The organism is Kushneria sp. AK178, assembly GCF_053903105.1.
Map to the genome: position 1 here is coordinate 2120567 of NZ_CP096381.1, position 56635 is coordinate 2177201.

The 56635-nt window shown below is 62.1% G+C and carries 56 protein-coding genes and 1 other RNA gene (2 of these 57 cut by a window edge); 19 read left to right on the forward strand and 38 right to left on the reverse strand.

The window, feature by feature from the left end; genetic code table 11:
- A protein-coding gene (gene gyrA, locus M1D97_RS09620) for a DNA gyrase subunit A (RefSeq protein ID WP_456267525.1) crosses the window boundary here: on the reverse strand, nt 1–2445 show its 5' portion. It extends 255 nt beyond the left edge of the window; only the first 2445 of its 2700 coding nucleotides appear in the window; the start codon lies at nt 2443–2445; the stop codon falls past the left edge of the window.
- 348 nt (nt 2446–2793) lie between these two features.
- Here gyrA and M1D97_RS09625 point away from each other — a divergent pair, with 348 nt between their 5' ends.
- Together M1D97_RS09625 and M1D97_RS09630 are read left to right on the forward strand one after the other, a co-directional pair.
- A complete protein-coding gene (locus M1D97_RS09625; RefSeq protein ID WP_456267526.1) occupies nt 2794–3726 on the forward strand; it encodes a recombination-associated protein RdgC in 933 nt (310 codons plus the stop codon).
- A 29-nt stretch (nt 3727–3755) separates the two neighbouring features.
- Nucleotides 3756–4928, forward strand: coding sequence for a 1-acyl-sn-glycerol-3-phosphate acyltransferase (locus M1D97_RS09630; protein WP_456270203.1), 1173 nt, complete (start codon nt 3756–3758; stop codon nt 4926–4928).
- Nucleotides 4929–4990: 62 nt separating this feature from the next.
- Here the strand turns inward: M1D97_RS09630 and M1D97_RS09635 are convergent, their stop codons facing one another.
- The gene (locus tag M1D97_RS09635; RefSeq protein ID WP_456267527.1) at nt 4991–6466 is read right to left on the reverse strand and encodes a TrkH family potassium uptake protein; all 1476 of its coding nucleotides are present in this window, start codon (nt 6464–6466) and stop codon (nt 4991–4993) included.
- Nucleotides 6467–6591: 125 nt separating this feature from the next.
- Nucleotides 6592–7059, reverse strand: a complete 468-nt coding sequence (locus M1D97_RS09640) for a pilin (RefSeq protein ID WP_456267528.1) — start codon at nt 7057–7059, stop codon at nt 6592–6594.
- Nucleotides 7060–7247: 188 nt separating this feature from the next.
- On the opposite strand from M1D97_RS09640, the gene pilB reads away from it, so the two are divergent.
- From pilB to M1D97_RS09665, 5 genes are read left to right on the forward strand one after another with little or no spacing between them, the layout of a single operon-like run.
- Nucleotides 7248–8981, forward strand: coding sequence for a type IV-A pilus assembly ATPase PilB (gene pilB, locus M1D97_RS09645; protein WP_456267529.1), 1734 nt, complete (start codon nt 7248–7250; stop codon nt 8979–8981).
- Nucleotides 8982–8989: 8 nt separating this feature from the next.
- Nucleotides 8990–10231 (forward strand): type II secretion system F family protein, encoded by a 1242-nt coding sequence (locus M1D97_RS09650; RefSeq protein ID WP_456267530.1) that lies wholly within the window; start codon nt 8990–8992, stop codon nt 10229–10231.
- A gap of 7 nt (nt 10232–10238) precedes the next feature.
- Nucleotides 10239–11111 carry a prepilin peptidase gene (locus M1D97_RS09655; protein WP_456267531.1) on the forward strand — a complete coding sequence of 291 codons (873 nt, stop codon included), beginning with the start codon at nt 10239–10241 and terminating at the stop codon, nt 11109–11111.
- A gap of 49 nt (nt 11112–11160) precedes the next feature.
- Nucleotides 11161–11772, forward strand: coding sequence for a dephospho-CoA kinase (gene coaE, locus M1D97_RS09660; protein ID WP_456267532.1), 612 nt, complete (start codon nt 11161–11163; stop codon nt 11770–11772).
- Complete coding sequence (locus tag M1D97_RS09665; protein ID WP_456267533.1) at nt 11765–11983, forward strand: DNA gyrase inhibitor YacG; 219 nt, start codon at nt 11765–11767, stop codon at nt 11981–11983. Before coaE ends, M1D97_RS09665 begins: the two co-directional genes overlap by 8 nt.
- 99 nt (nt 11984–12082) lie before the next feature.
- Here the strand turns inward: M1D97_RS09665 and M1D97_RS09670 are convergent, their stop codons facing one another.
- From M1D97_RS09670 to M1D97_RS09685, 4 genes are all read right to left on the reverse strand, one after another.
- Nucleotides 12083–13027, reverse strand: a complete 945-nt coding sequence (locus M1D97_RS09670) for a Nudix family hydrolase (protein ID WP_456267534.1) — start codon at nt 13025–13027, stop codon at nt 12083–12085.
- Between the two features lie 101 nt (nt 13028–13128).
- Entirely contained in the window at nt 13129–14337 is a 1209-nt protein-coding gene (gene argJ, locus M1D97_RS09675; RefSeq protein WP_456267535.1) for a bifunctional glutamate N-acetyltransferase/amino-acid acetyltransferase ArgJ, read from the reverse strand.
- A gap of 75 nt (nt 14338–14412) precedes the next feature.
- Nucleotides 14413–17160, reverse strand: coding sequence for a preprotein translocase subunit SecA (secA, locus tag M1D97_RS09680; protein WP_456267536.1), 2748 nt, complete (start codon nt 17158–17160; stop codon nt 14413–14415).
- A 30-nt stretch (nt 17161–17190) separates the two neighbouring features.
- A complete protein-coding gene (locus M1D97_RS09685; protein WP_456267537.1) occupies nt 17191–17541 on the reverse strand; it encodes a hypothetical protein in 351 nt (116 codons plus the stop codon).
- A gap of 64 nt (nt 17542–17605) precedes the next feature.
- Here M1D97_RS09685 and M1D97_RS09690 point away from each other — a divergent pair, with 64 nt between their 5' ends.
- Nucleotides 17606–18076, forward strand: a complete 471-nt coding sequence (locus M1D97_RS09690) for a DUF721 domain-containing protein (RefSeq protein WP_456267538.1) — start codon at nt 17606–17608, stop codon at nt 18074–18076.
- A 94-nt stretch (nt 18077–18170) separates the two neighbouring features.
- On the opposite strand, the gene lpxC is transcribed toward M1D97_RS09690, so the two are convergent.
- The 16 genes from lpxC to rsmI form a co-directional block, all read right to left on the reverse strand.
- Nucleotides 18171–19082 (reverse strand): UDP-3-O-acyl-N-acetylglucosamine deacetylase, encoded by a 912-nt coding sequence (lpxC, locus tag M1D97_RS09695; RefSeq protein WP_456267539.1) that lies wholly within the window; start codon nt 19080–19082, stop codon nt 18171–18173.
- 152 nt (nt 19083–19234) lie between these two features.
- Complete coding sequence (gene ftsZ, locus M1D97_RS09700) at nt 19235–20419, reverse strand: cell division protein FtsZ (RefSeq protein WP_456267540.1); 1185 nt, start codon at nt 20417–20419, stop codon at nt 19235–19237.
- Nucleotides 20420–20452: 33 nt separating this feature from the next.
- A complete protein-coding gene (gene ftsA / locus M1D97_RS09705; protein ID WP_456267541.1) occupies nt 20453–21736 on the reverse strand; it encodes a cell division protein FtsA in 1284 nt (427 codons plus the stop codon).
- Nucleotides 21737–21933: 197 nt separating this feature from the next.
- Nucleotides 21934–22659 (reverse strand): cell division protein FtsQ/DivIB, encoded by a 726-nt coding sequence (locus tag M1D97_RS09710; protein ID WP_456267542.1) that lies wholly within the window; start codon nt 22657–22659, stop codon nt 21934–21936.
- Nucleotides 22660–22702: 43 nt separating this feature from the next.
- Nucleotides 22703–24127: a UDP-N-acetylmuramate--L-alanine ligase gene (murC, locus tag M1D97_RS09715; RefSeq protein ID WP_456270204.1), complete on the reverse strand. Its 1425-nt coding sequence runs from the start codon at nt 24125–24127 to the stop codon at nt 22703–22705.
- A 22-nt stretch (nt 24128–24149) separates the two neighbouring features.
- A complete protein-coding gene (gene murG, locus M1D97_RS09720) occupies nt 24150–25238 on the reverse strand; it encodes an undecaprenyldiphospho-muramoylpentapeptide beta-N-acetylglucosaminyltransferase (protein ID WP_456267543.1) in 1089 nt (362 codons plus the stop codon).
- On the reverse strand, nt 25235–26413 hold the full coding sequence (ftsW, locus tag M1D97_RS09725) for a putative lipid II flippase FtsW (protein ID WP_456267544.1): 1179 nt from the start codon (nt 26411–26413) through the stop codon (nt 25235–25237). The genes murG and ftsW overlap by 4 nt, the downstream gene beginning before the upstream one ends.
- Nucleotides 26410–27777, reverse strand: a complete 1368-nt coding sequence (gene murD / locus M1D97_RS09730; RefSeq protein ID WP_456267545.1) for a UDP-N-acetylmuramoyl-L-alanine--D-glutamate ligase — start codon at nt 27775–27777, stop codon at nt 26410–26412. Before murD ends, ftsW begins: the two co-directional genes overlap by 4 nt.
- Before the next feature lie 16 nt (nt 27778–27793).
- Nucleotides 27794–28876 carry a phospho-N-acetylmuramoyl-pentapeptide-transferase gene (mraY, locus tag M1D97_RS09735; protein WP_456267546.1) on the reverse strand — a complete coding sequence of 361 codons (1083 nt, stop codon included), beginning with the start codon at nt 28874–28876 and terminating at the stop codon, nt 27794–27796.
- Nucleotides 28876–30261: a UDP-N-acetylmuramoyl-tripeptide--D-alanyl-D-alanine ligase gene (locus M1D97_RS09740; protein WP_456267547.1), complete on the reverse strand. Its 1386-nt coding sequence runs from the start codon at nt 30259–30261 to the stop codon at nt 28876–28878. The genes mraY and M1D97_RS09740 overlap by 1 nt, the downstream gene beginning before the upstream one ends.
- The gene (locus M1D97_RS09745; RefSeq protein ID WP_456267548.1) at nt 30254–31726 is read right to left on the reverse strand and encodes a UDP-N-acetylmuramoyl-L-alanyl-D-glutamate--2,6-diaminopimelate ligase; all 1473 of its coding nucleotides are present in this window, start codon (nt 31724–31726) and stop codon (nt 30254–30256) included. Before M1D97_RS09745 ends, M1D97_RS09740 begins: the two co-directional genes overlap by 8 nt.
- Nucleotides 31719–33464, reverse strand: coding sequence for a peptidoglycan D,D-transpeptidase FtsI family protein (locus M1D97_RS09750; protein ID WP_456267549.1), 1746 nt, complete (start codon nt 33462–33464; stop codon nt 31719–31721). The genes M1D97_RS09745 and M1D97_RS09750 overlap by 8 nt, the downstream gene beginning before the upstream one ends.
- Nucleotides 33461–33793, reverse strand: coding sequence for a cell division protein FtsL (ftsL, locus tag M1D97_RS09755; RefSeq protein WP_456267550.1), 333 nt, complete (start codon nt 33791–33793; stop codon nt 33461–33463). The genes M1D97_RS09750 and ftsL overlap by 4 nt, the downstream gene beginning before the upstream one ends.
- Nucleotides 33794–33798: 5 nt before the next feature.
- Nucleotides 33799–34758: a 16S rRNA (cytosine(1402)-N(4))-methyltransferase RsmH gene (rsmH, locus tag M1D97_RS09760; RefSeq protein ID WP_456267551.1), complete on the reverse strand. Its 960-nt coding sequence runs from the start codon at nt 34756–34758 to the stop codon at nt 33799–33801.
- A gap of 31 nt (nt 34759–34789) precedes the next feature.
- Nucleotides 34790–35155: RNase P RNA component class A (rnpB, locus tag M1D97_RS09765), an RNA gene on the reverse strand.
- Nucleotides 35156–35249: 94 nt separating this feature from the next.
- Nucleotides 35250–36116 carry a 16S rRNA (cytidine(1402)-2'-O)-methyltransferase gene (gene rsmI, locus M1D97_RS09770; RefSeq protein WP_456267552.1) on the reverse strand — a complete coding sequence of 289 codons (867 nt, stop codon included), beginning with the start codon at nt 36114–36116 and terminating at the stop codon, nt 35250–35252.
- A 167-nt stretch (nt 36117–36283) separates the two neighbouring features.
- On the opposite strand from rsmI, the gene M1D97_RS09775 reads away from it, so the two are divergent.
- Genes M1D97_RS09775 through M1D97_RS09790 form a run of 4 tightly spaced genes read left to right on the forward strand, consistent with a single transcriptional unit; the run spans nt 36284 to nt 39600 of the window.
- Nucleotides 36284–38014 (forward strand): penicillin-binding protein activator, encoded by a 1731-nt coding sequence (locus M1D97_RS09775; protein ID WP_456267553.1) that lies wholly within the window; start codon nt 36284–36286, stop codon nt 38012–38014.
- Between the two features lie 6 nt (nt 38015–38020).
- Nucleotides 38021–38395 carry a YraN family protein gene (locus M1D97_RS09780; protein WP_456267554.1) on the forward strand — a complete coding sequence of 125 codons (375 nt, stop codon included), beginning with the start codon at nt 38021–38023 and terminating at the stop codon, nt 38393–38395.
- A 52-nt stretch (nt 38396–38447) separates the two neighbouring features.
- Nucleotides 38448–39041 (forward strand): phosphoheptose isomerase, encoded by a 594-nt coding sequence (locus tag M1D97_RS09785; protein WP_456270205.1) that lies wholly within the window; start codon nt 38448–38450, stop codon nt 39039–39041.
- Entirely contained in the window at nt 39034–39600 is a 567-nt protein-coding gene (locus tag M1D97_RS09790; protein WP_456267555.1) for a BON domain-containing protein, read from the forward strand. Before M1D97_RS09785 ends, M1D97_RS09790 begins: the two co-directional genes overlap by 8 nt.
- Before the next feature lie 84 nt (nt 39601–39684).
- On the opposite strand, the gene M1D97_RS09795 is transcribed toward M1D97_RS09790, so the two are convergent.
- From M1D97_RS09795 to zapE, 5 genes are all read right to left on the reverse strand, one after another.
- Nucleotides 39685–40173: a ClpXP protease specificity-enhancing factor gene (locus M1D97_RS09795; RefSeq protein WP_456267556.1), complete on the reverse strand. Its 489-nt coding sequence runs from the start codon at nt 40171–40173 to the stop codon at nt 39685–39687.
- A gap of 97 nt (nt 40174–40270) precedes the next feature.
- Nucleotides 40271–40900 (reverse strand): stringent starvation protein SspA, encoded by a 630-nt coding sequence (sspA, locus tag M1D97_RS09800; RefSeq protein WP_086623115.1) that lies wholly within the window; start codon nt 40898–40900, stop codon nt 40271–40273.
- Between the two features lie 163 nt (nt 40901–41063).
- Nucleotides 41064–41456 (reverse strand): 30S ribosomal protein S9, encoded by a 393-nt coding sequence (gene rpsI / locus M1D97_RS09805; RefSeq protein WP_456267557.1) that lies wholly within the window; start codon nt 41454–41456, stop codon nt 41064–41066.
- A gap of 12 nt (nt 41457–41468) precedes the next feature.
- Entirely contained in the window at nt 41469–41897 is a 429-nt protein-coding gene (gene rplM, locus M1D97_RS09810; protein WP_456267558.1) for a 50S ribosomal protein L13, read from the reverse strand.
- A gap of 150 nt (nt 41898–42047) precedes the next feature.
- Nucleotides 42048–43202 (reverse strand): cell division protein ZapE, encoded by a 1155-nt coding sequence (zapE, locus tag M1D97_RS09815; protein WP_456267559.1) that lies wholly within the window; start codon nt 43200–43202, stop codon nt 42048–42050.
- A gap of 207 nt (nt 43203–43409) precedes the next feature.
- Here zapE and M1D97_RS09820 point away from each other — a divergent pair, with 207 nt between their 5' ends.
- Nucleotides 43410–43859, forward strand: coding sequence for a YhcB family protein (locus tag M1D97_RS09820; RefSeq protein WP_456267560.1), 450 nt, complete (start codon nt 43410–43412; stop codon nt 43857–43859).
- Nucleotides 43860–43891: 32 nt separating this feature from the next.
- On the opposite strand, the gene M1D97_RS09825 is transcribed toward M1D97_RS09820, so the two are convergent.
- On the reverse strand, nt 43892–44647 hold the full coding sequence (locus tag M1D97_RS09825; protein ID WP_456267561.1) for a Nif3-like dinuclear metal center hexameric protein: 756 nt from the start codon (nt 44645–44647) through the stop codon (nt 43892–43894).
- A 199-nt stretch (nt 44648–44846) separates the two neighbouring features.
- On the opposite strand from M1D97_RS09825, the gene M1D97_RS09830 reads away from it, so the two are divergent.
- The gene (locus M1D97_RS09830) at nt 44847–46085 is read left to right on the forward strand and encodes a S1C family serine protease (protein ID WP_456267562.1); all 1239 of its coding nucleotides are present in this window, start codon (nt 44847–44849) and stop codon (nt 46083–46085) included.
- 24 nt (nt 46086–46109) lie between these two features.
- Here M1D97_RS09830 and hisD read toward each other — a convergent pair whose 3' ends face one another.
- From hisD to M1D97_RS09875, 9 genes are all read right to left on the reverse strand, one after another.
- Nucleotides 46110–47414 (reverse strand): histidinol dehydrogenase, encoded by a 1305-nt coding sequence (gene hisD / locus M1D97_RS09835; RefSeq protein WP_456267563.1) that lies wholly within the window; start codon nt 47412–47414, stop codon nt 46110–46112.
- Nucleotides 47415–47540: 126 nt separating this feature from the next.
- Nucleotides 47541–48197 (reverse strand): ATP phosphoribosyltransferase, encoded by a 657-nt coding sequence (gene hisG / locus M1D97_RS09840; protein WP_456267564.1) that lies wholly within the window; start codon nt 48195–48197, stop codon nt 47541–47543.
- Between the two features lie 53 nt (nt 48198–48250).
- Nucleotides 48251–49510, reverse strand: a complete 1260-nt coding sequence (gene murA, locus M1D97_RS09845; protein WP_456267565.1) for a UDP-N-acetylglucosamine 1-carboxyvinyltransferase — start codon at nt 49508–49510, stop codon at nt 48251–48253.
- 20 nt (nt 49511–49530) lie between these two features.
- A complete protein-coding gene (locus M1D97_RS09850) occupies nt 49531–49788 on the reverse strand; it encodes a BolA family protein (protein ID WP_456267566.1) in 258 nt (85 codons plus the stop codon).
- A gap of 128 nt (nt 49789–49916) precedes the next feature.
- Nucleotides 49917–50270: an STAS domain-containing protein gene (locus M1D97_RS09855; protein WP_456267567.1), complete on the reverse strand. Its 354-nt coding sequence runs from the start codon at nt 50268–50270 to the stop codon at nt 49917–49919.
- Entirely contained in the window at nt 50270–50926 is a 657-nt protein-coding gene (locus tag M1D97_RS09860) for an MlaC/ttg2D family ABC transporter substrate-binding protein (RefSeq protein WP_456267568.1), read from the reverse strand. The genes M1D97_RS09855 and M1D97_RS09860 overlap by 1 nt, the downstream gene beginning before the upstream one ends.
- A gap of 71 nt (nt 50927–50997) precedes the next feature.
- Nucleotides 50998–51459: an outer membrane lipid asymmetry maintenance protein MlaD gene (gene mlaD / locus M1D97_RS09865; protein WP_456267569.1), complete on the reverse strand. Its 462-nt coding sequence runs from the start codon at nt 51457–51459 to the stop codon at nt 50998–51000.
- Nucleotides 51459–52235 carry a lipid asymmetry maintenance ABC transporter permease subunit MlaE gene (gene mlaE, locus M1D97_RS09870; protein WP_456267570.1) on the reverse strand — a complete coding sequence of 259 codons (777 nt, stop codon included), beginning with the start codon at nt 52233–52235 and terminating at the stop codon, nt 51459–51461. The genes mlaD and mlaE overlap by 1 nt, the downstream gene beginning before the upstream one ends.
- Nucleotides 52235–53047 (reverse strand): ABC transporter ATP-binding protein, encoded by an 813-nt coding sequence (locus tag M1D97_RS09875; RefSeq protein WP_456267571.1) that lies wholly within the window; start codon nt 53045–53047, stop codon nt 52235–52237. Before M1D97_RS09875 ends, mlaE begins: the two co-directional genes overlap by 1 nt.
- 220 nt (nt 53048–53267) lie before the next feature.
- Between M1D97_RS09875 and M1D97_RS09880 the strand changes: the two genes are divergently transcribed.
- The 5 genes from M1D97_RS09880 to lptB form a co-directional block, all read left to right on the forward strand.
- Nucleotides 53268–54248 carry a KpsF/GutQ family sugar-phosphate isomerase gene (locus M1D97_RS09880; protein ID WP_456270206.1) on the forward strand — a complete coding sequence of 327 codons (981 nt, stop codon included), beginning with the start codon at nt 53268–53270 and terminating at the stop codon, nt 54246–54248.
- Between the two features lie 89 nt (nt 54249–54337).
- On the forward strand, nt 54338–54892 hold the full coding sequence (locus M1D97_RS09885) for a KdsC family phosphatase (protein ID WP_456267572.1): 555 nt from the start codon (nt 54338–54340) through the stop codon (nt 54890–54892).
- Between the two features lie 31 nt (nt 54893–54923).
- Complete coding sequence (gene lptC / locus M1D97_RS09890) at nt 54924–55514, forward strand: LPS export ABC transporter periplasmic protein LptC (protein WP_456267573.1); 591 nt, start codon at nt 54924–54926, stop codon at nt 55512–55514.
- A gap of 41 nt (nt 55515–55555) precedes the next feature.
- Complete coding sequence (lptA, locus tag M1D97_RS09895) at nt 55556–56110, forward strand: lipopolysaccharide transport periplasmic protein LptA (protein WP_456267574.1); 555 nt, start codon at nt 55556–55558, stop codon at nt 56108–56110.
- Nucleotides 56110–56635, forward strand: partial view of an LPS export ABC transporter ATP-binding protein gene (gene lptB, locus M1D97_RS09900; RefSeq protein WP_456267575.1) — the 5' portion only. It continues 200 nt past the right edge of the window; the window shows 526 of its 726 coding nt (coding positions 1–526); its start codon is at nt 56110–56112; the stop codon falls past the right edge of the window. Before lptA ends, lptB begins: the two co-directional genes overlap by 1 nt.

A 56635-nucleotide genomic window follows, 5' to 3' on the forward strand; every position in this document is an offset into this window, starting at 1 on the left:
GCTCTCCCCGACCTGGATGGCCGCCACCAGCGGCCCATTGCGGGAAGTGGTCTGCATGGCAATCACGCCCTGGCCGCCACGTCCGCGCAGCGGGAACTCCTCGAGCCGGGTCCGCTTGCCATAGCCGTTCATCGAGGCCGTGAGGATATAGGACTGCCCTTCACTGACCTGACTGTCCTCGACTTCGCTTTCGTCATCCGCGCTGTCATCGATGGTGGTCGTGCTGGGGATGATCAGACTGATGATCCGGGCATCATTCTGCAGACGCATGCCGCGCACGCCGCGCGCCGTACGGCCCATGGCACGCACGTCATTTTCGTCAAAGCGGATCGCCTTGCCGTTGGAGGACAGCAGGATGGCGTGATCGCTGCCGGACGTGATGGCGGCACCTACCAGACGGTCGCCTTCGTCAAGATCCAGCGCAATGAGACCGGCACTGCGCGGACGCGAGAACTGATCCAGGGTCGTGCGCTTGACCGTTCCGTTGGCCGTGGCGAAGAAGATGTAGCTGTCGTCGCGATACTCCTTGACCGGCAGGATCGCCGTAATCCACTCGCCCTCGTCCAGCGACAACAGATTGACCAGCGGCCGACCACGCGACCCGCGTGAGGCCTGCGGTATTTCATAGACCTTGAGCCAGTAGACCTTGCCGCGGTCGGAGAAGAGCAGCACCGTGTCGTGGGTCGAGGCCACCAGCAGGTGCTCGATGACATCCTCATCCTTCATGGTGGTCGCCGATTTGCCACGCCCGCCGCGCTTTTGCGCCTGATAGTCGGACAGCGGCTGGGTCTTGGCATAGCCGCTTCTGGACATGGTGACCACCATGTCCTCGGCCGCGATCAGATCTTCCATCGTCAGATCACGACGGCTGTTCTGAATCTCGGTGCGGCGCTCATCGCGATACTGATCGCGTACCGCCTCCAGCTCCTCGCGAATCACCTCCATCAGACGATCGGCCGAGGCCAGGATGCGATTCAGCTCGGCGATGGTATCGAGGATGCCCTTGTACTCATCGAGCAGCTTCTCGGTCTCGAGACCGGTCAGGCGGTGCAGACGCAGTTCCAGAATGGCCTGCGCCTGAGCGGCGGAGAGCTGATAGCGGCTGCGCTCCTCCGAAAGCCCGCAGTGCTCTTCGAGATCGTCGGGCTTGCAGGAGGTCGCGCCGGCGCGATCCAGCATGTCGATGACCTGCCCCGGCGCCCAGTCGCGCGCGATCAGCTTCTCCTTCGCCTCGGCCGCATTGGGCGAGGCCTTGATCAGCTCGATCACTTCATCGATGTTGGAAATGGCGACCGTCAGGCCTTCAAGAATGTGGCCGCGCTCCTTCGCCTTTTTCAGCTCATAAAGCGTACGGCGGGTCACCACTTCCCGGCGGTGACGAACGAAGGCTTCCAGCAGCTGCTTGAGATTGAGCGTCTTGGGCTGGCCGCCCTCCAGCGCCACCACATTGATGCCGAACACGGTCTCGAGCTGGGTCTGGGAAAAGAGGTTATTGACCACCACATCGCCGGACTCGCCGCGACGGGTCTCGATGACCACGCGCAGGCCGTCCTTGTCGGACTCGTCGCGCAGCTCGGCGATGCCCTCGATGCGCTTTTCCTTGACCAGCTCGGCGATCTTTTCGATCAGACGCGCCTTGTTGACCTGATAGGGCAGCTCGGTCACGACGATATGATCGCGTCCGGTGCGCTCATCGTGCTCGATGGTGTGACGGGCACGAATGTAGACCCGCCCGCGGCCGGTGCGATAGGCATCCAGAATGCCGGCACGGCCGTTGATGATGCCGGCCGTCGGGAAATCCGGACCGGGAATGTATTCCATCAGCTCATCAACGCTGAGCGTGTGGTCATCGATCAGCGCCAGACAGCCGTCGATGACCTCGCTCATGTTATGCGGTGGTACGTTGGTGGCCATGCCCACGGCGATGCCGGAGGCGCCGTTGACCAGCAGATTGGGCACACGCGTTGGCAGCACCTCGGGGATACGCTCGGTGCCGTCGTAGTTGTCGACCCAGTCGACCGTATCCTTTTCCAGATCCGAGAGCAGCTCATGCGACAGTCGCGCCATGCGAACTTCGGTGTAACGCATGGCCGCGGCGCTGTCGCCGTCGATCGAGCCGAAGTTGCCCTGCCCATCCACCAGCATGTAGCGCATGGAGAAGTCCTGGGCCATGCGCACGATGGTGTCATACACGGCGCTGTCGCCGTGCGGGTGGTACTTACCGATGACATCACCCACGACACGTGCCGATTTCAGATAGGACTTGTTCCAGTCGTTGCGCAGTTCATGCATGGCATACAGCACGCGGCGGTGTACCGGCTTGAGTCCGTCCCTGACATCAGGGAGCGCTCGACCGATGATGACACTCATCGCGTAATCGAGGTACGACTGCTTCAGCTCGTCCTCGATATTGACTGGCAGAATCTCTCTGGCGATCTCACCCATGGGTCGTCAAATCCTGGTCCTGTTCAAGAAGCCCTGCTGCCTGAACCACCCGGCCGCAGGGGCCATGGGCATTCAGGCACAAACACCCGTAATGCAATCACGACGCACACATGATCGCGCACGAATGATCCAATTGGTTGGTGCATATTATACCACAGCCCCACCGCGCTCCGGCAGACAGTGATGCAATCCAGAGGCAATTCGGCTGCCTGCCGATGAGGGCGCTGTCATGCCCGTCAATGACAATTGCCCTTGTCGGATAGTCCAGGAGTATGCCGTCAGGACATGCCAGCGCTGGCACCCGCGCCCGCCATTCGACATAATGTGCGCCTTCAAGGAAAGGACGCTATGTGGTTCAAGCATTTACAACTCTATCGCCTGCTCGATGAACAGGCACAGGACTGGTCACTGGATCAGCTCGCCCGTGCCCTCGACACCTGGCGCTTTGCACCGGTCACCGACACCCAGGCGCGTCGTGTGGGCTGGGCGGCGCCCGCCGGACGTCATCATGATCAGCTGGTGCACGAAGTCCAGGGCCATCGCCTGATGACACTGCTGCGTCAGGAGCGGCTGTTGCCCAACGCCGTGGTCAAGGAAACGCTCGACGAGCGTGTCGAGGCCCTGACCGCCCAGCAGGGCTATCCTCCCGGCCGACGCGACAAGCTGGCACTCAAGGAGCGTATCGTCGAGGAGCTGCTGCCCCGCGCCTTCACCCGCACTACCCGCACGGATCTCTGGTGGGACACCCGGCGCAACCTGATCGGGATCAACGCCTCGAGCGCCAAACGCGCCGAGGAGGTCCTCGATGTGCTGCGGGAATCGCTGGGTTCGCTCAAGGTCATTCCGCTGGCGCCACAGACACCGGCCGGACGCACCATGACCACCTGGCTGACCGACCCGGGCTCCCGGCCGGAAGGCGTGGTACTGGGCGATCAGATCGAACTGCGTGCCAAGGGCGATGACGGTATCCTGCGCGCCCGCAGCATCGACCCGGACGGTGACGAGGTCCGCATGTCGCTGGATGTGGGCCGTCAGGCCAGCAAGCTGGCACTGACCATCGAGGAGCAGATGTCGCTGGTACTGCAGGAGGACATGGCGATCAAGTCCATTCGCTTTGCCGATGCCGTGCTCAAGGAGATCGACGATACCGACAGCGATGACAATCCCGTCATGCAGATGGAGACCGAGTTTGCGCTCATGGCCCATGTGCTGGGAGAGACGGCCGAGCGGCTGATGCAGTGGCTGGGCGGCGAAGCGACAACGGCCCCTGCAGCCCCATGAACCCAACGTCTGACGAGCCGGAACACGAGATGACCGCCTCCCCCGAAGCGCTACCGCCCGTGGACGACTTCGAGGCCATACGTCCCTACAACGATGATGAAGTGGTGGACACGCTGGCACGCCTGGTCCGCAACGACGAATTCATTGACACCATCACGCGCTATCGCCTGCCGAAACTGGCCCGTGTGGCGCCCCGTGTCGCGCGCGCTCTGGCACGCCATGGACTCAGGCGCGCCGTGCGCGGCATCCACTCTGTCAGCGACTTTCAGGATCATATCGCGCATTACATGGCGCGCATGATCCAGAACACGACGGACACGTTCACGGTGGAAGGGCTTGAGCATCTGGATCAGCAAAGTGCCCATCTCTTTGTCGGCAACCACCGCGATATCGCCCTCGACCCGGCCTTCGTCAACTACGCACTTTATCACAGCGGACGCTCCACGGTGCGCATCGCCATCGGTGACAACCTGCTGCAAAAGCCCTATGTGACCGATCTCATGCGGCTCAACAAAAGCTTTATCGTGCCCCGCTCGGCACGGGGCAAGCGGGCCATGGTGGCGGCCTATCAGCAGCTCTCCAACTACATCCGTCATTCGATCATCGATGACAACCACCCGATCTGGCTCGCCCAGCGCGAAGGGCGGGCCAAAAACGGCGTGGATCGCACCGACAGCGCCATTATCAAGATGCTGGGCATGGCCCGACGCATGAAGGACAAGGACGCCTCGGTCAACGACACGATCGCCGAGCTGCGTATCGTGCCCGTCTCCATCAGCTACGAGTTCGATCCCTGTGATCAGCAGAAGGCGCGCGAGCTCAAGGCGCGCAACGATGGCGTGGCGTATGAAAAGATCGCCTACGAGGACATCCTCTCCATCGCTGCCGGCATCACCGGTTACAAGGGCCGCGTCAGGCTGGTCTTCGGCCCCCCGCTTGAAGCCGGTTACGACAGCTACGACAGCGCCGCCCGGGAGATCGATCGCCAGGTGTTGAGCCACTACACGCTCTTTCCCAGCCATTATCTGGCGCTGGAAGCTACCGGCCATGCCCCCGAGCTGGTGGATGACAGCGCCATTACGTCGGCGGACCGTCAGGCCTTCAACGAGCGACTTGAACAGGTCCCAGAAGAGCTTCGCCCCTGGTGGCTGTGTCAGTATGCCAATCCCGTGCTCAATCGCGCCGGGCGTGACCCTCTTTAATCCCTCCCGCTAAAGCTTCGACGCTCCTGCTGCCCGCCGTCACGGCGGCAGCAGGAGCGGGGCTATTTACGCCAGAAGGTCGGCGTGAGCAGTACCAGCACGGTCAGGATTTCCAGACGTCCCATCAGCATGCCGATGCTCAGCATCCATTTGGCCGCATCGGGCAATGGGGCAAAGTTGCCGGCAGGACCGATCACCTCGCCGATGCCGGGGCCAACATTGGCCACCGCCGTGGCAGCACCGGACAGCGCCGTCACCAGATCCAGCCCCATCAGCGACAGACCCAGCGCCAGTACTGCCACGGTAAAGAAAAAGAAAAAGGAGAAGGCGATAACGCCGCGTATCTGATCCTCGGTCAGCACGCGTCCGTTATAGCGCTGCACGAAGACCCCGTTGGCATGCACCAGATAACGTAGCTGATTGACCAGCATGATCAGCCCTATCTGAAAGCGGAACACCTTCATGCCACCGCTGGTCGACCCCGAACAGCCGCCCACAAAGATCAGATAGAAAAAGGCCGCCGCCGACAGGGGCCCCCAGGCCGTATAGTCATCGGTAGCATAGCCGGTGGTCGTGACCACGGAGACCACGTTGAACGCCACCTGCGTGAGCGCATCGAAAAACGCCATGCCGCGCACCGTCCGATAGAGCGTCAGCAGTGAAATGACCACCACCAGCAGTGCCAGCAGCCCTCTTACCTGCTGATCCTTCCAGAGCACGCCCGAGCGTTCGCGCGCCATGCGAATGTAGAGCACAAAGGGCAGCGCCCCGGTGAGCATGGAGAGAATGCTCAGCCAGAGAATCACCGGGTTGTCCGCGTACTGTCCGAAGGAGGCGTCATAGTTGGCAAAGCCGCCGGTGGCCACCGAGGTCATGCCGTGCACCACCGCATCCAGCGGCAGCATGCCCGCCAGCCAGTAGCTGACAATCGAGACGATCGTGAAACCGACATAGACCAGCCCGATCGCCTTGGCGACCGTGCCGGCCCGGGGCAGTACCTTGTCCGACCAGTCGGAGGATTCGGTCTGGAAAAGCCGCATGCCGCCGACCCGCAGAAACGGCAGAACGGCGATGGCCATCACGATAATCCCGACCCCGCCCACCCACTGCAGCAGACCGCGCCAGAGCTTGAGGCCGTCGGAGAGGTGCTCGATGCCGATCAGCACGGTCGCCCCGGTTGTGGTGATGGCCGATACCGACTCGAACACTGCATCGGCCATCGACATACGCGGCGCACCAAACTGCATGGGCAGGCTGGAAAAAGCCGACATCACCACCCAGCTGGAGGTGGTCAGGATAAACATCTGCCGGGGACGCAGCTCGATCTGCACGCCCCAGGTCAGCAGGATCACCGATACGGCCGTACCAAAGGTCACCATGAAGGCCCACAGAAACGGCCACATCTGCCCGTCGCGCTCCAGCATCAACAGCACCAGCGGGATCAGCATGAACAGCGACAGGACCAGCAGCAGCATGGCCAGAATACGTAGAACGGGGCCCATACCGGCCGGGTTACGGAAAAGCGGCAGACGCAGCATGCATCGCATCCAGAGTGATCAACGGGTGCGCGCTACTATAGCGGTTCGAGGAAAGTGACGCAGCCGTGAAGGCTTATAAAAACAAAAGCCGGCGCGGGGCCGGCTTTGGATGTTCAGACTATCAATTATTGTGTGACAGTAGTAGTATCGCCTCCGCTATTCTCACAACCGCGCGGCTTATATTCGGGAGCAACATTCGTAGTACAGTCCCAGACACCATTCTCTGTTCTCGAAAGCTTGATATGTTTGCTTCGTAAGCTCGAATTAGCCCCTGTATCGAAATCCAGCTGAACAGAAGCTACTCCAGTGTTATCTGAGTTATCCTCTGGAACAGTTAGAGTGCCCAGTTTTACCTGGTCATTGGTAAGTCCGATAAAACCTCTGTTATCTGGCGTAATACTGATCGACTCCCCGCGAAGGACAGCCTCCTCGATTGCGGTTTGCGTACCCCGAATTGAAGCCAGCCCCGAAGCTACCTCGGACCTTGCCACATAGTCCTGATAGCGCGGCACGGCAATGGCCGCCAGTACGCCGATGATGGCGACCACGATCATCAGCTCGATCAACGTAAAACCACCCTGCCTGCCCGCCATTGACGTGTCCTTCCTGGTTGAATGCATGTGTTCCTGTTCGTCCAACAGGATAACGGTATATTTTGCGTCCTTTCATCAAGGAACGCAGAGCCCTTAACGACAAAATCACCGGGAACTTTAGAGAAACGAACGCCCGCCGATAATCTGTACCAGGTCACTATTTCTTCTCGTCACAGGGATTAGCGTGCATGTCGGATGCCCTTACTCAGCTCTCTTCCAACCCCCTGCGCAGTCTCGCCCATCAGCTGGTCGAGGATGGCCTGCTGGAGGCGGACCAGGCGCTGGCGCTGGAAGCTCAGGCGCATCAGGAGAAGCGCGCGCTGCTCAGGGTCATCACCGAAGAGGCCGGCGTGTCACAGCGCGATGCCCTGCAGAGTGCCGGCTGGGCCTTCGGCCTGGGCTGTGTCGATCTGGATGCCGTGGCGGTCGCACGCCTGCCGCCGCTGCAGGGGCTGCCGGAAGCCATGCTCCGCCGGCTGGGTGCCCTGCCCCTGATACGTCAGGAGCGCTGCCTGATCGTGGCGGTGGACGATCCCTCCTGTCTGCCCATACTGGATGAGCTGCAGTTCGCCGTCGGCATGAGCGTGGAAGGCGTGCTGGCACCAGCCGACCAGCTCGTCTCAAAACTCGAGCAATATCTGGAGGTTCATGGCGAGGGCGCGCTGGCGCTGCTGGAGGGGCAAAATGCCATCGAGACGCTGGCGCTCGAGGAGGGAGACATTGCCGATCACGACGAGGATGCCTCCTTTCAGTCCAGTGACGATGCGCCGGTGGTGCGTTTCGTCAAACAGATCCTGCTGGACGGCATTCGCCGGGGTGCCTCTGATATCCATTTCGAGCCGTTCGAAGAGACCTTTCGCATCCGCTTTCGCATCGACGGCATTCTCATGGAGGCCTCTCGCCCCCCGGCCCAGCTTCGTCAGCGTATCGCAGCACGCATCAAGGTCATGGCGAAGCTGGACATCTCGGAGCGACGCCTGCCCCAGGATGGCAACGTCCGACTGAAGCTGTCGACCCGGCGTCATGTCGAGTTTCGCGTCAACACGCTGCCAACGCTTTTTGGCGAAAAGATCGTCATGCGTCTTCTGGACCCGGACAACGCGCGCATGGGCATCGATGCGCTGGGTTTCACATCGGCCCAGCGCACTATCTTTGAACAGGCGATCGCCCAGCCCCAGGGCATGATCCTGGTCACCGGGCCCACCGGCAGCGGCAAGACCGTAACGCTCTATACCGCGCTCAATCTGCTCAATACCGAAGCACGTAACATCGCAACCGCCGAGGACCCGGTCGAGATCAAGCTGGAAGGTATCAATCAGGTCAACGTTCGCCCGCAGATCGGTTTCGACTTTGCCGCCGCCCTGCGCGCCTTTTTACGTCAGGACCCCGACGTGGTGATGGTGGGCGAGATTCGCGACCTGGAAACGGCAGAGGTCGCCATCAAGGCCGCCCAGACCGGGCATTTGGTGCTGTCGACGCTGCATACCAACTCGGCCGCCGAGACCCTGACCCGACTGGGCAACATGGGGGTGGCAGGCTTCAACATTGCCACATCGACCAGTCTGATCATCGCCCAGCGGCTGGCGCGTCGGCTGTGCCAGCGCTGCCGCCGGCCGGTCACCCTGCCGCGCGAGGTGCTCAAGCATCAGGGTCTTGAGGACGATGACATTGATCGGGCCACGCTGTATCAGGCCGTGGGATGCGAACACTGCACCCATGGCTACCGGGGGCGCGTGGGCATCTATGAAATGGTGCCCGTCTCCCGGGACATGAGTCATCTAATCATGCAGGATGCCGGCGCCATGGCACTGGCAGAGCAGGCAAAACGTGAAGGCCATCAGGACCTGCGCCGTAGTGGTCTTGAAAAGGTAGTGGCAGGCCTGACCACCCTGGAAGAACTCAACCGCATCATTCGGGAGTAAACCGCACCATGGCGCCTTCTGCCCTGTCAAAGCGCTCGACCGCTGCCGTCAGTGATGCCGTGACCTTTCGCTGGATGGGCAAGAATGCCCGTGGCGAGCGGGTCAGAGGAGAGATGCACGGCGCCAGTGAGCATGACATTCGCCGTCAGCTGTCCTCGCAGGGCATTATCGTGACCCGCCTGAGCCGCAAACGCGCCCTGCCGGGCATGGGGCATCGCATCAGGGGAGAGGACATCACGCTGTTTGCCCGCCAGATGGCCACCCTGATCCGCGCAGGCGTGCCTCTTTTGCAGTCTCTGGAGTCGGTGGCCAATGGCACCAGTCGACCGGCGATGCGCCATTTCATCGAGACGCTCAAGCAGGACGTGTCGAGCGGCATGAGTTTCTCCGGTGCCCTGGCGGCGCACCCGCGCCACATCGATCAGCTCTTCGTTCATCTGATCGAAGCCGGCGAACAGGCCGGCGCTCTCGATCGCATGCTCGATCGCGTGGCCACTCACAAGGAGCGCCTTGATCACCTCAGGGCACGCGTGCGCAAGGCACTCTATTATCCGGCGGCCGTGGTCGCCGTGGGCATCGGGGTGACCGCGCTGCTGCTGATCAAGGTCGTACCCCAGTTTGAAAACATGTTTGCAAGCTTTGGTGCCGAACTGCCGGCCCCCACCCGACTGACCATCGCGCTGTCGGAAGCGGCCCAGCACTTCTGGTGGCAGGTGCTTCTGGCGACTGCGGCCGCTGGACTGCTGACGCGACGCCTGTTGAAACGCTCGCCGGCCCTGGCCTTTCAGGCCAGCCGACTGATGCTCAGACTCCCCGTTCTGGGACCGGTCATCGAGCGCGCCGCCATTGCGCGCTTTTCCAGAACGCTTGCCACCACCTTTGCCGCCGGCGTGCCCCTGATGTCGGCGCTGGAAACCGCCGGCGGCGTTTGCGGCAATCCGGTCTTCGAGCAGGCCATCGAGCGCGTGCGTCAGGACGTCAGCGCCGGTCAACAGCTCCACTTTGCCATGCGCACCACGGGGCTTTTCACGCCCATGACCCTGCAGATGATCGCCATCGGCGAGGAGTCCGGCTCGCTGGAGGCCATGCTGAACCGGGTGGCCGATTTCTACGACACGGAGGTTGAACACCGGGTCGATACGCTCACCACCCTGATGGAGCCCCTGATCATCGTGGTTCTCGGCGCGCTGGTCGGCGGTGTCGTGGTGTCGATGTATCTCCCTGTATTCGACCTTGGCAGCGCCATATAGGACACCCATGATGCCGTCACTGACCGATCCCCTGTCGCTGCTGTTCATCGCCCTGCTGGCCCTGACGCTGGGCAGCTTTCTCAACGTCGTGATCGCCCGGCTGCCCGTCATGCTGTCGCGACAATGGGCGCGGGAAGCGCATCAGATGCTGGGCCAGACACCGCCGACGCAGACGCCCTGCAACCTGCTTCTGCCGCGCTCTCGCTGCCCCGAATGCGCAAGCACCATCGCCTGGCATGACAATCTGCCGTTGCTGGGCTATCTGAAACGCCGCGGACGCTGTGCGCAGTGTCGATGCCGCATCAGCGTGCAGTATCCGCTGGTCGAGGCGGCGAGCCTTGTGCTGATACTCTGGATCGTGTGGCATGACGGCATGACGGTGGATAGCGCGGCGCTGACGCTGGCCTGCCTGACGCTACTGGCACTGGCCGTCATCGATCTGCGCACCCTGCTGCTGCCGGATGTCTTGACCCTGCCGCTGCTGTGGGGCGGGCTTTTGTATCAGCTGATTGCCTATCCCGACCGGCTGGCCGATGCCGTCGCGGGTGCGGCTGCCGGCTACGGCATCGCGTGGGGATTTTACTGGTGCTTCCGGCTGGTCACCGGCCGTGAGGGGCTGGGTCGGGGAGATTTCAAGCTGCTGGCAGCGCTGGGGGCCTGGTGTGGCTGGCAGACCCTGCCGCTGATACTGGTTCTCTCGGCCACCGCCGGCGCCGTACTGGGTATCGCCCTGCAGCTGTTGCTGCCCCGTCTGCGGGGCGCGCCCATGCCCTTTGGCCCCTTTCTGAGTGCAGCCGGCATGCTGGTTTTGCTGGGAGGTGACAGGGTGATCGAGCTGTATTACAACGTTATCGGCCTTGCTACGATCCAACCATCATGAACACATTTGTCGCCTCCGGGCATGACAACAGCTATTCGTGGGAGCTCTCATGCTGATTATCGGCCTGACCGGTGGCATCGCCGCCGGCAAGACCACCATCGCCGAGGCCTTCGCGCGGCGCGGCGCAGCCTGGGTCGATGTGGATCATCTGGCGCGCGAGGTGGTGATGCCCGGCGAGGCCGCCCTGGCCGACATTCGCGACCGCTTTGGCGATGGCGTCATGACAGCGCATGGCGAACTGAATCGGGCAGCACTGCGTCAGATCATCTTTGATGACCCCGACGCCCGCCAGGAGCTCGAGGCCATGACCCACCCGCGCATTCGCGACAGGCTGATGGAACGTCTCGAGACGCTCACCGGCCCTTACGCCCTGCTGGTCTCTCCGCTGCTGCTGGAGACCGATCAGCATCAGCTGGTCAACCGGATTCTGGTGATCGATGTGCCGCCCGAAGAGCAGATCAGAAGAACCTGCGAGCGCGACGGTGTACCGGAATCGCAGGCCCGTGCCATCGTGGAGGCTCAGATGTCACGTAACCGGCGACTTGCCAGCGCCGATGACGTTATCGACAATGTTGGCAGCTTTCACGCCGTCGATGCCTGCATCGACCGGCTTGATCTTTTCTATCGCCAGCTTGCCAGCCAGTACAACGCCCATGAATGACGAGACAAAAACCCCTGTAGTGCCCTGCCCCCAGTGCGGCAAGCGGCTTTACTGGACCAGCGATAATCCCTGGCGCCCGTTTTGCTCCAAACGCTGCAAAACGCTCGATCTGGGGGCCTGGGCAGACGAGTCCAACCGCATTGCCGGTGAGCCGGCCATGGATGACGCCAGCCTGGATGAGCTCATGAACCGCATCGAACGCGGCGACTGACGACCACGGCACGGGCCATGACCGTGACACGATGGCCGAATGACAAGGGCCGCCCCGATGGGGCGGCCCTTGCGACAGCAAGCATTGATGTCAGCCGGATCAGCGCCAGAACTCGCGGATCGAGGCGATCCCCTGCGCCCCCACGGCGCGGGCCCGATCGCCGTCGTCACGCGAGGTCCCACCCAGGGCGTAGACCGGCATGGTGACCTCCTCGACCATCTGCTGCAGATCGTGCCAGCCGATGGTGATGGCGCCCGGGTGGCTGGGCGTGTCACGCACCGGCGAGAGCGTGACGAAATCGCAGCCCAGCCGCTGCGCCTGGGCCAGCTGCTCGTCGTTGTGTGTGGACGCCGCCAGCCACTTGTCATCCGCCACGGGGCGCTGCGTCAGGGCCATCAGCTCCTGGCTGGGCAGATGCAGCCCGTCAGCACCCACGGCGTGGAAGGTCTCCAGCGAACAGTTGAGTATCAGCGAGGCACCATGCTCGCGGCATTTTGTCAGCGCCCGCTCGGCGCGGGCCCGATAGGCACTGTCGTCCAGGTCGTGCGCCCTCAGCTGTACCAGCCTGATGCCGTCCTCCACCAGCGCGCGCTCGAGTCTGCGATCAAAATCGGCTTCGTCGTCGGCCTCTCCCGTGATCAGGTAGTCATGCGGCAGAGTGACGGCGCGGATGATGGGGCCATTGGCGGCCGGGAAGGCGTAGCGGCCCAGATCCTCGGGGCTGACCCAGCGCACGGCCTGGCCTTCACGTCCCCAGGGGTCGCCCTCGAAATCGTGCGTTTCCCAGACGTCGAGCAGAATATGCTTGTCGGGATATTCATGGTGAACGCGAATCAGGGGCTGGGCGCGCTGGATGCTGATGCCGAGCTCTTCGCGCAGCTCACGGCGCAGCGCTTCAAGCCCGGTTTCATAAGGGGCCAGCTTGCCGCCGGGAAATTCCCACAGTCCGCCCTGATCGGCAATCGATGGCCGCCGTGCAATCAGCACCTGGCCCTGATCGTTGAAAATGGCCGCAGCGGCGACATGTACCCTTCTTTTCGGCATGCTGGCATGACCTTTCATGATGCGTGAATATCAATCGGTAAGGGAGTGGCATGGTCCCCGCCACTCCGGGGTTATCAGCGACGACGCACCCGCGATGCGCGTCAGCTGCGATAATCGGCGTTGATGGAGACGTAATCATGGGACAGATCCGAGGTCCAGACCTGTTCCCGCGCCGTGCCACGTCCCAGATGAATTGTAATGGCAATCTCCTGCTCGGCCATCGCGGCAGCACCGGCTTCCTCGCGGTACTCCTCGGCGCGACCGCCCTGACGGGCGATGGTGACCCCATTGATATCGATCGCCACCTGACTGACATCGAAATCATCGATGGGGACCTTGCCCACGGCCATCAGCAGCCTGCCCCAGTTGGCATCGCTGGCATAAAGCGCTGTCTTGACCAGCGGTGAGTGCGCCACGCTGAAGGCCACGGCCAGCGCCTCCTCATCACTGGCTGCTTCTTCGATGGCGACCGTCACGAACTTGGTGGCGCCTTCGCCGTCACGCACGATGGCCTGCGCCAGCGTCAGCAGCACGTCATCAAGCGCCTCGCCAAACCGGGCCAGCGCCTCGTCGGTGTCAACGACAGCCCCCCGCCCCGTGGCCGCCAGCGTGCAGGCATCGTTGGTGGACGTATCGGAGTCGATGGTGATGCGATTGAAGCTGCGATCAACACTTTCCCGCAACAGTGTCTGCAGCGCGTCATGGGCAATGGCGGCATCGGTGACCACAAAGGCCAGCATGGTGGCCATGTTGGGGCAGATCATGCCGGCGCCCTTGGAGATGCCGTTGATGGTGACCGGCTGCCCCTCGATCATGATCGTGCGCGTGGCGCCCTTGGGACGCGTATCGGTGGTCATGATGCCTTCGGCGGCCGCCTGCCACTGCCCACCATCCAGCGAGGCCAGCGCCTCATCCAGCCCGCCCCGAATCCGCTCGACCGGCAGCGCCTCCCCGATTACGCCGGTGGAAAAGGGCAGCACCTGCTCCGGCAGCTGTCCGGTGCGTTCGGCGAGTGCGGCGCAGCAGGCCAGAGCGTCCCGCATGCCCTGTTCGCCGGTGCCGGCATTGGCATTGCCGGTGTTGATCAGCAGATAGCGCGGTGCGCCGTCTGCCAGGTGCCGCCGCGCCACATGCACCGGTGCGGCACAAAAGGCATTGCGGGTAAAGGTCGCGGCCACATGACTGCCCTCGGCCAGCTCGAAAATGACCAGATCGCGACGATCCGGCTGTTTGATGCCGGCCCGGGCGGAGCCCAGCCGCAGCCCTTCGATGCCGGGCATATCGGGAAAATGTGCTTCACCTACCGCCATGACCACTGCCCTCTGCTGTTCATGTTGCCTGCCCGGGGCAGGTACGGCCGCCGGGCGGGACTACGATGCCAATGACTATTGGTTGAGACTGCCATGGCAGTGCTTGTACTTTTTGCCCGAGCCACACGGGCAGGGATCGTTGCGCCCTACCTTCGGCTCATCACGCCGTACGGTCGGGTTCTGCACGGCGTCGGCTGCGGCCACCGCTTCCTCGCTGACCTCGGGCGCCGGCACATCTTCATGCGCGACATCGGTGCGCGTCATCTCGCTGACCTGCTGCTCACGCTGCAGGTTCTCGCGACGCTCGCGCTCGAGCGTTTCGGGATCCGCCTGCTGGCGCACCTGAACATGGCTGAGGATGCGCACCACATCGGATTTGATGTTGTGCAACAGCGTCTGAAACAGCTCGAAGGATTCGCGCTTGTACTCCTGCTTGGGGTTTTTCTGCGCGTAGCCGCGCAGGTGAATGCCGCGGCGCAGATGGTCCATCGACTGCAGGTGCTCCTTCCAGCGGGTATCGAGTACCTGAAGCATCACCTGCTTTTCAAAGCGGCGCATGGTTTCATCACCGACACTTTCTTCCTTCGCCGCCCATGCCTGACGCAACTGTTCGTGCAGGCGCTCGCGCAGCATCTCTTCATGGAAGTCTTCGTCCTCGCGCGCCCAGGTCGTGACCGGTGCGTCGAGATTGAACTCCTGGCGCAGATGCTCTTCGAGACCGGGCAGGTCCCACTGCTCGGCCAGGCTCTGGGGCGGGACATAGCTCGAGATGGCGTAATCGAGCATCTCGACACGCAGCCCCTGAACGTTGTCGGAGACGTTGTCGGAGGCCAGAATATCGTCGCGCTGTTCATAGACGACGCGACGCTGGTCATTGGCCACGTCATCATATTCCAGCAACTGCTTGCGCATGTCGAAGTTGCGCCCTTCAACCTTGCGCTGCGCGCGCTCTACCGCGTTGCTGACCATCTTGTGCTCGATGGCCTCACCCTTTTCAAGGCCCAGCACGCCCATCATCTTCTGCACCCGCTCGGACCCGAACAGACGCATCAGATTGTCTTCCAGTGACAGGAAAAAGCGGGTGGAGCCCGGGTCGCCCTGACGACCGGAACGACCGCGCAGCTGGTTGTCGATACGACGCGATTCGTGACGCTCGCTGCCGATCACATGCAGGCCGCCCGCTTCGATCACCGCATCATGGCGCTTTTGCCATTCGGCCCTGATCGCTTCGACGGCGGCGTCATTCGGCTCGTCCAGCGCGGCCACCTCGGACTCCCAGTTGCCCCCCAGCATGATGTCGGTACCGCGCCCGGCCATGTTGGTGGCGATGGTCACCGCGCCCGGCCGACCGGCCTGAGCGATGACCTCTGCTTCACGGTCGTGCTGCTTGGCGTTGAGCACGTTGTGGGCAAGCTGCTGCTTGCGCATCATTTCGGAAAGCACCTCGGAGCTTTCGATCGAGGCTGTACCGACCAGTATCGGCCGGCCTTCGGCCTGCTTCTCCTTGATGTCTTCAATGATGGCCTCGAACTTCTCCTCGGTGGTCATGAAGATCAGATCGTTGAGGTCCTTGCGCGCCCGCGGCTTGTTGGTCGGGATGACCAGCACGTCCAGGTCATAGATCTGACGAAACTCGAAGGCTTCGGTATCGGCGGTACCGGTCATGCCCGAAAGCTTGTCGTAAAGGCGGAAATAGTTCTGGAAGGTGGTGGAAGCCAGCGTCTGGCTCTCCTTCTGGATCTCCACGTTCTCCTTGGCTTCCACCGCCTGGTGAAGCCCTTCCGACCAGCGCCGTCCCTGCATGGTACGTCCGGTGTGCTCATCGACGATGATGACCTCACCCTTGGTGACCACATAATCCACGTCACGCTGGAACAGATGCTTGGCTCTCAGAGCCGCCGAAACATGGTGCAAAAGCCCCAGATTATGCGCGGCATACAGCGAGTCTTCCTCGGGCAGCAGACTGGCCTGACGCAAAATCGCTTCGATCTCGTTGTGACCGCGCTCGGTCAGCTCGATCTGCTTTTGCTTCTCATCGATGATGAAATCGCCGGTTTCCGGATCCTCGGGATCCTCGCTGGGGACCAGCGGGGCGACCAGCTGATGAATGGTGCGATAGATATCGACGTTTTCATCCACGGGCCCCGAAATGATCAGCGGCGTGCGCGCCTCATCGATCAGAATCGAATCCACTTCGTCGATAATGGCGTAGTGGAGCTTGCGCTGAACCTTGTCGGCCTGCGAAAAGGCCATGTTGTCGCGCAGATAGTCAAAGCCGTATTCGTTGTTGGTGCCGTAGGTGATGTCGCAGGCGTAGGCGCTGCGCTTGTCACGCGGCTGCTGGCCGGCGTAGATAACGCCTACCGACAGCCCCAGAAATTCATACAGCGGTCGCATCCAGTCCGCATCACGGCGCGCCAGATAGTCGTTGACCGTGACCACGTGCACGCCCAGCCCCGGCAGCGCGTTGAGATAAACGGCAAGCGTTGCCACCAGCGTCTTGCCCTCGCCGGTCTTCATCTCGGCAATACGGCCTTCATTGAGGGCCATGCCGCCGATCATCTGGACATCGAACTGACGCATGCCCATGACGCGCCGAGTCGCTTCCCGCACTGTGGCAAAGGCTTCGGGCAGCAGCTTGTCGAGCGTCTCGCCATTGGCCAGACGCTCGCGAAAAACGGCCGTCTGCTGCTGCAGCGTTTGATCGTCAAGCGCGCCAATGGACTCTTCCAGTGCATTGATTCGTGTCACTGTCTTGCGCATGCGTCTGATTTCACGGTCGTTCTTGCTGCCGACCATCTTGCGTAACAGCGTATTCAGCATCTCTTTATCCTGTGTCGTCGTGTCATGTCCTTAACCAGTGCGATGACACGTCGAAGGCGGGCCGCGGCGCGACAGCACATCGTGCCCTGCCGCCATGCCAAGCCAGGGGCGAGCAGGCAGCACCGTGCGCACGATCACCGTCAGGGCCGCCGGCAAACTCCAGAAGCGTACGACCAGTCGTCTCAGGCGATAGCGACGACGCGACTCGGCGCGGATATGTTCCGGCAAATGAAAGCAGATCCGGATCAGTCGGGCCGTCGCACCGTCAAAGCGCGTCTCTGCCATGCCCATCGGCAAAAGACAGCCGATCAGAATGCCGGCCAGCCACCATCGGGTCCTGAACCCCCGTGGCAGACGGAATGTGCGAGCGGGATGGGTCATGCTGTCAATCTGAGGATCAGCCGTGATAAATTGGCGCCATTATTGATGATCGCGCGGCAGGGCCATGAGTATAAAGGGTAAAGGAGTACGCGCCCAGCCCGTGGGGCAATTGTTACGCAATCGCGGTGCCCTGGGACCGCTGGTACATACGGCGGGCGTTCTTCTCGAGGCGCAGGAGCATCTTCTCAAGGCCCTGCCCGATGAACTCGGCAATCACGTACGCGTCGGCGGTTATCATGAGGGTCACCTGACGCTGATGACCGATCGCGCGGTCTGGCTGACGTGGCTGCGCTTTGAACGTCAGCGGCTGCTGACCCTGCTGCGACAGCTTCCCGCCTTTCATGATCTTGCGGGCCTGACCTTCAAGGTGCGCCCCATCCGGCCCGTTTATACTCCGACGGCCCGGAGGCGTGAACTACCGGAGACGGCGGCCTCGCAGCTTCGCGACTGTGCCCGCGACACGACCCATCCCCGCCTTAAAAAATCCCTTGAGCGACTGGCCTCACACTCGCCTGCGCAACAGGACAGCGAATAATCCATCATCACTGACGGCGCTGACAAAAAAGGCACCGATCGAGGACCGGTGCCTTTGTATGCTGTTGAATGGCCCTGTGGCGTCACCCGCAGGGTTACATGGCCATGGCCGGCTCGGAATAGGAAATCGGCGAAGTTTCACGATCCTCGAAGGTCACGATTTCAAAGGCATCCTGATGCTGAAGCAGGGCGCGCACCAGCTGGTTGTTGAGCCCGTGGCCGGACTTGTAGCCGCGGAATTCACCGATCAGGCTATAGCCCAACTGGTAGAGATCGCCGATGGCATCAAGTACCTTGTGGCGTACGAACTCGTCTTCGTAGCGAAGACCGTCTTCGTTGAGAATACGATACTCATCGACCACGATAGCGTTGTCGAGACTTCCCCCCAGCGCCAGATTCTGCGAACGCAAAAACTCGATATCACGCATGAAACCAAAGGTTCGTGCGCGACTGACCTCCTTGACAAAGGAGGTCGTCGAGAAATCGACGCTGGTAGTCTGCTTCTGACTGGCAAAGACAGGATGATCGAAATCAATGGCAAAGCTGACCTTGAAGCCGTCATGCGGCAGGAAGGTGGCGTACTTGTCGCCATCCTTGACCGTCAGCTCCTGCTTGATGCGGATAAACTTCTTGGCCGCTTCCTGTTCGGCAATGCCTGCCGACTGGATCAGGAAAACAAACGGGCCGGCGCTGCCATCCATGATGGGCACTTCAGGCTCGCTGAGATCGACGAAGGCGTTGTCGATGCCCAGGCCCGCAAAGGCCGACATCAGATGCTCAACGGTCGCAACACGGACATTGTCCATCGCGACAGCGGTACACATGGTCGTGAAGTGGACATTTTCCGGGTGCGCCGGGATGCGGACCACCGGATCGAGATCGGTACGGACAAACACGATCCCGGTGTTGACCGGCGCCGGGCGCAGCGTCAGGTAAACCTTTTTACCCGAGTGCAGGCCCACGCCTGTCGCACGAATGGTGTTCTGTAATGTTCTTTGGCGGATCATAGTCTGGGCTACCAGGCAGGAAACATTCAAACAGTTGTTTATATGATAACAGTTCCCTTTGGGTTCGACAACGAACAGTGTTCGATTAGTCGATTGTTATATCTTTATTGCTCCCACAAAATCGGGCGGCCCGAAAGGGCCGCCCGATCCAGTCAATCTGCCTTACGACGCAAAAAGGCCGGAATATCCAGATAATCATCCATTTCCTGCGACTGCTGACGTCGCTCACGGGAAGCCTTCTGCTGCTCCTTTTCCTTCTCCTTTTCACGCGAGGCGGCCTGCTGCTGGCGTGACACGGCCGGCTGACGTGCCATGCGACGATAGTCGGCCTGCTCGCTTCGGGAGGTCTGCGTCTGGCGTGGCGCCGCCTTTTCGACACGACCGTCAAGCCCTGCCGCCACAACGGTCACGCGCAGATCGTCGGTCATTTCCATATCGATGGCGGTACCGACCACGATGGTGGCGTCCTGAGACGCAAATTCCTGCACCGTGGCGCCCACATCGTTGAACTCACCGATGGAAAGATCCGGGCCGGCCGTGATGTTGACCAGAATACCGCGCGCACCGTTGAGATCGATATCTTCCAGCAGTGGGCTGCGAATGGCCTTCTCGGCCGCTTCCCGAGCGCGATTTTCGCCCATGGCCGTGCCGGTCCCCATCATGGCCATGCCCATTTCGGACATCACCGTACGAACGTCGGCAAAGTCGACGTTGATAATACCCGGGCTGGTAATCAGCTCTGCGATGCCCTGAACGGCACCCAGAAGGACATCATTGGCCGCGCTGAAGGCTGTCAGCAGGCTGGCATTCTTGCCCAGTACCGTCAGCAGTTTTTCATTGGGGATGGTGATCAGCGAGTCGACATGCTCGGAGAGCTCCTTCATGCCTTCTTCGGCAGCCCGCTGACGCTTGGGTCCCTCGAAGGGGAAGGGGCGGGTAACCACCGCCACGGTCAGAATGCCCAGCTCCTTGGCCACCTGCGCGACCACAGGCGCACCGCCGGTACCGGTACCACCCCCCATACCGGCGGTAATGAACACCATGTCAGCACCCTGCAGGAGCTCGGCAATGCGTTCGCGATCCTCCATGGCGGCCTGACGGCCGACTTCGGGGTTTGCCCCGGCACCCAATCCCTTGGTAATTTCACTACCCAGCTGCAAAACGGTCTTGGCAGCAACTCGCTTGAGCGCCTGCGCATCGGTATTCGCGCAGATGAATTCAACGCCTTCGATATTGCTTTCGACCATGTGATTGACAGCGTTGCCGCCGCCACCACCCACGCCGATTACCTTGATTACCGCGCTGCTGGATGGCGCATTGTCTACAAGCTCAAACATAACCCCGTCTCCTGGACCGCCAAGGCAGTCCTGTCAGAAATTTCCTTTTAACCAGCCCTTGATCCGCGTAATGGTTGAGGAGAGCCGCTCGTTGTCCTGGCGCTCGGACTGGTAACGTCTTGGCTGCTCTTCCCGGCGGGGTTGGGCCGTGGAACGCGAGTAGCGAGAATATTTCATGCCGTAGAGTAACAAACCAACGCCGGTCGAATAAATTGGATTGCGCACGACATCCGCCAGCCCCCGCACATTCTGCGGACAGGCAATGCGCACCGGCATGTGAAATATCTCTTCTGCCAGCTCACCCACCCCTTCCATTCTTGACGTACCGCCTGTCAACACGATACCGGCAGCCACCAGATCTTCATACCCGCTGCGCCGAAGCTCATCGCGCACCAGGGTAAAAAGTTCTTCATAACGTGGCTCGACCACCTCGGCCAGATGCTGTCTGGAAAGATCGCGCGCCGGACGATCGCCGACACTGGGCACCTTGATCATTTCATCGCTGGATGCCAGCTGCGTCAGTGCGCAGGCATACTTGACCTTGATGTCTTCTGCATACTGGGTCGGCGTTCGCAGCGCCATGGCAATATCATTGGTGACCTGATCGCCGGCAATGGGGATGACCGCGGTATGTCGAATGGCCCCTTCGGTGAAGACGGCAATATCGGTGGTTCCCCCGCCAATATCCACCATGCACACCCCCAGCTCGCGCTCATCCTCGGTCAGTACGGCATGGCTTGATGCCAGCTGTTCCAGAATAATGTCATCCACTTCCAGACCGCAGCGGCGAACACATTTTTCGATATTCTGGACGGCATTGAGCGCCGCGGTCACCAGATGTACCCGCGCCTCGAGGCGGACACCCGACATGCCAAGCGGCTCACGAATGCCTTCCTGGGTATCGATGGCATACTCCTGCGGCAATACATGCAGGATTCGCTGGCCTTCGGAGATGGCACGTGCCCGGGCGGAATCGATGACACGATCGATATCGGATGGCGCCACTTCCCGCTCCTTGATGGCGACAACGCCATCGGAATTCATGGAACTGATATGGCTGCCCGCGATACCGACATAGACGGAATGAATGTCGCATCCCGCCATGAGTTCGGCTTCTTCCACGGCGCGCTGGATCGATTGCACCGTGGATTCGATATTGATGACCACCCCCTTTTTCATGCCGTGCGAGGGGTGCGAACCGATGCCGGCAATTTCAATGCCGCCGTCATCAGTAGGCTGTCCAACGATGGCGACAACCTTGGATGTTCCGATATCCAGCCCGACTACCATATTGGAAGCGTTGGTTTCTCCTGCCATAGGTCGGGCCTACTCCCTGATCAACCTGTTAATACGCACAATTATCTCAATCGCATCCAATTAAAAAAGTAACTGGGGTAATTACGCGTTAATAATACTGAAAAGCCTTACCGAGAATACGGTGATTTTAAAGCGAAAGAAATACCCATTACCCGTCATTGCCCGTGTTTTTACGCAACTTAACGAGAAGGTTCCATTTATCCTTCTGAATTATCATCTTCGGCATCATTTTCACCGTGCCATGCCACGGACACACCGTTGGGATAACGCAGATCAACGTAGCGGATATCGTCACGACCTGCTGAAAGTCCACGCTGCCATGCCGTAATAAAACGCTCAAGCCGCATGTCCAGATCCGTACGCCCGAGCATGATCCAGAAGGCATTATCGAGCTGAACCCGCCAGGCGCCGCGCGGTTCGAGTCGCAATTGTGTAATGGTCATGCCCAGATTCGAAAACTGCTGTCTCAGCGCATCGTAGTAGGCCAGTACCTCGGGACCACTCCCCTGCGGGCCAGCCAGCCAGGGCCTGTCACCCACATCGCTGATGGGGCCGGCCGAAAAGGCCTCGCCCTGAGCATTGAGCAGGAATCCGTCATTCCACCACGCCACCGGGCGCTGCTCGTAAAGTTCGAACGTCAGCGTATCCGGCCACCGCCTCGACAGACGGACATCCTTGAGCCAGGGCACGTCGAGGGCCTCATTGCGCAACTCACCGATATCGACGGACAGCCAGCTCTGGCCGGCAATCAGCGGCGCCAGCTGGTCCTGCAGATAGGCGGCATTGACGTACTCCAGATCGCCCCTGATGGACACACGCTCGATGGGCTTGTCCAGCCAGACCCAGAGCGTGCGCCCGCCAGCCACCAGCAGCGCCACGATCAGTATCAGCCCCAGCAGGCGATTGGAGGTTGCCGTTGTCATCGCACGCCCTGCACCGAAGAGCCGATATGGAATACCCGAACCATTACAGGGTGGCTCCCTTGAGCCTGAGTTCACAGCGGGCCAGCGCCGTGCTGATACCGCCGATGTCGCCGGCGCCCTGAGTGATCAGGATATCGTTGTCGTCCAGCACGTTACTCAGTATGTCTACAAGCGCTTCACGACTTTCGACAAACAGCGGCGATGTCTGACCACGCTGACGGATCGACCCCGCCAGGGCCCGCGAATCGGCCCCCGTAATGGGCGCCTCTCCGGCGCTGTAAACATCCAGTAGCAGGAGCTGGTCGACCCCCGACAGCACCCGCACAAAATCCTCGTAGAGATCGTGGGTTCTGGAATAGCGATGCGGCTGATAGATCATGACCAGCCGCCGATCCGGCCAGCCCTCGCGAACCGCCTGAATCACCATCTCCACTTCGCGGGGATGATGGCCGTAGTCGTCTACCAGCATCACCGGCAGGGCGTTATCATCGCTGCCGTCAGGCAGGCGATAGTGTCCCTGCACCTGAAAGCGACGCCCCACACCGGCAAATCCTGCCAGTGCCTGAACGATCGAGGCATCACCGACCCCGGCATCCGTGGCCACCGCAATGGCCGCCATGGTATTGAGCGCGTTGTGGCGCCCGGGCATGCCCAGCCGGATGGCAAGCGGCGCATGCGGCGCCGGCCGACGCGCGGTAAACGAGATGGTATCGCCCTGCTGCGAAAACTCGGTAATGCGGTAATCGGCCTCTTCATCAAAGCCATAGGTGACGAACTGGCGCTGAACCCTGGGCAGCAGTTCACGCACAACAGGGTCATCCAGACAGACAATGGCCAGCCCGTAAAACGGCAGGTTGTGCATGAATTCGATGAAGGTGTCCTGAAGGCGCGCGAAGTCTCCCTCATAGGTGGCCATGTGATCGGCATCGATATTGGTCACGATGGCCGTCATGGGCTGAAGATGCAGAAAGGAGGCATCGGACTCGTCCGCTTCGGCGACCAGATAGTCGCCCTCTCCCAGCCGCGCGTTGCTGCCGGCACTGGTCAGCCGCCCGCCGATCACAAAGGTCGGATCCAGTCCGCCCTCGGCCAGCAGCGTCGCCGTCAGACTGGTAGTGGTGGTCTTGCCGTGGGTACCTGCCACGGCAATGCCGTGACGAAAGCGCATCAGCTCGGCGAGCATTTCCGCGCGGCGTACCACGGGGACGCGATGCTCACGCGCACGCATGACTTCCGGATTGGTCGGATCCACCGCAGTGGAGACCACCACCACATCGGCATCACGCACGTTCTCGCCGTGATGGCCGATGGCCACGCGGATGCCGCACTGTCGCAGGTGCGTCACGACCGGGGACTCGCGCAGGTCGCTACCGCTGACGCAGAACCCCTGATTGGCCAGCACCTCGGCAATACCGCACATGCCGGAACCACCGATGCCCACAAAATGAATACAGCGTATGCGGCGCATGCCGCTGCGTGCCTGTACCTGATTACTCAAAACCTGTCTCCATACAGCCCCGGGCCATGATGTCGGTTGCCTCCAGCTGCGCCACGCTTCTGGCACGCTGGCCCATTTCCAGCAGACGCTGCGCCTTCAGCAGTCCGGCAAGCGTGTCGCTCAATGTCTGTACGCTCATCTGCGCCTGGGGAATCAGCTGCGCCGCACCGGCCTTGACCAGATAATCTGCATTGATGGTCTGATGATCATCCACCGCATGTGGAAACGGCACCAGCAGTGACGCCCTGCCCGCCGCAGCCAGCTCGGTAACCGTCAGCGCGCCACTGCGACAGACCACCAGATCGGCCCATTCATAGGCCTTTGCCATATCGCCGATAAAATCGGAGACATTCGCCTCGACCCCGGCGTCCCGATAGGCCGCAATGGTGGCCGCCTCCTTGTCCCGACCGGCCTGATGGCGCACCTCGGGTCGGGCGTCGACGGCCATTAGAGCAAGCGCTGCCGGAACGCGCTCATTGAGCACCTGCGCCCCCAGCGATCCACCCACCACCAGCAGCCTCAGCGGCCGCCCCGAGAGCGTATCGAGTGCCCGCGGCACTTCTCCGATGGCTGCGATCTCCTGACGTACCGGATTGCCGATCACGACCGGATGATGCGCCTCGTCAAAGGTGTTCGGGAAGGCGGCATACACGCGCTGTGCCAGTCGTGCCAGCGCCTTGTTGGTCATTCCCGGCAGCGCGTTCTGCTCGTGAATGATCAAAGGCCTTTTCATCAGCCACGCCGCCAGACCGCCGGGGCCGCTGGCAAATCCACCCAGCCCGACCACCAGCGACACATCCAGTGAGCTGATGATGCGGCGCGCCTGATTGACGGCCTTCCACAGTCGCCATGGTGCCTTCAGCCAGCCGAGCGTGCCGTTGCCGCGCAGACCGGCAATCGAGACGTGATGCAGGGGGATGCCTGCCTCGGGCACCAGCGTGTTTTCGATACCGCGCGGGGTGCCCAGCCAGTGTACCTCCACGCCCTGCGCCTGCAGCGCGCGCGCCAGCGACAGAGCAGGCACTACATGGCCACCGGTCCCGCCGGCCATGATCAGCGCCTTTCCGGGTTGTCCTTTCATGCCGTGGCCTCCGTGGCGGTACTGCGTGAGCGCTTGCGCGCAGCGCGGCGACGCCCTCTTGTTTCACCATCCACGCGTAACAGCACGCCCACCATGACACCGCTGACCATCAGACTCGATCCGCCATAGCTCAGAAGGGGCAGCGTCAGCCCCTTGGTCGGCAACAGCCCCGCATTGACCGCCACATTGATAAAGGACTGCGAGGCGAAAATGATGCCGATGCCATAGCAGACATAGGCCGCAAAGAGATGACCGCCCTCCTCGGCATTGCGCCCGATGCGAAAGCAGCGAAAGACCAGAATGGTAAACAGTGCCACCGAACCCACGGCACCCAGCATGCCCAGCTCTTCTGCCAGTACCGAAAACACGAAATCGGTATGCGCTTCGGGCAGATAAAAGAGCTTTTGCACGCTGTTGCCCAGTCCCAGGCCGCTCCACCCCCCGCGACCGAACGCGATCAGCGCCTGGGTTAGCTGATATCCCGAGCCATACTGATTGGCCCACGGGTCCAGGAAACTGGAGATACGGGCCAGACGATAGGGTTCCGATATCGCCACAAGGACGCCGAGCGTCACCACGCCCCCCGTCAGCAGCATAAAACGCCATAGTGATGCCCCTGCCAGCAGCAGCACGCCCATGGTGGCCGCCAGCATGACGACCGCCGCGCCATAATCGGGTTCCAGAATCAGCAGAATGCACAGCGAAAAGGTCAGCATCAAGGGCGCCATGAACCCCCACCAGCTGCGCCGCAGTCGCGTCAGATGGCGCTCGGTGTAGCCGGCGATATAGATGATCAGACAGAACTTGGCGACCTCGGAGGCCTGCAGATTGATGGGCCCCAGATGAATCCAGCGCCGACTGCCGTTGACTTCTCGCCCCACGATCAAAACCGCCGCCAGCAGGATGGCGGCAATAAGTAAAAGCGTGGGACCGTTGGCCCGCCACCACACCGAGGGGATGCGCATGACCAGCAGCGCAATGGTCATGGCGGCCAGCACGAAAATGCCGTGTCGAATGCTGTAATACCAGGGATTGCCGGTCTGGCTGTTGGCCACTTCCGTTGACGCTGACGTCACCATGATCCAGCCGATGACCATGAGCGCAATGGCGGACAGGACCAGCCAGCCATCGATAACGTGGCGCTCGGTGGAAAAACGTTCTGCCAGAGATTTCATGAGTGAGGCTGCCACTGTTTGAGCCACGCGCAGAAAGCCTCTCCACGCGCTTCGAAGTTGTCGAATTGATCCAGGCTGGCGCAGGCGGGGGACAGCACTACGGCGTCGCCTGGCTGGGCCACATCCATCGCATGTTGCATGGCCTGTTCGAGCGTGTCCACGACCACCACCGTCACTGCCGCCCCCAGGGCACGGGCCAGCAGCGCCCGATCACGCCCGTAGACCACCACGGTTCTGGCATGACGGGCCAGCGGCCCGGCCAGCGGCGTAAAGTCGGCCCCCTTCCCTACCCCGCCGGCCAACAGGATCAATCGGCCGGCCAGCGTCACACCGATGCCCTCGATGGCGGCAAGCGTCGCCCCCACATTGGTGCCCTTGGAGTCGTTGATCCAGGTCACGCCATCGATATCGGCCACCCGCTGTGCCCGATGCGCCAGCCCCGCAAACCGCGCCACCGTACGAGTCATGGCATTGAGCGGCCAGCCCGCCTCCTGGCCGATGGCCAGCGCCGCCAGAACGTTGAGCAGATTGTGCTGCCCCGGCATCATGACCTCGCGCGCGGCCATCACCGGCCGCTGGCCCTGCATGAGCCAGACTCCGGCCTCGCTCTCGGCAAGCCCCCAGTCACTGTCGCCCTCGGGGCAGTCGCTGCCAAAGGAGACGACGCGTGTCATCTGCGCCGGGGCACAGGGCGTCGTGGCCGGGTCATCGCGATTGGTAATACCGATTCCGGCGCCATTGAAGATCTGCTGCTTGGCGCGGGCGTAGCCGGCCATGCCGTCATGGCGATCCAGATGATCACTGCTGAGATTGAGGTGAACAGCAATGTCGGCGCCGAGCTGCGGCGTGGTCTCCAGCTGAAAGGAGGAAAGCTCCAGCACGAAACACCCGGCCGTCGGCTGCTGTGCCAGCAGGGTCAGCGCCGGCGTGCCCAGATTGCCCCCTACCGCCACATCGATGCCGCTGGCGCGGGCCATCTCGCCGACAAGCGTTGTAACCGTCGACTTGGCGTTGGAGCCGGTGATGGCGATCAGCATGGGCCGCGGCGCCATCTCGTTCAACGCCTCCACAAACAGCGCCGTCTCGCCCACGACCTCAAGACCGGGACGTGACAGACCGGGCGTTCGGGGATCCACTCCCGGGCTTAAAATGACCCGGCCGGCGCCTTCAAGATCCAGTTCGCGCAGATCGCCACAGTGGGTCTCAACGTCCGGATAACGGCATCTGAACTCGTCAAGCCCGGCCGGCTGCGTGCGAGTATCGGCCATGATAAAGGGCTCATCCCGACGCGTCAGATGCTCGGCAATGGCAAGTCCCGAACGGCCCAGCCCGACAACAACACTATGTTTTGCCCCGATCAACATGTCAGCCGATGCCCTGTCAGCGAATTTTCAGGGTCGCCAGACCCAGCAGCACCAGCACCACCGTAATGATCCAGAAGCGGATGATGACGCGCGGCTCGGGCCACCCCTTCAATTCAAAGTGATGATGCAGCGGCGCCATGCGGAAGATGCGTCGGCCGGTCAGCTTGAAGGAAGCGACCTGCAGCATGACCGACACGGTTTCCATGACAAAAATGCCGCCCATGATGAACAGCACGATCTCCTGGCGAACGGCCACGGCCACGACCCCCAGCGCTGCCCCCAGCGCCAGCGCACCGACATCGCCCATGAAGACCTGGGCGGGATAGGTGTTGAACCAGAGAAAGCCCAGCCCCGCACCGATGATGGTGCCGCAGAACACGGCCATCTCCCCGGCGCCGGGGACCGAGGGAATATGCAGATACTCGGCAAACATGGCATTGCCGCTGGCATAGGCGAAAACCCCCAGCCCCATGGCGACCAGTACGGTCGGCATGATCGCCAGCCCGTCCAGACCATCGGTCAGATTGACGGCATTGGAGCTGCCCACGATGACCAGATACGTCAGCAGAATGAAAAAGGGACCGAGCTGAATCACGATACTCTTGAAAAACGGCACGATCAGGCTGGTCTCCACGGGAGATGCCGCCGTGACATAAAGCGCCACGGCCACGGTCAGACCGATGACCGACTGCCACAGATACTTCCATTTGGCCGGCAGGCCGCGGGGGTTTTTCTCGACCACCTTGCGGTAGTCATCCACCCAGCCGATGGCGCCAAAGCCCAGCGTCACCAGCAGTACCAGCCAGACATAGTGGTTGCCAAGATCCGCCCAAAGCAGGGTGGAAATGGCGATCGACAGCAGGATCATCACCCCGCCCATGGTGGGCGTACCGGCCTTGGAGAGATGAGACTGGGGGCCGTCGTCACGAATGGCCTGGCCGATCTGGCCGGCTACCAGCCGACGGATGACCCAGGGGCCTACCATCAGCGAAATCAAAAGCGCGGTCAGCGTGGCCAGGATCATCCGCAGGGTCAGATACCCGAAAACGGTGAAACTGGACTGGAAGGAAGCGAGCAGTTCAGCAAGAAAAAGCAACATTATGAGTCATCACCTGAAGAGTCTGATCGAAGTGCGTTGACCAGGCGGTCCATCCCGGCACTGAGGGAGCCCTTGATCAGTACGCTGGCCCCGGGGGGCAGTGACTGACGGGCAAAGTCGATCATCGAGGACCAGTCATCGAAATGATGGCCGCGCGCCCCCAGGGCCGTCGAAATCGCCCGGGCAGGCTCGCCGATGGTGACCACCCGATCAAGATCAAGGTCACGGGCGTAATATCCCAGCGCCTCATGCGCCCGGGCGCTGTAATTCCCCAGTTCCCCCATGGCACCGAGAAAGCACCAGCGCGGTCCCGGCCGCTGGGCCAGGGTATCCAGTGACGCGCGCATGGCGCCCGGGTTGGCGTTGTAACTGTCATCGATCAGCGTGGCGCCGCGTATGCCGGCCACCATCACCATCCGTCGGGCCACACCCTCGGCGCCGTTGAGCCCCGCCAGCACAGGCGCCGGATCACAGCCCATGGCATGGGCCACCGCCGCGGCACCCAGCGCATTCATGACGTTGTGACACCCCATCAGCGGCAGCGCCACCCGGCCGATCGCCTCGCCATCGATGACAAGAGTGAACCGATAAAAGCCCTCGTCGCTGACCATGTCGGTGGCCTGAACGCGGGCGGGCACATCGATGCCGAAATCCAGAATGTCGTGTTTTGAGGCCAGCGAGGCCCAGACCGGATAAAACCGGTCGTTGCGGTTGAGCACCGCCACGCCATCGGGGGACAACCCCGAGAGAAGCTCTGCCTTGGCCTGAGCAATATGACCGGCACTGCCGAACTCGCCGATATGAGCGTCGGTCACGTTGTTGATCAGCACCACATCCGGACGCGCCAGCGCCGCCGTCCAGGCAATTTCGCCCGTATGGTTGGCCCCGACCTCGATCACCGCCTGATGGCAGGTGTCGTCCAGCTGCAACAGCGTCAGCGGCACGCCGATGTCGTTATTAAGATTGCCCCGCGTGGCATGCGTGGGCGCGCTGCGCGACAGAATCGCCTCGCACAGGGCCCGCACGGTGGTCTTGCCGCTGTTGCCGGTAATGGCGGCCAGCCTCCCCGACCACTGCAGACGGTGATGACGCGCCAGCAGCCCCAGCGCCAGGCGCGTATCGGGCACCACCAGCTGCGCGATGTCCGACTCGACCGGCGCATCGACCACCGCAGCGATCGCGCCGCTGTCCCGGGCCGTGTCCAGAAAGTCGTGACCGTCAAAGCGCTCGCCGCGAAGGGCGACAAACACATCGCCCGGCGCAAAGTGGCGGGTGTCGGTGACGATGCGACAGGCAGCCGCGCGTCCGAAATCCCCCCCGGGATCGATGATGGCCTCGTCTGTCAGACACAGCGCCTCGATGATGTGTGCCGGCGTATTACTCATGCCAGTGCGCCTCCAGCGCCAGCGACGCCACGTCCATATCGCTGAAGGGATGGCGCACGCCCTGAATCTCCTGGTAGTCCTCATGCCCCTTGCCGGCCAGCAGAATCACGTCTTCCGCCCCGGCCTCGGCCACGACCTCGGCAATGGCCCGGGCGCGGCCGGGCACTTCCCTGACAGATGTGCCATCAGGCATCTCACTGATGATCATGCGACGAATCCCGTCGGGCGACTCGCCTCTGGGGTTGTCATCCGTCACCACGATCTCATCGGCCAGCAGCGCGGCCACACCGCCCATCAGGGGGCGCTTGCCACTGTCGCGGTCGCCGCCGCAGCCCAGCACGCACCAGAGCCTGCCCGGCACATGCTCGCGCAGGGCCAGCAGCGCATTGCGCAGCGCATCCGGGGTATGGGCATAGTCCACCACCACCACCGGTGCGCCCGGACGTGCCAGCAGCTGCATGCGACCCGGCACCGGCGCCAGTTGACCAGCGGCCTCGAGCAGGGCATCAAGCGAACTGCCCAGGCCGTACAGGGTGGCGATGGCCAGCAGCACGTTGTCCAGGTTGAAACGACCCATCAGCGGCAGCCTCAGAGTACGCTCGCCTTCCGGCGTCACGATCACGGCCTCAAGGCCGAGACGCTCTGCCTGCCAGCGGCGCACCTGAAAGTCGTGGGAGGCGTCGCTGCCGACCTTCAATACCCGCACCCCGTCGTGTGTTCCGGCCAGCATCAGGCGCGCCAGCGCATCGTCGCCGTTGACCACGGCCAGCTCGAGTTCGGGACGCTGAAAGAGTCGGGCCTTGGCAGCCGCGTAGGCCGCCATGCCGGGGTGATAATCCAGATGATCACGACTCAGGTTGGTAAAGACCGCAGCGCGAATCCGGCAGCCGCTCAGGCGCTGCTGATCGAGAGCGTGAGAGGAGGCTTCAAGCGCCACGCGCCCGGCCCCCGCCACCGCCAGTTCCCGCAGACGCTGCTGCAGCGAGATCGCATCCGGCGTGGTCAGCCCGGCGTGATCGAGCGCACCGGGCCGGCCGCTGCCCAGCGTCCCGATCATGCCGGCCGGCGCGGCCAGTGCCTCGCTGAGCGCCGCAATGTAGTGGGTGACCGAGCTCTTGCCATTGGTGCCGGTCACGGCAATCTGCTCGAGCGCCTCCGGCACGCCCGTTGCCAGTGCCGCGAGCTGACCCAGCCGCGCCGGGAGCGCCTCCAGCACCAGAAGATCATCGCCCTCTTCCGGCCAGGGCGCCGCCACCAGCGACAGCACTGCTCCTTGCTGGCGAGCCCGGTCAATATACTGACGACCGTCGACTCTTGTGCCGGGCAGGGCCACAAAGACATCGCCGGGTTGAACATGGCGTGAATCCAGCACCAGCCGCGCATCATCCGGCAGCTGCAGGGGGCCGGCCTCGGGCCAGAGCCGTGCAATGGCCCCGGCCAGCGTGCCGGTCGGCAAATCAGGCACCAGACGCCTCCTTGCTCTGATCATCGGGGGGAACGTCCAGAAGGCGCAGCGCGTTACCGGCCACTCTGGAGAAAATGGGAGCGGCGACAAGACCGCCGTAATACTCTTCGCCCTTGGGATTATCGATCGAGATCACCGTTACGATACGAGGGTTGCTCGCCGGCGCAATGCCCACGAAATTGGAGCGATAGGCTTCCTTCTGGTAGCCGGTATTGCCCACCTTGCGCACGGTGCCGGTCTTGCCGGCCACCCGATAGCCCTCCAGCGCCGCACGCGTACCGCCACCGCCGGGCTCGACAACCGTCTCCATCATGCGAATCAGCTGATGCGACGTTTTGGCCGACATCACCCGGTGCCCCTCGGGCGGCTTGTTCAGCTTGAGCAGCGAGGGTGGCAGCTGCATGCCGTCATTGGTAACCGCCGTGTAGGCGCTGGCCAGCTGCACCGCATTGACCGACAGGCCGTAGCCGTAGGAGAGCGTGGCCCTTTTGGCCCTGGACCAGCTAAAGGGAGACGGCAGGCTGCCGCTGGCCTCACCCGGAAAGCCCAGCCCCGTCGGATGCCCCAGCTTCATCGCGTCATAGACGTTCCAGATCGCATCCTCCGGCAGCGCCAGCGCCATGTGGGTCATGCCGATATTGGAGGAGTGGGTAATGACCCCGGTCATGTCCAGCTTGCCGAAGTTGCGGGTGTCCTTGATGGTGTAGCCATCCACCATCATCCAGCCGGGGCTGGTATCCATGGGCGTATCCGGGGTGAATTTGCCCGACTCGAGCCCCGCACTCATGGCCAGCGGCTTCATGACCGAGCCGGGTTCGAAGGCGTCGGTCAGCGAGCGGTTGCGCAGTCCTGCCGGATCCACGCTGGTGCGGTTATTGGGGTTGTAGGACGGCAGGCTGACCATGGCCAGCACCTCGCCGGAGTGCGCGTCCATCATCACCATGGTGCCGCTGTCGGCGTTGTGTTCGTTGACGGCCGCCTTGAGCTCACGATAGGCCAGATACTGCAGGCGCAGGTTGATCGACAGCGTCACGTCGCCGCCCGGATGGGCCTCGCGAATCATGTGCAGATCGCGCACCAGCTGGCCCTTGCGGTCCTGCAGCACACGACGCTGACCCGGACGACCGGACAGGTAGCCGTCAAAGGCAAGCTCGAGGCCCTCCTGACCGTGGTCGTCGATGTTGGTCATGCCCACCAGCTGTGAGGTCACCTCGCCGGCCGGATAGTAACGCTTGTATTCGTGACGGCCATTCACACCGGGGATATCAAGCGCCAACACCTGATCGGCAGGCTCGGGCGTCATCCGACGCCTGAGATACATGAACTCCTTGTCACGATAGTTCTCTACCCGGGCCATGAAATCGGCGGGCGGCTCACCCAGCGCTTCGGCCAGTCGGGTCAGCTGTACCGGATCCTCGGGGAGATCCTGCGGATTGGCCCACAGCGTGACGACCGGCGTAGAGACCGCCAGCGGCTCGCCGTCGCGATCGGTAATCATGCCGCGGTGAGCATCGATGCTCTGCACCCGGATGGTTCTGGAGTCCCCCTGCCCCTGCAGAAACTGGTGGTCGACCACCTGCAGATAGACGATACGTCCCACCAGCACTGCCATGGCCATGAAGATGATCGCCAGCACCACCCGATAGCGCCAGATCGGCATGGCGGCGACGTGACTGGCCGCCGTCTCGCCACCCTGCATGCGCGCATTGCGCCCCACTCGGCGATGCTGTTCGCTCATGGCCGCATGACCCTGGTGTGATGAACATCCGGCACATGCATCTCGAGACGATCACGGGCCAGATTTTCGATACGTGACGGGGTTGACCAGGTGCTCTCTTCCAGCAGCAGACGGCTCCAGACCGTCTGGAGCTGGTCGTGCTGACGCTCCATGGTCTGCAGCCGCGCATACTGGGAGCGCGTATGATAGGCCGTACTGATGACCCCCAGCGCTGACAGGATGACCAGTACCAGCAGCACCAGAATGATGCCGTGCACAAGGGTCAGGCGAAGGCGAAAGGGCCACTGCCACTGCCTGCGCGATGACGTTTCCCGGGTGCGCTCAGCCATGCCGACTATCCTTTTTGTCCCAGCTTGCGCGCCACACGCATGACCGCACTGCGGGCGCGGACATTGAGGCCGGTCTCCTGCTCACCGGGGCGTATGGCCTTGCCGACGGGGGCCATGTCGCGATGAATCTGGTCTTCCCGCAGCGGCATGTTGCGCGGCAGATGCTGATCACCGCGGGACTTGTCACGAATGAAGCGCTTGACCAGACGATCTTCCAGCGAATGAAAGCTGATGACCACCAGACGTCCATCCGGCGCCAGCGCCTCGAGTGCGGCATCAAGGGCACGCTCGAGCTGGCCCAGCTCATCGTTGAGATGGATACGAATGGCCTGAAAGGCGCGGGTGGCAGGATGGCGCCCCTTCTCCCATGCCGGATGCGCCGTTTTCAGAATCTCGGCCAGTTCCACGGTCCGGGTGATGGGCGCTTCCCTGCGCCGCTCGACCACGGCGCGTGCCAGACGCTTGGCAAAACGCTCCTCGCCCAGGCGCTTGAAAACGTCAGCAATCTCGCGCTCCGGCGTTTCGGCGACCCACTGGGCCGCGCTGATGCCGGTATCGGGGTCCATGCGCATGTCCAGCGGACCATCGCGCATGAAGCTGAAGCCGCGATCGGCATCATCAAGCTGGGGAGAAGAGACGCCGACATCCAGCAAAATGCCGGAAAGCCTGCCGTGAACGCCCTGCCGGCGCGCCACGTCGCCCAGATCGGCGAAGGTGGCGCGAGCCATGCAAAAGCGCGAATCCTCGATGGCCGCCGCGGCGGCGAGCGCCTCCGGGTCGCGATCGATGGCGACGAGACGCCCCTGATCACTCAGCCGGTCAAGAATGGCGCGGGAGTGCCCACCGCGGCCGAAGGTGCCATCCAGATAGAGGCCGTCCGGTCGCTGAACAAGGGCATCGACGGCACCCTCAAGCAGGACGCTTTCATGCTTGTGGTCTTGCCGGATACCTGGGGTCTGATTCATGAAGGCTCAAGGGATGTTTCAAGGGAAAACAGGTGGGAGTCGGCCTGTAAGCCGGGTTCTGTCGAGAACAGTCATTCCTCTAGGACGTTCGTCACCGAACGCCTCAAGCAACCTACCCGAACCCGACGCGGGCCACGCCAATGGGTTCCTATTCGGTCTTGCTCCGGATGGGGTTTACCGTGCCACGACCTGTTACCAGGCGCGCGGTGCGCTCTTACCGCACCCTTTCACCCTTGCCGTCGGCACCGGGAGACCCGGTGCCGCTTGGGCGGTCTACTCTCTGCTGCACTTTCCGTCGGCTCGCGCCGCCCAGGGGTTACCTGGCATCCTGCCCTGTGGAGCCCGGACTTTCCTCCCCCGAACCCGAAGGTCCGGCGGCGACTGTCCGGCCGACTCCCAAGCGCGCAAGAATATCAGTGCCGAACCCCGGCTCCAAGCGCGTTAACCATTTTTATCCTTGCGCCGGGCCGTCCGTGACGCCCTGGCAACAATTATTTACGTAATCCACCGTCCTTGAGCTGCTGCGCACGCTGATACCAGTCGCCCTTGCGGCCGCCGAGAATGCGCGCTGCCACACCAGCCGCCTGCTTGACCCCGACGCCCTCTTCCAGCAGCGACGACAGCAGCCGGTCGCCATCGACCTGACCGCTGTCCGTGGCCGTCCTTTCCGGCGCCGGTGCCAGCATGACCACGAATTCGCCACGCATCTGGTCGGCATCGATGGCCATGCGTTCAAGCAGGCTGCGCGCCGTTCCCTGCAGAAAGGTTTCAAAGGTCTTGGTCAGCTCGCGGGCGATGACCACGTGACGCTCACCGCAGACGGTTTCGATGTCTTCAAGAAGCTGACGAATACGATGGGGCGACTCATACAGCACCAGCGTCACCGGCAGCTCGACGACATCGCCGAGACGCTGGCGTCGCCCCGACCCCTTCGCCGGCAGAAAGCTCTCGAACAGAAAGCGCTCGGTCGGCAGACCGGCTGCGCTCAGCGCCGTGATCAGCGCGCTGGGCCCCGGCACAGGAATGACGGTGTAATCCGCCTCCCGCAGGGCCTGCACCAGACGATACCCCGGATCCGAGATCAGTGGCGTTCCGGCATCACTGATCAGGGCCACCTGCTGGCCCGCATCAAGGGCCTGTCTGATACGCTCGATGCGCGAGGTTTCATTGTGCTCGTGGAGGGACATCAGCGGCACACGTATGCCGATATGATCGAGCAGACGCACGCTGTGACGGGTATCCTCGGCCGCAATCAGATCGGCCTGTGCCAGGGTATCCATGGCACGTCGGGAGAGGTCCTCAAGGTTACCAATCGGGGTAGCAACCACGTACAATGCGCCCTTGCTAAAACTATTCATGTCATCACACTACGCTGGTTCGGACGCGCCATTGCTTTCGGATTGGCCTGTGTCATGACGAAAAACGTTACAGGCTCGACTGGCGCTGCATGGTACGCCGTGCAGTTCGCGGATGCCACGCCGTGGCGTCCTCAGGGAGACCGGCAAGAAAAAGGAAATGCCCAGGCATGCGAACATCACTTACCAGACTGGCCGGCGCGGCCATGGTGGCACTGACACTGGCAGGCTGTGCCGGCACATCGGGCATTGTGGATCGCTTTGGCGGCCAGTCCTCCGACGATCTCCTGCGCCAGGCTCAGCAGCAACAGGGCGGTGAAGCCGCAGCGACCCGCCTTCAGGCGGCCGAGCTGTTGCAGCGCCAGGGCGACAATACGCGTGCGCTGGAAGTGGCCGGCAACATCGATCGCTCGGCGCTTGCCGCCGACCAGCAGATTCGCTGGGCGCTTTTGACATCACGTGCCGCAATGGCGCTGCAGGACCCGCAGGCCGTGCTGGACGCCACCGCCATCGTCAACAGCAGCATCGCGCTACCGGAAAGCGAAAGAGACACGCTGCTGGAGCGACGCGGTCTGGCCCTGGCCATGAACAATGAGCCCATGGAAGCCGCTCGCATCCTGACCGCCCTGCAGGCGCGTACGGACAATACGCAGCTCAACGACACCATCTGGCGTCAGCTCAATCGTCTCGACCCGGGTCAGCTCGATCAGCTCGCCGCCCAGAACCGCGTGGCGGCCGGCTGGGTCGAGCTGGTGCGGCTGCAGCGCCAGCAGGGGGCCAACCTCGGCATGCTGACCGACGCCATCAGCCGCTGGCAGGCCAACAATTCACGCCATCCAGCCTCCCGGCGTCTGCCCACGGATCTGAACGCACTGGATGAGATCCGGGATCAGGAGATCCGCAAGATCGCGGTATTTCTGCCCAGCGGCGGCCCGCTGGAGTCGATCGCCACCGCGGTCCGCGAAGGTATTCAGGCCCGTGCCGATGACGTGCGCAGCCAGGGCAATCAGGTACCGGAACTGGTGTTTTATGACACCACCGGCCAGGACATCGAAAGCCTGTATGCGCGTGCCACCATGGAAGGCGCCCAGGCCGTGATCGGACCGCTCAGCAAGGAGCAGGTGTCGCAGCTGGAAACCCGCGACGGGGTGCCCCTGCCCACGCTGGCGCTCAATTACGGCACGCATGACCACAACAGCGCCCGCAACCTGTTCCAGTACGGCCTGTCCGCCGAGGATGAAGCACGCCAGGCCGCACAGCGCGCCCGGCTCGACGGCCATCAGAGGGCCGGCGTGATGGTTCCCGACAACGAATGGGGCAGTCGCGTTCTGGGTGCCTTCCAGCAGACCTGGCAGCAGGATGGGGGCGATCTGGTCAGCGTTCGGAACTACGACCCGTCAGCCTCGGCTACTTCGGCGGTCCAATCGGTAGTCAATGGCGGGCACGGCCGCCCCGACATGCTTTTTTTGCTGGCCCTGCCCGGCTATGCCCGTCAGGTCCCCCCGACGCTGGATTACTATGATGCGGCAGAACTGCCCATCTACGCGACCTCGCACGTGTATGAAGGCTCGCCCCAGCCGCGCATGGATCACGACCTCGACGATGTCATGTTCGTGGACATTCCCTGGCTGATCCCCGAGGCCGCCGCCGGTGGCAGCGACGCCCTGCCGTTCGAGTCCACCCGTGAACGTCTCACCCGGGACGATCAACCGGCGCTGATCAAGCTCCATGCCATGGGCGTTGACGCCTTCGAACTGGCAAGACGCCTGCCGGTCATGAGCGCCATCGGCGGATTCGAACTTTATGGCGCCACCGGTCGACTGGCCCCCGGCCAGGATAATCGCGTCGTGCGCATCCTGCCCTGGGCCGTCTTTCGCAACGGCCAGCCGACGCTCCCCTGAGTCGTCGTGGCCTTTCGACCCTTCAGCAGCCGCCAGCGCGGTCACGACATCGAGTCGTTGACCGCGCAGTGGCTCGAACGACAGGGACTGAGCACGGTGGCACGCAATCAGCACATCCGTGGCGCAGAGACCGATCTCATCATGCGCGATGGCGATACCCTGGTCTTTGTAGAAGTACGCTATCGCGCCAGTCCCTCTCACGGCACCCCGCTTGAAACCATCACACCCGCCAAGCAGCGTCGACTGATCCGGGCCGCGCGTTTTTATCTGCTCGACAAGCGGTTATCATGCCCCTGCCGCTTTGATGCGGTAGGCGTGACGGGGGAGCCTCCCGAGCGCCTGCACTTTGAATGGATCAAAAGCGCCTTTGACGCCTTCTGATGCCTTCGCGTCGCCGCGGGAATACAACGCCATTTACGAGCCGAAGAGTGCCATGGACTTTCAATCACGCATCATCGATCACTTCAACGCCAGCATCGACGTCAAGACCTGGTCGAGCGAGGTCCTGCCGCCCTTCATCGAGGCCGCCAGTCAGATCATGGTCCAGAGCCTGATCAACGACGGCAAGATTCTGGCCTGCGGCAACGGCGGCAGCGCCGGCGATGCCCAGCACTTCTCCTCGGAACTGCTGAATCGCTTTGAGCGCGAACGGCCGAGCCTGCCGGCACTGGCGCTGACCACGGACTCTTCCACCATCACCTCGATCGCCAACGACTACAGCTACAACGATGTCTTTTCCAAGCAGATTCGGGCGCTGGGTCAGCCCGGTGATGTTCTGCTGGCCATCTCCACCAGCGGTAATTCCGCCAACGTCATTCAGGCCATTCAGGCCGCCCATGACCGCGAGATGATCGTGGTGGCACTGACCGGCCGCGACGGCGGCAACATGGCATCGCTTCTGGGCCAGGAAGATTGCGAAATTCGCGTGCCGGCGACCGTGACGGCCCGTATTCAGGAAGTCCATCTGCTGGCCATTCACTGTCTTTGCGACCTGATCGATCACCAACTCTTCGGCAGCAATGAATAAGCGCCCCCTTTTCCGCCTGACGAGTGCCCTGCTGCTGGGTGTCATGCTTGCCGCCAGCGGCTGCAGCACCATCACCGGCAGCAACGGCTACGGCACACGCACCGGTTATGCCATCGACCAGGACACCCGGATCGCGCGCACGCTCTGGGACAGCATCCGGGCCAATGACAGTCTTGATGACACCCACATCAACGTGGATGTCTATAACGGCTTTGTCCTGTTGACCGGCCAGGTCGGCAGCGAAGCCCAAAAGGCACAGACCGGAGAGCTGGCCACGCGTATTCAGGGCGCCCGCCACCTGCGCAACGAACTGAGCATCGGCCCCAACAGCTCGACGCAGCAGCGACTGCAGGATACCTGGATCACCTCACGCGTGAAGGCACGCCTGGCGACCGGCAGTTACATCGACAGCGACCGCGTCAGGGTCCTGACTGAAAACGGCACGGTATATCTGATGGGCATGGTCCGCTACAGCGAAGCGGATTATCTCGTGCGGCTGGCCTCTCAAACCGGTGGCGTGGAGCGCATCGTCAAGGCGTTTGAATACATCGACGGCTAAGCCCGGCATTTCGGGACGAGCGCATTAAAAAGCGGACCCGCCATGATGGCGGGTCCGCTGGTATGACGGTAACGGGTCCGGCAGCTACTTGATAACCTTCAGGGACGGACGACCCTTTCTGGGACGCGAATTGTCGTCGTCATCATCGTCGCCACCCTCACTGCTCTCCTCGTCCGTTTTGGCCACCGCACCCAGATGCGAATCATGCTCGCCGGCATCATCGCTGTCGGGTTCGGCAACATCCGAAGCGGCATCCGGCATGACAGGTTCCTGGCCGAAAACCATGCCTACCCCGTTTTCACGGGCATAGATGGCGATGATGGCATCGATGGGCAGCTCGACGGTCATGGGCTGTCCGCCAAAGCGCGCGTTGAAGGCCACCATGTCATTTTCCATGAAAAGCTCTCGTACCGCGCCCGGACCAATATTGAGCACGATCTGGCCGTTCTGGACAAACTGTTCTGGTACTACCACGCCCGTGCGTTCGGCATCGACAACGACATAGGGCGTGCAGTCGTTGTCCAGCAGCCACTGATACAACGCACGAATCAGATAGGGACGGCTGGAATGCATGTTTTTACCTCACTGAACAATGCCTCGAAATATGAACCCTGCGCATCAATCAGTATCCTCGCTGCACCATGCCATGGCATCTGCAGCGGTGGGCCGATCAGGTGCGAAGCTCACGCTCCGACTCGAGAAGTGATGCCCTGAAGGCATCCCGCGCAAACAGCCTTTCCATATAGCCCATCAGCGGCTTGACCTGCTGCTCGGGCAGCTCGACACCCAGTGCCGGCAGACGCCAGAGAATGGGCGCCAGACAGCAGTCCACCAGCGAAAATTCTTCACTCATGAAAAACGGGATATCTTCAAAGATCGGGCTGATGCCGATCAGGCTTTCACGCAGCTCCTTGCGCGCCTGCTCGACTTCCTTCTTGGAACCCGGCGACAGGATACGTTCCACCATCGGGCACCACTCACGCTCGATGCGATGCATCCACAGTCGGCTCTGGGCACGCGCTACGGGGTAGACCGGCAGCAGCGGTGGATGCGGAAAACGCTCATCCAGATACTCCATCATGACCTTCGATTCATACAGGACCAGGTCACGATCGATCAGTGTCGGCACACTGTTATAGGGATTGAGATCGGCCAGCTCCGCCGGACGATGCTCATCGTTGACCTCGATGATATCAACGGAAATCCCCTTTTCGGCCAGCACGATCCTGACGCGATGGCTGTAATGGTCGTCACTGCCTGTATAGAACGTCATTGACGATCGTTTGGCCACAACACCCATAGAAAGTCCTCACTTTAATGACGAGCTGGATGATAACACGAGAGCACACGCCCGGGTTGCCGGATTGACAACCGCCGGGTTGCAACAGGCATGAAAGAACTGCCGTGCAGACACAAAAACGCCCGGGAAAACACCCGGGCGTTTTGAGACGCGACGTCGAAGCTTAACGCTTGGAGAACTGGGGACGACGACGTGCCTTGCGCAGACCAACCTTTTTACGCTCGACCATACGCGCATCACGCGTCACATAGCCGGCGCTGCGCAGCGGTGTGCGCAGTTCTTCATTGTAATCCATCAGGGCACGGGTAATGCCGTGACGGATGGCGCCTGCCTGGGCAGAACCACCGCCACCCTGAACGGTGACATAGATGTCGAACTGGTTGGTCAGCTCGGTCAGCTCGAGCGGCTGGCGTACAACCATCTGGGCTGTGACGCGGCCGAAGTATTCGTTGAGCTCACGCTTGTTGACCGTGATATTGCCATTGCCCGGACGCAGGAAAACGCGTGCGGTAGAGGTCTTGCGGCGGCCTGTGCCGTAGTACTGCTGCTGTGCCATGAAAATGTTCCTTTAGAGATTCAGTGCCTGGGGTTGCTGCGCCGCATGAGGATGCTCACCACCGGCATAAACCTTGAGCTTGGAATACATGGCGCGACCCAGCGGACCCTTGGGCAGCATTCCCTTGACAGCGATTTCGATGACGCGCTCCGGCGCATGATCGATCATCTGCTCGAAGTTCATCGAACGCAGACCGCCCGGATAACCGGTATGGCGATAATACTGCTTGGCAAAGGACTTCTTGCCGGTCACACGGACCTTCTCGGCGTTGACGACAACGATGTAGTCACCGGTGTCAACGTGAGGGGTATATTCGGGCTTGTGCTTGCCGCGCAGACGGCGAGCGATCTCGGTAGCCAGTCGACCCAGAGTCAGATCTGAAGCGTCGATGACATACCAGTCGCGCTGCACGGACTGCGGTTTGGCGCTGAACGTCTTCATGTATGAATCACCATGGTTGTGGCGAGAGCACAGCTGCTGCCCTGCCAATCCCTATTTTTCTTGGTTGTTGTCCCTGCCTGCAGAACAACAACGATAAGCGAGCGCGCATTGTACAGAGCCCGCCTCCGGCGAACAAGGGATTAATCACATTCAGGGCTTGTGCGTCAACGCCAGATAATCACTGGACTGCATCTCCTGCAGGCGCGATACCGTGCGCTCGAACTCAAAGGCAAGCTCGCCGCCGCTATAGAGGGATTCGGGCTCGGCGTCTGCCGACATGATCAGCTTGACGGCGCGATCGTAGAATTCATCTACCAAGTTGATAAAGCGCCGCGCCTGATCCTCGATCGCCGCCCCCATGACCGGCACCCCGGAAACCAGCACGCTGTGATACTGCCTCGACAGCTCGATGTAATCATTCTGGCTGCGCGGACCATCGCACAGCGTTTTGAAATCAAACCAGACCACCCCCTCATGGCAGCGGCGCGCCTCAAGCGCACGTCCGTTGATGCGCAGCGTTTCCTGCTCGCCGGGGGCGCCGGCCAGATGGGTAAAGCTTTTTTCCAGCGCCTCGTCGGCGCTGTCGTCAGCCGGGGTGTGGAAGATCTCCTCGCGGGTCAGGGTGCGCATCCGATAATCGATGCCCGCATCCACGTTCACCACGTCACAGTGCCGGTTGAGCAGCTCGATGGCCGGCAGGAAGCGATCGCGCTGCAGCCCGTTTTTGTACAGCTCATCCGGCACGATATTGGACGTGGTCACCAGCACCACGCCCTGGGCAAAAAGGGCATCGAGCAGATTGCCCAGAATCATGGCATCGGTGATGTCCTTGACGAAGAACTCATCGAGACAGATGACCCGGGCCTCTTCGGCCAGCTTTGCCGCCACCAGGGTCAACGGGTTCTTCTGCCCCTTGTGGGCCTCCATTTCCTTGTGGACACGCTGCATGAAGCGGTGAAAATGCGTGCGCATCTTGTCATCAAAGGGCAGGCTGTCGTGAAAGGTATCGACCAGCCATGTCTTGCCGCGCCCCACACCGCCCCAGAAATAGAGCCCCTTGATCTCCGGCTCGGCAGGCGCCTTGGGCGCAGAGGGCTCGCCCTTTTTGCCGAAAAGGCCCGACATTTTCGACCGGAGCCCGCCCTCTGCTTCCGTTGTTGTCGAAGGCGTGGGGCGCGGTCTGCTCGTCAGGGCGTCATAAAGACGCTGCAGATGCTCGACCGCCTTTTCCTGGGCGCTGTCGTACTGAAAGCCTTCACGTTCAAGATCCTGCCGATACTGTTCTCGCGGGGAAAGTCTGGACATGTTGTCTGGTGCCTTGCAGAAGATCGGATACCATGATTGTACAGCGTGATGCCTGCCGACTCGCCCTGCGGACGATGATGTATCATCGCTGATAAACATGATTATGTCGTGAGTGAATTGACCCGGACAACACGAGGCCTTCTATAATGGCCCATCGCATGGTCACGCCGGTCGTGCGTGCATTCAGCATCGAAGAGGGGAATATTGGTGAACGAAGGCAATATCGACTGGGTAGTCGCCATTGTGGCACTGCTGGCAGGCATCGCTATCGGCGTGTTGATCCGCCATTTCTCGGGCAACCAGAGAGCGAACAGCCAGAAACTCAAGCAGCGACTCGCCGAAACCGAGCTTGAACTCAAATCGCTTCGCGACAACGTCAACACCCATTTTACCGACGTCATGACGCTGGCCCGGAACATTACCCGCCAGAGTGAAGAGCTTCAGGCCCGACTCGACGCGGATGCCGACACCATGACCAGTGACCCGGCGCTCAAGCGCCGTCACCAGACAGATGCCGCGCAGGAGAGCGAAGAAGACCCGGCGTCGCTTCACGCGCCTCGCGACTACGCCGACACCAACGGCACGCTCGACGAAGGCTACGGCCTGCGTCCGAAACAGGACGGTGACAGCACGCATCCGCAGCCGCCCAGGTATTGACCCCGTTGCGGCTGCCGATACGCCGGCAGCCGCTATACCGGATTGTCGATATCGACAAAACGGTGCTCGACACCGTGCTGCTGCGCCAGCCGCTCGCCCAGAGCGCGGATGCCATCACGCTCGGTGGCATGGTGGCCGGCGGCATAGTAGGTAATTCCCATCTCCCGGGCCAGATGCGTCGTGCGCTCTGACACCTCACCCGAGACGAAAGCGTCCATCCCGGCCTCTGCCGCTTCGATGATCATGTCCTGTGCGCCTCCCGTACACCATGCGATGCGCTGGATGGGACGATCATGCCCTGCAATCATCAGCGGCCGATGGGCCAGCCGCTTGTGGAAACGCTCGGCCAGTGCCTTCTGTGAGCACGCTGCCATGTCACCGTGATACAAGAGCCCCTGCCCCATCTCGCCATCCAGCACACCCTGCACCTGCCAGTCCATGCGGCTTGCCAGCAGAGCATTGTTGCCCAGCGTGGCATGGGCATCCAGCGGCAGATGCCAGGCCACCAGATTGATGTCATGTGCCAGCAGCGTGGCAATGCGGCGCTGCTTCATGCCGGTAATGGCCACCGGCTCGTTTTTCCAGAAGTAGCCGTGGTGGACCAGCACCATGTCGGCCTGCCACGCCACCGCCTCATCCAGCAGTGCCTGGCTGGCCGTCACGCCGCTTATGACCCTTTCCACCCGATCACGGCCCTCGACCTGCAGACCGTTGACGGTAAAGTCCTTGAAACGCTCCGGTGTCAGCAGTGTGTGCATGTCATCCATTAATTGTCTGCGCGCGACCATGGCCTCTCTCCTGTCCGTCCATTGTTTCCTGAAAGTAGCGTCTTCGCATCGGACATCGCCGACACCTCGGTGATAAACTCGCTCAACGATTACAAGACATTGCGATCCGGATGCGAAGGCAACGCCTCGGCCTGCATGCCGGAGGCGGTGTCTCTGCAAGTCTGCAGCCCGGAGCTGCCTGTTTCAAAAGGATGTTGTCATGCGCCGACTTCTGGTGCCCCTGATCTGGCCTGTCGTCTGTGGCGTCCTGCTGGCGCTGGTACTGCTGGATCACATGCCGCAGATCATCGACAGCGGCGACCGGCCGGCCGGTGACCAGCTACAGGGCCAAAGGCCCGAGGCCCCCGCCACCACGCCGGTGTCCACTCCCCCGGTACAGCGCACGCCTCCCGTCACACGCGACGCCGCCCCGCTGCAGCGCGGTCCGGGCACGGCCAGCTATTCCAGCGCCGTGCAGCGAGCGGCACCGGCGGTGGTCAACGTCTATTCGTCGCGGCTGGTCGAACGCGACCACCATCCGCTGATGTCCGATCCGTTTTTTGAACAGTTCTTCGGCAACAGCCAATCCGGCCGGCGACGCATGCTGTCCAGCCTGGGTTCCGGGGTCATCGTCAGCGACGAGGGCTACATCCTGACCAACAACCACGTTATCAGCGGCGCCGATAAGGTACAGATTGCCCTGCGTGATGGCCGCGAGACCCTGGCCACCGTCATCGGTACCGATCCGGAGACGGATCTGGCGGTACTCAAGATCGATCTGGACAACCTGCCGGTCATCGATCTGGCCGATGCTACCAACACCCGCGTCGGCGACATCGCCCTGGCCATCGGCAACCCCTTCGGCGTGGGCCAGACCGTCACCATGGGCATCATCAGCGCTACCGGGCGCAACCATCTGGGACTCAACGCCTACGAGGACTTTATCCAGACGGATGCCGCCATCAACCCGGGGAACTCGGGCGGCGCACTGGTCAATGCCGAGGGCGCCCTGGTGGGTATCAACACTGCCATCTTTTCACGCACCGGCGGCTCGCAGGGCATCGGTTTTGCCATTCCCACCAATCTGGCGCACGGCATTCTCAACGATCTGGTCACCCGCGGCCGGGTGGTCAGGGGCTGGCTGGGAATCGAGGCCAGAGAGGTCAGCTCCAGTCTGGCCTCTTCACTGGATATCAACGCCCCGCGCGGGGTCGTGGTTTCGGATGTCGTGGAAGGCGGTCCGGCCGCACAGGCCGGAATCCGGGTCGGCGATCTGATCCTGTCGATCGACGGCAAGCCACTGCTGGATGCCCAGACCGCCATGGTGGATATCGCGGAGATCGAGCCCGGCAGGGAGCTGCCGCTGGAGCTTTACCGCGGCGGCAAGCGCTTTCGTGTCAATGTCAGCGTGGGCGAGCGCCCCAGTCGGCCGGTGACGCCGGTACAGTCCGAAAGCTGACCGGCGACTGACGACCAGCGTGGATCAGCTGTTGTCGTCGTGGTTGATACGATTTTCGGCCGAGCGGGCATGCGCCGTCAGCGACTCGCCTCGTGCCAGCACGGAGGCGGTCTGACCCAGCGTTGACGCCCCCTGCGGCGAGCACTGGATCAGCGATGAGCGCTTCTGGAAATCGTAGACGCCCAGCGGCGAGGAGAAGCGTGCGGTGCCGGAGGTGGGCAGCACATGGTTGGGACCGGCGCAGTAATCGCCCAGCGCCTCGGCCGTATAGCGCCCCATGAAAATGGCCCCGGCATGGCGGATCCGGTCGACCAGCCGCTCCGGTTCGGCCACCGACAGCTCCAGGTGCTCCGGCGCGATACGATTGGCAAGCGTGATGGCCTGCGCCTCGTTCTCTACCAGCACCAGAGCGCCCCGACGGGAGAGCGACTCCCGGACGATATCGGCCCGCTCGAGCGTGGGCAGCAGCCGCTCGATACTCTCTGCCACTGCATCCAGATGCTGCGCGTCCCAGCTGATCAGGATGGCCTGAGCATCCTCGTCGTGCTCGGCCTGCGAGAACAGATCCATGGCCAGCCAGTCCGGGTCGGTACCGCCATCGGAGACCACCAGGATTTCCGAGGGCCCGGCAATCATGTCGATGCCGACCTGCCCGAAGACAGCGCGCTTGGCGGTGGCCACAAAGATATTGCCCGGCCCCACGATCTTGTCGACCTTCGGAATCGTTTCGGTGCCGTAGGCCATTGCCGCCACGGCCTGCGCCCCACCGATGGTAAAGACCCGTGAGACACCCGCGACGTGCGCCGCCGCCAGCACCAGCTCGTTGAGCACGCCGTCCGGCGTCGGCACCATCATGACGATGTCTTCCACGCCGGCCACATGCGCCGGAATGACGTTCATCAACACCGATGAGGGATAGGCGGCCTTGCCGCCGGGCACGTAGACGCCGGCCCGGTCCAGCGGCGTTACCTTCTGGCCCAGCATGGTGCCGTCGGCTTCCTGATATGACCAGGACTCGGGCTTTTGTCGCTCGTGATAGGCGCGAATGCGATCGCCCGCCACTGCCAGCGCCTGACGCTGTTCTTCCGGCAGCCCCTGCCACGCCTGTTTCAGCCGCTCGGCGCTCAGCGTCAGTGCCGACATGTTCTGCACGTCCAGACGATCGAACCGGCGGGTCAGGTCGATAACGGCGGCATCGCCACGGCGACGCACATCAGCGATGATATTGTCCACGCTTTGCTGCACGTCGGCGTTCGACACGCTTTCCCAGTCCAGCAGCGTGTCCAGCCGGGATTCAAAGTCCGGCTGCTGTATAGAAAGTCGATGCATGCTCTGCTTGTCCATGACGCCTGAATGACTCCTTGGCTTCCGGCCCCTGCCGGGAAGTATCGTGCGGTAACGCTGGCGTGATGCCCTGCCCTGGCCGCCTCCTGAAGACCGGTCCGGAGACCGGGCTCAGGACGTGGCGTCACTGTGACGACGCGCCTCGACGGCCTGCCCCAGACGCTCGATCAACGGCCCCAGCCGCGCATGCTGCACGGTCATGGAGGCCTTGTTGACCACCAGACGCGTGCTGATATCGGCGATCAGCTCGCGCGGCACCATACCATTGGCACGCAGGGTGTTGCCGGTATCCACGATATCGACAATCTCATCGGCCAGATTCATCAGCGGTGCCAGCTCCATGGCGCCATAGAGCTTGATGACCTCCGCCTGAATGCCCAGCCCCGAGTAGTAGCGTCGGGCGATATTGACGAACTTGGTCGCCACGCGGCGCCGGGCACGCCCCGGAGTGACGCCCTCGATACCCGCCGTCATCAGGCGACAGCGTGAAATATCCAGATCCAGCGGCTCATAAAGCCCCTGGGCGCCATGTTCGAGCAGAACGTCCTTGCCCGCCACCCCCACATCGGCGGCGCCCATCTGCACATAGGTGGGCACATCAACAGCCCGCAGAATGACCAGCTTGACGTTGTCCAGGCTGGTATCGAACAGCAGCTTGCGACTCTTGTCGAGCGGCTCCAGCGGTTCAATGCCGGCAGCAGCCAGCAACGGCAGCGTCTCCTCGAGGATTCGCCCCTTGGAGAGCGCCAGTATCAGCGGTTTACTCATGTGATCTTCAATGGCTGCAAAAATGAATCGACATGACGAGCATTCGTACGCCCCTAGCGCGGCACGCGGCGAATACGCGCCCCCATTAGCTGAAGCTTCTCCTCGATGCACTCATAGCCGCGATCGATATGGTAGATGCGATCCACCACGGTCTCTCCTTCGGCCACCAGTGCGGCAATGACAAGGCTTGCCGAGGCACGCAGATCGGTCGCCATGACAGGCGCACCGCTCAGGGACTCGACACCGCTGACCAGCGCGGTGTTGCCTTCCAGAGAGATGTCCGCCCCCATGCGGTTGATCTCCTGCACATGCATGAAGCGATTTTCAAAGATGGTTTCCACCACACGCCCGCTGCCTTCGGCCACGGCGTTGAGCGCCACGAACTGCGCCTGCATGTCGGTAGGAAAGCCCGGGTAGGGTGCCGTGCGGATATTGACCGCCTGCGGCCGGCGACCGTGCATGTCCAGCGAGATCCAGCCGTCACCGGTCTCGATCTCGGCGCCGGCCTCTTCCAGCTTGAGCAGCACCGCCTCCATGGTGTCGGCACGGGCGTTACGCACCCGGACCCGCCCGCGGGTGGCCGCAGCCGCCACCAGAAAGGTGCCGGTCTCGATACGATCGGGCATGACATCATAGTGACAGCCATGCAGACGCTTGACGCCCTCGATGGTGATGGTACTGCTGCCGTGCCCGCTGATTCTGGCGCCCATCGCAATCAGACACTCGGCCAGATCCACGATTTCCGGCTCGCGGGCAGCGTTTTCCAGCACGGTGCGGCCTTCGGCCAGCGTGGCCGCCATCAAGAGATTTTCGGTCCCTGTCACCGTCACCGTATCCAGCACGATATGGGCGCCCTTGAGACCGCCGTTCGCTCTGGCACGAATGTAGCCGCCCTCGACGCGGATATCGGCCCCCATGGCCTGCAGGCCGCGAATATGCAGGTCCACCGGACGCGTGCCGATGGCGCAGCCGCCGGGCAGCGAGACATCGGCCGTGCCGAAATGCGCCAGAAGCGGTCCCAGCACCAGAATCGAGGCCCGCATCTTCTTGACCAGATCATAAGGCGCGTGACAGTCCCTGACCCGACCATCGAGCTGAATGCTCATCTTTTCGCCCATGATGGGTTCGACACCCATGCGGCCGAGCAGCTCGAGCGTTGTGGTAATGTCCTGCAGATGAGGCAGGTTGCCGATGGTGACCGGCTCATCGGCCAGCAACGTGGCCGCAAGAATGGGCAGGGCCGAATTCTTGGCACCCGACGTCCAGACTTCGCCGGACAGCGGCCGACCACCGCTGATAATCAGTTTATCCATTCACCAGACTTCCACGGCAATCAGGCACGATCTGAATCGGGCGACGCTTCGGCCCACTGCGCCGAGGTCATGGTTTTAATGCTGATGGCATGCAGCGCGCCGCTGGCAATTTCTTCGGACAGCGCCGAATAGATCAGCTGCTGACGCTTGACGGGTGTCATGCCTTCAAAGACATCACCGATGGCGGTGACCTGAAAGTTGCACCCCTCTCCCTGAACACGAAATTCACAGGATTCGACTCGCGCCTCAAGCAGGCGCTTGACTTCATCAGGCTGCATGATGACTCCTTCGCTGGTTTGTTGGTCGCCAATGGTAAATGAAAAGCACGACCCGGCGCGAATGGACAACCAAAAAAGCGGCGTCATGGACGCCGCTTTCGGATCATTCGCCCTGCCGGCGCTTACGGTCATGGCTCATCGGCAGTTGCAAACGAGGTCTCGTGGGCCGGAAAGACATCGCTGAGCTCCGCCATCTCGATCAGCTCGCGCATGCGATCGGAGAGCGTGATGCGATCCACTTCCAGCCTGCCCGCCTGGGCGGCGCGCAACCATTCGAGCAGTACCGAGATGGTGGCACTGCTGGTACGGTCCACGCCGCACAGGTTGAAGGACACCGATGATTCGCTGCGGCCCTGCAGCCAGTGAATACCGGCCGAGGCCAGATCCGGCGCATTGTCAAAGCCCGGCGCCCCCTTCAGATACAGGGCAGCATCGCGGGCTTCAAGCGTTGCGGCGTCATCACTGTAGAGCGTCTCGCTCATCAGCCCTGAGCCTTCTGGTTGTCTCCATCACCCTCTTCCAGATCGACATCGGGCGACCAGCTGTTGATGACGGCATCAAAGTCACGGTTGTTGGAACGCATGGACTGATCAAACTGATTGCGGAAGGTCAGTCCCAGATTGATGCCGTTGACCACCACATTGATGACCTTCCATTCACCGTCACGCTCGCGAAGCGTGTAGGAGACCGGATAGCGCTCGCCGTTGGTGGCGATGACTTCCATATCGACACTGGCCTGATCGTCGTAGCGCGTGTTCTGGTTATTATCCAGTACCCGCACGTCCTCGTAGTCAAACGTCACCAGCCCCTGAGCATAGGTATCGATCAGCGTCTGCTTGAACACGCGCGCAAACCGGCTGCGCTGCTCGGGGCTTGCCGCCTGAAAGTACTTGCCCATGACGCTTGCCGAGGCGTAGCGCCAGTCAACGATGGGGTCGATGTTCTGATCGACAACCTGTCTGAGCTCGTCGGGATTATCGCGATAGCGCTGCTGATTGTTGTCGAGTCTGGACATCAGCTGCTCGACGCTCTGACTGACCACTTCGTGCGGCGACTGATTGGCTGCCTGGGCCGACATGACCCCCATACCGAGCATGGCGGCGACCAGTACACCAACATAACGGGAGACTCTTTTCATTGATGCCACCTCCTGGCTCTACGGACCGTGCAGGCGCCGCACGGCATATCGGCGCCCGCCATGTGTCCGGTTTATTTGGACATGTTCGATACGAACTGCTGAATCAACTCTTCCAGTACCAGCGCCGACTGGGTGTCGCGAATGGTGCCCCCATCCTCGATCATTTCAGGCGCCCCGCCGGTCGAAAGACCGATGTATTTCTCGCCCAGAAGTCCTGCCGTCAGAATAGATGCCGTGGAATCTTCCGTCAGTTTTTCACCGACATCGCCATCGATCTGCATGGTCACACGCCCTTCAAGCCACTGCGGGTCCAGCTCGATGTCGGTAATACGGCCCACGGTAACGCCCGCCATGGTGACGCGTGAACGCTCTTTCAGACCACCGATATTGCTGAAGTTCGCATGCACCGTGAAATTCTGTTCAGCCTGCCCTGGAGCAAGGCCACTTACCTGCAGACCCAGAAAGACGAGTCCCAGAAAACCGGCCAGCACAAAGGCGCCAACACCGGTTTCAAGCCACTTAGAGCGCTTCATCAGAATTCTCCAAACATCAGCGCGGTCAAAATGAAATCCAGCCCCAGTACGGCCAGCGAGCCAAAGACGACGGTTCGGGTCGTGGCGCGCGAGATCCCCTCGGAGGTCGGGATGAGATCGTAGCCCTGAAAAACGGCGATCCATGTCACGACGACACCGAAGACCACGCTTTTCAGCATGCCGTTCATGACATCATCCATGAAGATGACGCTGCCCTGCATGTTGCCCCAGAACGAGCCCTGATCGACGCCCAGCCAGTCCACGCCGACGATATAGCCGCCCATGATACCGATCACGCTGAAAAAGACAGTCAGTATCGGCATGGAGACGAATCCCGCCCAGAGCCGCGGCGAGATCACCCGACGCAACGGATCAACACCGATCATCTCCATGCTGGAGAGCTGCTCGGTCGCCTTCATGAGCCCGATTTCGGCCGTCAGGGCCGAGCCGGCGCGACCGGCAAAGAGCAGCGCCGTCACAACGGGCGCAAGCTCCCGCAAGAGCGACAGCGCCACCATCTGGCCCAGCGCCTCATCGGCGCCGAAGCCGGACAGCACCAGATAGCCCTGAAGCGCGATGACCATGCCGATAAAAAGGCCTGAAACGGCCACAATGGGCAGCGACATGACGCCCACGAAATACATCTGTCGCAGCCACAGACTGACGCCCTGAAGGCGGGGCAGATGACACAGGGCCTGTACCAGAAAGATGGCACTGCGACCCAGCGATTCGAGCGTATTCAGCGTCTTGTGCCCCAGAGACGTCAACGGTGACATCACGACACCTCCGATGGCGCAAGAATATCCTCGTAAAAGTTCTTCGAAGGATAATGAAAGGGCACCGGTCCATCAGGCTCACCGCGAATGAACTGGCTGACCCGGGGGTCCTGTGCTTCGCGCAGCGAGGCCGGCGAGCCACTGGCCATCACGCGGCCATCGGCAATGACATAGACATGATCGGCGATCGACAGCGTCTCCTTGATATCATGGGACACCACGATGGCGGTCATGTTGAAGGCGCTGTTGAGCCGGCGGATCAGCGTGACCAGCACGCCCATGGAAATGGGGTCCTGACCGACGAAGGGCTCATCGTACATGATCAGATCCGGGTCCAGCGCAATGGCCCGTGCCAGCGCCACACGCCGGGTCATGCCGCCCGACAGCTCGGCTGGCATGAAATCCCGGGCGCCACGCAGGCCCACGGCCTGCAGCTTGATCAGCACGAGGTCACGAATCATGTGCTCCGGCAGCCTGGTATGAACCCGCAGCGGAAAGGCCACGTTTTCAAAGACACTCAGATCCGAAAAGAGCGCCCCGCTCTGAAACAGCATCCCCATACGGCGGCGCATCCTGAAAAGCGCCTGACGGGACAGTCGATGCACATTGTCATTGCCGACATGCACACTGCCCGAATCCGGCATGAGCTGTCCGGCGATCAGCTTGAGCATGGTGGTCTTGCCGGTGCCACTGGGTCCCATGATGGCCGTGATGCGCCCTTTTGGAATCTCCAGATCAACGCCCGAAAAAATGGGTCTGCCAGCTCGCGAGAAATGAAGATTCTCGACGCTGACCAGTGTTGAGTCGGACATACAACTCCTGAGTAGACACAAAAGGATAGGGAGTTAGCGAACATCGTATCCGAATTATACCCGCCCCCACCAGTGCCCGTTGAAGGCAACTGCCACAACGGCATGGAAACCGGCCTTTCACCAGGGCCCCTGCACGCTTTTGGCCCTGTCCCCCATGGCGCCCTGCCGACATTGCGATGCTTGTGCCCGGGGGCATCCGGCGTCAGAATCCGGTGCCATGATGACACCTGACACCGATCATGACTTCCTGGCCAGTGCCCGACGCACACTGCTGCTCGAGCAGAACGCCCTGAGCGATCTGCGCGAACGCCTCGACGAGCCCTTTAATCGCGCCTGCCGGCATATACTGTCGTGCAGTGGCCGCGTCGTGGTGACCGGCGTCGGCAAATCCGGCCATGTGGGGCGCAAAATGGCCGCCACCCTGGCCAGCACCGGCACGCCGGCGTTTTTTGTCCACGCCGGCGAAGCCAGCCACGGCGATCTGGGCATGCTGGTACGCAATGATCTGGTACTGGCGCTGTCCAACTCCGGGGAAACCGCCGAGCTGACCGCCCTGCTGCCCCTGTTCAAGCGCCTGGGGACGACCGTGATTGCGATGACCGGCAATGCCTCATCCAGTCTTGCCCGACACGCCGATGTCCATCTTGATGTCAGCGTGACCCAGGAAGCCTGCCCCCTGAACCTTGCCCCGACATCGTCCACCACGGCGGCGCTGGCGCTGGGCGATGCGCTGGCGATCGCTCTGCTCGAGGCGCGACGTTTCGGCCCGGAGGACTTCGCCCTGTCCCATCCGGGCGGCACCCTGGGCAAGCGGTTGCTGCTGCGGGTGGAAGATCTGATGCATACCGGTGATGAACTCCCGATCATCCATCACGGCGCGCGTCTCAGCGAGGCGCTGGTGGAAATGACCCGCAAGGGCCACGGCTTTACCTGCGTTACGGACGACAGCGACCGTCTTGCGGGCATCTACACCGATGGCGATCTGCGCCGCACGATCGATCGCCACGGCGATGTGCGACAGCTGTTGATTGAAGAGGTCATGACACCGGGTGGGCGTACCATCGAGGCCCATACGCTTGCCGCGGAAGCCGTCAGGGTCATGGAGGATCACCGCATTACGGCGCTGGTCATTGTCGATGACCGGCACCGCCCCATCGGGCTTCTCAAGATGCATGACCTGCTCAGAAGCGGCATTGTCTAGCACCATCCCGATGCACACTCGACCCCAGAGCGGTACGGCATCCGGACGGCCTGCCGGCACTCGTTCGCCACACCGGAGGCTTCCCCATCATGACAGAACCCGACAACACGACTACCGAGCTGACAGCGCGCGCGCACGCCATTCGCCTGCTGGCGCTGGATGTCGACGGCGTCCTGACCGATGGCCGCCTTCGATATGCCTCGCAGCCACAGCATGATGGCGACAAGGTATTTCATGTCCGTGACGGCCTCGGACTCAAGCTGATCATGCAGACCGGCATTGATGTTGCCCTGATTACCGGACGCATCTCGCCGGCCGTCGACCGCCGTGCGCAGGAACTGGGCATTCGCCATGTCATTCAGGGACGTGACGACAAACAGGTCGCGCTCGAGACCCTGATGGCAGCGTCCGGGCTGGAAGCGCGGGCGGTCTGCTACTGCGGGGACGATCTTCCCGACCTCGGTGCCATCATGTATGCGGGGCTTGGCGTGACGGTGGCCGACGCGCCGGACTATATTCGTCAGCGCGCCGACATGGTAACCCGGGCATCCGGCGGCCATGGCGCGGTCCGTGAACTCTGCGAATGGCTGCTGAGCGCGCGTGGCGTCCGCCAGGATATCATTAACGCGCATGAGTGGCCCTGAGGCTGCTTCAAAGACCCGACAGGACGTGTATATGGCTTTTCGCGACAGGCTACCGACCGGACAAACCCGGACACGCCTTGGCATTCTGGTGCTGGTACTGGCACTGGGCGGCGTCCTGACGCTGATCGATCAGCGTAACACCCTGATGACGCCCGGCCCGGCACCGGACAGCGACGCGGGCGTGCCCGATTACTATCTTGAGGGCGTCAACTATACCCGCTTCGATGAGCAGGGCCGTGTGGCACAGACCATGGAGAGCCCGCGGGTATCGCATACGCCCGAGGATGACGTCACTCGCGCCGTCACGCCACATTTCACGCTGCTCGGCAGTGATGGCAACCGCTGGACGGCGGATGGCGAGCGCGCCACGCTCGGCCCGGATGCCAACACGTTCGAGCTGGCCGGCAATGCCGTGCTGCGTCAGCCGGCGGACGGGTGGCAACTGGAAACGAATGTGCTGCATTATGATGTTCCGTCGCAACATGCCTGGAGCGATGGCGACGCCGTGTTTACCCGGAACGAGCAGCGCACCCGCGGCGACCGTTTTGACGGCTGGGTCAACGAGGATCGCATGACGCTCGAAGGCAATGTGCAGGGGTTGCACCCGCCCGTTGACCGATAATCGCCGCCTTTTTCAACCATGAATGATGACAAGGATCTCCCATGACGCGCCCTGTGCTGCTGTGTACCTCTGCCCTGCTGCTGGCACTGCTCGGCCAGCAGGCCATGGCCCTGGAAAGCGATCGCCAGAAGCCCATCAATATCGGCGCCGACGAGCTCAACATCGATAACCGCGCCGGCACGGCCGTCTATACCGGCACTGTCGAGGTCGATCAGGGCACCATGAAACTGCGCTCCAGCCGGGTCGAGCTGCAGCGGGCGCAGGGCGGCGGGCTGTCGAGTCTGACCGCCAACGGGGGCAGCGGCGGCCGCGCCTATATCGAACAGCAGCCGGCGCCCAATGACCCGCTCGCCAAGGGCTGGGGCAACACCATCATCTATCACGCTGGAGAGCGGCGGGTCGAGCTGATCGGCAACGCCGAGCTGCATCAAAGCGGGGACACCTTCAACGGCGGCTACGTGGAGTATTTCCTCGACTCCCGTCAGGTCAACGCCCGCGGCAGTCAGAGCGCTCAGGGCAGCAGCACTGGTGACAGCTCGGGCGGCCGCGTTCGCATGCAGCTCACTCCCGAGGATCAACAGGGCAGCAGCAATTAATGAAAACCCTTCACGCAGCCCATCTGGCCAAGAGCTTCAAGGGGCGCCGTGTCGTTCAGGACATCAGCCTGTCGATTCGACAGGGCGAGATCGTGGGACTGCTGGGCCCCAACGGGGCGGGCAAGACCACCTCGTTTTACATGATCGTGGGACTGATCCAGGCCGATGCCGGCCGTGTCGCCATCGACGACCTGGACCTGAGCCGCAGCCCGATGCACAAGCGCGCCCATGCCGGCATCAGCTATCTGCCGCAGGAAGCCTCCATCTTTCGCAAGCTCTCGGTGGCCGACAACATCATGGCCATTCTCGAGACGCGCAAGGACCTTGATCGCCAACAGCGCCGCGACCGTCTCGATCAGCTGCTCGAGGAGTTCAGCATCACCCATATCCGCGACAACATGGGCATGAGCCTTTCCGGCGGCGAGCGCCGGCGTGTCGAGATCGCCCGGGCACTCGCCATCGAGCCGGCCTTCATTCTGCTTGATGAACCCTTTGCCGGTGTGGATCCCATCTCGGTCGGCGAGA

Excerpts from the sequence above, each read along its gene's own strand:
- M1D97_RS09625 (WP_456267526.1), top strand. The coding sequence starts at position 2,794 with ATGTGGTTCAAGCATTTACAACTCTATCGCCTGCTCGATGAACAGGCA.
- M1D97_RS09630 (WP_456270203.1), top strand. The coding sequence starts at position 3,756 with ATGACCGCCTCCCCCGAAGCGCTACCGCCCGTGGACGACTTCGAGGCC.
- M1D97_RS09635 (WP_456267527.1), bottom strand. The coding sequence starts at position 6,466 with ATGCTGCGTCTGCCGCTTTTCCGTAACCCGGCCGGTATGGGCCCCGTT.
- M1D97_RS09640 (WP_456267528.1), bottom strand. The coding sequence starts at position 7,059 with ATGGCGGGCAGGCAGGGTGGTTTTACGTTGATCGAGCTGATGATCGTG.
- pilB (WP_456267529.1), top strand. The coding sequence starts at position 7,248 with ATGTCGGATGCCCTTACTCAGCTCTCTTCCAACCCCCTGCGCAGTCTC.
- M1D97_RS09650 (WP_456267530.1), top strand. The coding sequence starts at position 8,990 with ATGGCGCCTTCTGCCCTGTCAAAGCGCTCGACCGCTGCCGTCAGTGAT.
- M1D97_RS09655 (WP_456267531.1), top strand. The coding sequence starts at position 10,239 with ATGATGCCGTCACTGACCGATCCCCTGTCGCTGCTGTTCATCGCCCTG.
- coaE (WP_456267532.1), top strand. The coding sequence starts at position 11,161 with ATGCTGATTATCGGCCTGACCGGTGGCATCGCCGCCGGCAAGACCACC.
- M1D97_RS09665 (WP_456267533.1), top strand. The coding sequence starts at position 11,765 with ATGAATGACGAGACAAAAACCCCTGTAGTGCCCTGCCCCCAGTGCGGC.
- M1D97_RS09670 (WP_456267534.1), bottom strand. The coding sequence starts at position 13,027 with ATGCCGAAAAGAAGGGTACATGTCGCCGCTGCGGCCATTTTCAACGAT.
- argJ (WP_456267535.1), bottom strand. The coding sequence starts at position 14,337 with ATGGCGGTAGGTGAAGCACATTTTCCCGATATGCCCGGCATCGAAGGG.
- secA (WP_456267536.1), bottom strand. The coding sequence starts at position 17,160 with ATGCTGAATACGCTGTTACGCAAGATGGTCGGCAGCAAGAACGACCGT.
- M1D97_RS09685 (WP_456267537.1), bottom strand. The coding sequence starts at position 17,541 with ATGACCCATCCCGCTCGCACATTCCGTCTGCCACGGGGGTTCAGGACC.
- M1D97_RS09690 (WP_456267538.1), top strand. The coding sequence starts at position 17,606 with ATGAGTATAAAGGGTAAAGGAGTACGCGCCCAGCCCGTGGGGCAATTG.
- lpxC (WP_456267539.1), bottom strand. The coding sequence starts at position 19,082 with ATGATCCGCCAAAGAACATTACAGAACACCATTCGTGCGACAGGCGTG.
- ftsZ (WP_456267540.1), bottom strand. The coding sequence starts at position 20,419 with ATGTTTGAGCTTGTAGACAATGCGCCATCCAGCAGCGCGGTAATCAAG.
- ftsA (WP_456267541.1), bottom strand. The coding sequence starts at position 21,736 with ATGGCAGGAGAAACCAACGCTTCCAATATGGTAGTCGGGCTGGATATC.
- M1D97_RS09710 (WP_456267542.1), bottom strand. The coding sequence starts at position 22,659 with ATGACAACGGCAACCTCCAATCGCCTGCTGGGGCTGATACTGATCGTG.
- murC (WP_456270204.1), bottom strand. The coding sequence starts at position 24,127 with ATGCGCCGCATACGCTGTATTCATTTTGTGGGCATCGGTGGTTCCGGC.
- murG (WP_456267543.1), bottom strand. The coding sequence starts at position 25,238 with ATGAAAGGACAACCCGGAAAGGCGCTGATCATGGCCGGCGGGACCGGT.
- ftsW (WP_456267544.1), bottom strand. The coding sequence starts at position 26,413 with ATGAAATCTCTGGCAGAACGTTTTTCCACCGAGCGCCACGTTATCGAT.
- murD (WP_456267545.1), bottom strand. The coding sequence starts at position 27,777 with ATGTTGATCGGGGCAAAACATAGTGTTGTTGTCGGGCTGGGCCGTTCG.
- mraY (WP_456267546.1), bottom strand. The coding sequence starts at position 28,876 with ATGTTGCTTTTTCTTGCTGAACTGCTCGCTTCCTTCCAGTCCAGTTTC.
- M1D97_RS09740 (WP_456267547.1), bottom strand. The coding sequence starts at position 30,261 with ATGAGTAATACGCCGGCACACATCATCGAGGCGCTGTGTCTGACAGAC.
- M1D97_RS09750 (WP_456267549.1), bottom strand. The coding sequence starts at position 33,464 with ATGAGCGAACAGCATCGCCGAGTGGGGCGCAATGCGCGCATGCAGGGT.
- ftsL (WP_456267550.1), bottom strand. The coding sequence starts at position 33,793 with ATGGCTGAGCGCACCCGGGAAACGTCATCGCGCAGGCAGTGGCAGTGG.
- rsmH (WP_456267551.1), bottom strand. The coding sequence starts at position 34,758 with ATGAATCAGACCCCAGGTATCCGGCAAGACCACAAGCATGAAAGCGTC.
- rsmI (WP_456267552.1), bottom strand. The coding sequence starts at position 36,116 with ATGAATAGTTTTAGCAAGGGCGCATTGTACGTGGTTGCTACCCCGATT.
- M1D97_RS09775 (WP_456267553.1), top strand. The coding sequence starts at position 36,284 with ATGCGAACATCACTTACCAGACTGGCCGGCGCGGCCATGGTGGCACTG.
- M1D97_RS09785 (WP_456270205.1), top strand. The coding sequence starts at position 38,448 with ATGGACTTTCAATCACGCATCATCGATCACTTCAACGCCAGCATCGAC.
- M1D97_RS09790 (WP_456267555.1), top strand. The coding sequence starts at position 39,034 with ATGAATAAGCGCCCCCTTTTCCGCCTGACGAGTGCCCTGCTGCTGGGT.
- M1D97_RS09795 (WP_456267556.1), bottom strand. The coding sequence starts at position 40,173 with ATGCATTCCAGCCGTCCCTATCTGATTCGTGCGTTGTATCAGTGGCTG.
- sspA (WP_086623115.1), bottom strand. The coding sequence starts at position 40,900 with ATGGGTGTTGTGGCCAAACGATCGTCAATGACGTTCTATACAGGCAGT.
- rpsI (WP_456267557.1), bottom strand. The coding sequence starts at position 41,456 with ATGGCACAGCAGCAGTACTACGGCACAGGCCGCCGCAAGACCTCTACC.
- rplM (WP_456267558.1), bottom strand. The coding sequence starts at position 41,897 with ATGAAGACGTTCAGCGCCAAACCGCAGTCCGTGCAGCGCGACTGGTAT.
- zapE (WP_456267559.1), bottom strand. The coding sequence starts at position 43,202 with ATGTCCAGACTTTCCCCGCGAGAACAGTATCGGCAGGATCTTGAACGT.
- M1D97_RS09825 (WP_456267561.1), bottom strand. The coding sequence starts at position 44,647 with ATGGTCGCGCGCAGACAATTAATGGATGACATGCACACACTGCTGACA.
- M1D97_RS09830 (WP_456267562.1), top strand. The coding sequence starts at position 44,847 with ATGCGCCGACTTCTGGTGCCCCTGATCTGGCCTGTCGTCTGTGGCGTC.
- hisD (WP_456267563.1), bottom strand. The coding sequence starts at position 47,414 with ATGCATCGACTTTCTATACAGCAGCCGGACTTTGAATCCCGGCTGGAC.
- hisG (WP_456267564.1), bottom strand. The coding sequence starts at position 48,197 with ATGAGTAAACCGCTGATACTGGCGCTCTCCAAGGGGCGAATCCTCGAG.
- murA (WP_456267565.1), bottom strand. The coding sequence starts at position 49,510 with ATGGATAAACTGATTATCAGCGGTGGTCGGCCGCTGTCCGGCGAAGTC.
- M1D97_RS09850 (WP_456267566.1), bottom strand. The coding sequence starts at position 49,788 with ATGCAGCCTGATGAAGTCAAGCGCCTGCTTGAGGCGCGAGTCGAATCC.
- M1D97_RS09855 (WP_456267567.1), bottom strand. The coding sequence starts at position 50,270 with ATGAGCGAGACGCTCTACAGTGATGACGCCGCAACGCTTGAAGCCCGC.
- M1D97_RS09860 (WP_456267568.1), bottom strand. The coding sequence starts at position 50,926 with ATGAAAAGAGTCTCCCGTTATGTTGGTGTACTGGTCGCCGCCATGCTC.
- mlaD (WP_456267569.1), bottom strand. The coding sequence starts at position 51,459 with ATGAAGCGCTCTAAGTGGCTTGAAACCGGTGTTGGCGCCTTTGTGCTG.
- mlaE (WP_456267570.1), bottom strand. The coding sequence starts at position 52,235 with ATGTCACCGTTGACGTCTCTGGGGCACAAGACGCTGAATACGCTCGAA.
- M1D97_RS09875 (WP_456267571.1), bottom strand. The coding sequence starts at position 53,047 with ATGTCCGACTCAACACTGGTCAGCGTCGAGAATCTTCATTTCTCGCGA.
- M1D97_RS09880 (WP_456270206.1), top strand. The coding sequence starts at position 53,268 with ATGACACCTGACACCGATCATGACTTCCTGGCCAGTGCCCGACGCACA.
- M1D97_RS09885 (WP_456267572.1), top strand. The coding sequence starts at position 54,338 with ATGACAGAACCCGACAACACGACTACCGAGCTGACAGCGCGCGCGCAC.
- lptC (WP_456267573.1), top strand. The coding sequence starts at position 54,924 with ATGGCTTTTCGCGACAGGCTACCGACCGGACAAACCCGGACACGCCTT.
- lptA (WP_456267574.1), top strand. The coding sequence starts at position 55,556 with ATGACGCGCCCTGTGCTGCTGTGTACCTCTGCCCTGCTGCTGGCACTG.